The sequence below is a fragment of the Streptomyces sp. MK7 genome, from assembly GCF_032658145.1.
Classification (GTDB): domain Bacteria; phylum Actinomycetota; class Actinomycetes; order Streptomycetales; family Streptomycetaceae; genus Streptomyces; species Streptomyces spiralis.
This window is the reverse complement of record NZ_JAVACL010000003.1, coordinates 115344-173014: the sequence shown is the minus strand read 5'-3', so window position 1 is coordinate 173014 and position 57671 is coordinate 115344. Positions and strand designations below refer to the sequence as shown.

At 73.2% G+C, this 57671-nt stretch carries 45 protein-coding genes and 1 tRNA gene (2 of these 46 cut by a window edge); 24 read left to right on the top strand and 22 right to left on the bottom strand.

Features of this window, described 5'->3' with window-relative positions:
* On the top strand, positions 1–462 hold the 3' portion of the coding sequence (locus R2S09_RS05550; protein ID WP_306190134.1) for a TetR family transcriptional regulator. 105 nt of this gene lie to the left of the window's left edge; the window shows 462 of its 567 coding nt (coding positions 106–567); the start codon falls outside the window, past its left edge; its stop codon occupies positions 460–462.
* Between the two features lie 118 nt (positions 463–580).
* Here the strand turns inward: R2S09_RS05550 and R2S09_RS05545 are convergent, their stop codons facing one another.
* Genes R2S09_RS05545 through R2S09_RS05535 form a run of 3 tightly spaced genes read right to left on the bottom strand, consistent with a single transcriptional unit; the run spans position 581 to position 3552 of the window.
* Positions 581–844: a hypothetical protein gene (locus R2S09_RS05545; protein WP_306190133.1), complete on the bottom strand. Its 264-nt coding sequence runs from the start codon at positions 842–844 to the stop codon at positions 581–583.
* Between the two features lie 47 nt (positions 845–891).
* Complete coding sequence (gene malQ / locus R2S09_RS05540; RefSeq protein ID WP_316740022.1) at positions 892–3261, bottom strand: 4-alpha-glucanotransferase; 2370 nt, start codon at positions 3259–3261, stop codon at positions 892–894.
* An 18-nt stretch (positions 3262–3279) separates the two neighbouring features.
* Positions 3280–3552 (bottom strand): hypothetical protein, encoded by a 273-nt coding sequence (locus R2S09_RS05535; protein ID WP_306190131.1) that lies wholly within the window; start codon positions 3550–3552, stop codon positions 3280–3282.
* Positions 3553–3781: 229 nt separating this feature from the next.
* Here R2S09_RS05535 and R2S09_RS05530 point away from each other — a divergent pair, with 229 nt between their 5' ends.
* From R2S09_RS05530 to R2S09_RS05515, 4 genes are all read left to right on the top strand, one after another.
* A complete protein-coding gene (locus tag R2S09_RS05530; protein WP_316740021.1) occupies positions 3782–6892 on the top strand; it encodes a beta-N-acetylglucosaminidase domain-containing protein in 3111 nt (1036 codons plus the stop codon).
* A gap of 100 nt (positions 6893–6992) precedes the next feature.
* Positions 6993–7535 (top strand): PadR family transcriptional regulator, encoded by a 543-nt coding sequence (locus tag R2S09_RS05525; RefSeq protein WP_306190129.1) that lies wholly within the window; start codon positions 6993–6995, stop codon positions 7533–7535.
* Complete coding sequence (locus R2S09_RS05520; protein ID WP_306190128.1) at positions 7532–8236, top strand: ABC transporter ATP-binding protein; 705 nt, start codon at positions 7532–7534, stop codon at positions 8234–8236. Before R2S09_RS05525 ends, R2S09_RS05520 begins: the two co-directional genes overlap by 4 nt.
* Positions 8233–9603 carry an FtsX-like permease family protein gene (locus tag R2S09_RS05515; protein WP_316740020.1) on the top strand — a complete coding sequence of 457 codons (1371 nt, stop codon included), beginning with the start codon at positions 8233–8235 and terminating at the stop codon, positions 9601–9603. The genes R2S09_RS05520 and R2S09_RS05515 overlap by 4 nt, the downstream gene beginning before the upstream one ends.
* Positions 9604–9663: 60 nt before the next feature.
* Here R2S09_RS05515 and R2S09_RS05510 read toward each other — a convergent pair whose 3' ends face one another.
* Positions 9664–10200 carry an HNH endonuclease gene (locus R2S09_RS05510; protein ID WP_306190126.1) on the bottom strand — a complete coding sequence of 179 codons (537 nt, stop codon included), beginning with the start codon at positions 10198–10200 and terminating at the stop codon, positions 9664–9666.
* 334 nt (positions 10201–10534) lie between these two features.
* Here R2S09_RS05510 and R2S09_RS05505 point away from each other — a divergent pair, with 334 nt between their 5' ends.
* The 14 genes from R2S09_RS05505 (at position 10535) to R2S09_RS05440 (ending at position 30065) form a co-directional block, all read left to right on the top strand.
* Positions 10535–11638: a mechanosensitive ion channel family protein gene (locus tag R2S09_RS05505; protein ID WP_316740019.1), complete on the top strand. Its 1104-nt coding sequence runs from the start codon at positions 10535–10537 to the stop codon at positions 11636–11638.
* 323 nt (positions 11639–11961) lie between these two features.
* The gene (locus tag R2S09_RS05500) at positions 11962–13173 is read left to right on the top strand and encodes an ROK family transcriptional regulator (RefSeq protein ID WP_306190124.1); all 1212 of its coding nucleotides are present in this window, start codon (positions 11962–11964) and stop codon (positions 13171–13173) included.
* Positions 13174–13269: 96 nt separating this feature from the next.
* Positions 13270–14613, top strand: coding sequence for an ABC transporter substrate-binding protein (locus R2S09_RS05495; RefSeq protein ID WP_316740018.1), 1344 nt, complete (start codon positions 13270–13272; stop codon positions 14611–14613).
* Positions 14614–14616: 3 nt separating this feature from the next.
* Positions 14617–15558 carry a sugar ABC transporter permease gene (locus R2S09_RS05490; protein WP_316740017.1) on the top strand — a complete coding sequence of 314 codons (942 nt, stop codon included), beginning with the start codon at positions 14617–14619 and terminating at the stop codon, positions 15556–15558.
* Between the two features lie 2 nt (positions 15559–15560).
* Positions 15561–16454 carry a carbohydrate ABC transporter permease gene (locus R2S09_RS05485; RefSeq protein WP_316740016.1) on the top strand — a complete coding sequence of 298 codons (894 nt, stop codon included), beginning with the start codon at positions 15561–15563 and terminating at the stop codon, positions 16452–16454.
* 17 nt (positions 16455–16471) lie between these two features.
* Positions 16472–17794, top strand: coding sequence for a 6-phospho-beta-glucosidase (locus tag R2S09_RS05480; protein ID WP_316740015.1), 1323 nt, complete (start codon positions 16472–16474; stop codon positions 17792–17794).
* Positions 17785–18756: a BadF/BadG/BcrA/BcrD ATPase family protein gene (locus R2S09_RS05475; RefSeq protein ID WP_316740014.1), complete on the top strand. Its 972-nt coding sequence runs from the start codon at positions 17785–17787 to the stop codon at positions 18754–18756. Before R2S09_RS05480 ends, R2S09_RS05475 begins: the two co-directional genes overlap by 10 nt.
* 354 nt (positions 18757–19110) lie before the next feature.
* Entirely contained in the window at positions 19111–20559 is a 1449-nt protein-coding gene (locus R2S09_RS05470; RefSeq protein WP_316740013.1) for a hypothetical protein, read from the top strand.
* A gap of 35 nt (positions 20560–20594) precedes the next feature.
* Positions 20595–21620, top strand: a complete 1026-nt coding sequence (locus R2S09_RS05465; protein ID WP_316740012.1) for a glutamate ABC transporter substrate-binding protein — start codon at positions 20595–20597, stop codon at positions 21618–21620.
* 89 nt (positions 21621–21709) lie between these two features.
* Positions 21710–23044: a hypothetical protein gene (locus R2S09_RS05460; RefSeq protein WP_306190115.1), complete on the top strand. Its 1335-nt coding sequence runs from the start codon at positions 21710–21712 to the stop codon at positions 23042–23044.
* The gene (locus R2S09_RS05455; protein WP_316740011.1) at positions 23041–25647 is read left to right on the top strand and encodes a tetratricopeptide repeat protein; all 2607 of its coding nucleotides are present in this window, start codon (positions 23041–23043) and stop codon (positions 25645–25647) included. The genes R2S09_RS05460 and R2S09_RS05455 overlap by 4 nt, the downstream gene beginning before the upstream one ends.
* A 3-nt stretch (positions 25648–25650) precedes the next feature.
* Positions 25651–27000 carry a protein phosphatase 2C domain-containing protein gene (locus tag R2S09_RS05450; protein ID WP_316740010.1) on the top strand — a complete coding sequence of 450 codons (1350 nt, stop codon included), beginning with the start codon at positions 25651–25653 and terminating at the stop codon, positions 26998–27000.
* A 202-nt stretch (positions 27001–27202) separates the two neighbouring features.
* Positions 27203–28585 carry a VWA domain-containing protein gene (locus R2S09_RS05445; RefSeq protein ID WP_306190112.1) on the top strand — a complete coding sequence of 461 codons (1383 nt, stop codon included), beginning with the start codon at positions 27203–27205 and terminating at the stop codon, positions 28583–28585.
* Positions 28586–28676: 91 nt separating this feature from the next.
* A complete protein-coding gene (locus tag R2S09_RS05440; protein WP_316740009.1) occupies positions 28677–30065 on the top strand; it encodes an FHA domain-containing protein in 1389 nt (462 codons plus the stop codon).
* 81 nt (positions 30066–30146) lie between these two features.
* Here the strand turns inward: R2S09_RS05440 and R2S09_RS05435 are convergent, their stop codons facing one another.
* On the bottom strand, positions 30147–31193 hold the full coding sequence (locus R2S09_RS05435) for a methyltransferase domain-containing protein (RefSeq protein ID WP_316740008.1): 1047 nt from the start codon (positions 31191–31193) through the stop codon (positions 30147–30149).
* Positions 31194–31300: 107 nt separating this feature from the next.
* Here R2S09_RS05435 and R2S09_RS05430 point away from each other — a divergent pair, with 107 nt between their 5' ends.
* The 4 genes from R2S09_RS05430 (at position 31301) to R2S09_RS05415 (ending at position 39160) form a co-directional block, all read left to right on the top strand.
* The gene (locus R2S09_RS05430) at positions 31301–31705 is read left to right on the top strand and encodes a globin (protein ID WP_306190109.1); all 405 of its coding nucleotides are present in this window, start codon (positions 31301–31303) and stop codon (positions 31703–31705) included.
* A gap of 190 nt (positions 31706–31895) precedes the next feature.
* Complete coding sequence (locus tag R2S09_RS05425) at positions 31896–35234, top strand: ABC transporter permease (protein WP_316740007.1); 3339 nt, start codon at positions 31896–31898, stop codon at positions 35232–35234.
* On the top strand, positions 35227–38013 hold the full coding sequence (locus R2S09_RS05420; protein WP_316740006.1) for an FtsX-like permease family protein: 2787 nt from the start codon (positions 35227–35229) through the stop codon (positions 38011–38013). Before R2S09_RS05425 ends, R2S09_RS05420 begins: the two co-directional genes overlap by 8 nt.
* 187 nt (positions 38014–38200) lie before the next feature.
* Entirely contained in the window at positions 38201–39160 is a 960-nt protein-coding gene (locus R2S09_RS05415) for an ABC transporter ATP-binding protein (RefSeq protein ID WP_316740005.1), read from the top strand.
* Positions 39161–39201: 41 nt separating this feature from the next.
* Here the strand turns inward: R2S09_RS05415 and R2S09_RS05410 are convergent, their stop codons facing one another.
* The 8 genes from R2S09_RS05410 to R2S09_RS05375 form a co-directional block, all read right to left on the bottom strand.
* Complete coding sequence (locus R2S09_RS05410; RefSeq protein ID WP_306190104.1) at positions 39202–39915, bottom strand: hypothetical protein; 714 nt, start codon at positions 39913–39915, stop codon at positions 39202–39204.
* Positions 39912–40346, bottom strand: coding sequence for a thioesterase family protein (locus R2S09_RS05405; RefSeq protein ID WP_306190102.1), 435 nt, complete (start codon positions 40344–40346; stop codon positions 39912–39914). The genes R2S09_RS05410 and R2S09_RS05405 overlap by 4 nt, the downstream gene beginning before the upstream one ends.
* Positions 40347–40354: 8 nt before the next feature.
* Positions 40355–42019, bottom strand: coding sequence for an energy-dependent translational throttle protein EttA (gene ettA, locus R2S09_RS05400; protein ID WP_306190101.1), 1665 nt, complete (start codon positions 42017–42019; stop codon positions 40355–40357).
* Between the two features lie 1274 nt (positions 42020–43293).
* Entirely contained in the window at positions 43294–44598 is a 1305-nt protein-coding gene (locus R2S09_RS05395) for an NUDIX hydrolase (RefSeq protein WP_316740004.1), read from the bottom strand.
* Positions 44599–44629: 31 nt separating this feature from the next.
* A complete protein-coding gene (locus tag R2S09_RS05390; protein WP_399143919.1) occupies positions 44630–46051 on the bottom strand; it encodes a TQXA domain-containing protein in 1422 nt (473 codons plus the stop codon).
* A gap of 308 nt (positions 46052–46359) precedes the next feature.
* Positions 46360–46887: a single-stranded DNA-binding protein gene (locus R2S09_RS05385; protein ID WP_306189983.1), complete on the bottom strand. Its 528-nt coding sequence runs from the start codon at positions 46885–46887 to the stop codon at positions 46360–46362.
* Positions 46888–47119: 232 nt separating this feature from the next.
* Complete coding sequence (locus tag R2S09_RS05380) at positions 47120–48973, bottom strand: YfjP family GTPase (RefSeq protein WP_316740003.1); 1854 nt, start codon at positions 48971–48973, stop codon at positions 47120–47122.
* Between the two features lie 435 nt (positions 48974–49408).
* Complete coding sequence (locus R2S09_RS05375; RefSeq protein WP_316740002.1) at positions 49409–51031, bottom strand: dynamin family protein; 1623 nt, start codon at positions 51029–51031, stop codon at positions 49409–49411.
* Positions 51032–51351: 320 nt separating this feature from the next.
* On the opposite strand from R2S09_RS05375, the gene R2S09_RS05370 reads away from it, so the two are divergent.
* Positions 51352–51424 (top strand) — tRNA-Arg (locus R2S09_RS05370).
* Between the two features lie 181 nt (positions 51425–51605).
* Here R2S09_RS05370 and R2S09_RS05365 read toward each other — a convergent pair.
* From R2S09_RS05365 to R2S09_RS05325, 9 genes are all read right to left on the bottom strand, one after another.
* A complete protein-coding gene (locus R2S09_RS05365) occupies positions 51606–53006 on the bottom strand; it encodes a site-specific integrase (protein WP_316740001.1) in 1401 nt (466 codons plus the stop codon).
* Positions 53006–53203, bottom strand: a complete 198-nt coding sequence (locus tag R2S09_RS05360; protein ID WP_316740000.1) for a helix-turn-helix domain-containing protein — start codon at positions 53201–53203, stop codon at positions 53006–53008. The genes R2S09_RS05365 and R2S09_RS05360 overlap by 1 nt, the downstream gene beginning before the upstream one ends.
* Positions 53200–54579, bottom strand: a complete 1380-nt coding sequence (gene repSA, locus R2S09_RS05355) for a replication initiator protein RepSA (protein WP_316739999.1) — start codon at positions 54577–54579, stop codon at positions 53200–53202. Before repSA ends, R2S09_RS05360 begins: the two co-directional genes overlap by 4 nt.
* Complete coding sequence (locus tag R2S09_RS05350) at positions 54576–54818, bottom strand: hypothetical protein (protein ID WP_316739998.1); 243 nt, start codon at positions 54816–54818, stop codon at positions 54576–54578. The genes repSA and R2S09_RS05350 overlap by 4 nt, the downstream gene beginning before the upstream one ends.
* On the bottom strand, positions 54815–56374 hold the full coding sequence (locus tag R2S09_RS05345) for a DNA cytosine methyltransferase (protein WP_316739997.1): 1560 nt from the start codon (positions 56372–56374) through the stop codon (positions 54815–54817). Before R2S09_RS05345 ends, R2S09_RS05350 begins: the two co-directional genes overlap by 4 nt.
* A gap of 7 nt (positions 56375–56381) precedes the next feature.
* Entirely contained in the window at positions 56382–56561 is a 180-nt protein-coding gene (locus R2S09_RS05340; RefSeq protein WP_316739996.1) for a hypothetical protein, read from the bottom strand.
* A gap of 94 nt (positions 56562–56655) precedes the next feature.
* Entirely contained in the window at positions 56656–57204 is a 549-nt protein-coding gene (locus R2S09_RS05335; protein ID WP_316739995.1) for a GGDEF domain-containing protein, read from the bottom strand.
* A gap of 3 nt (positions 57205–57207) precedes the next feature.
* Positions 57208–57534, bottom strand: coding sequence for a SpdD-like protein (locus R2S09_RS05330; protein ID WP_316739994.1), 327 nt, complete (start codon positions 57532–57534; stop codon positions 57208–57210).
* A gap of 20 nt (positions 57535–57554) precedes the next feature.
* Positions 57555–57671 carry the 3' portion of a hypothetical protein gene (locus tag R2S09_RS05325; RefSeq protein WP_316739993.1) on the bottom strand. The gene runs 39 nt beyond the window's last position, so the window shows 117 of its 156 coding nt (coding positions 40–156); its start codon lies off the right edge, out of view — the gene reads right to left on this strand; it ends in the stop codon at positions 57555–57557.

Genomic DNA, 57671 nt, shown 5'->3' with positions numbered 1-57671 from the left:
GCGATCGCCAGGGACGCGAAGATCGACCCGTCGATGGTCATGCGGTACTACGGCAGCAAGGAGGGCCTGTTCGCGGCGGTCGTCTCCCCCGACCTGCGCCTGCCGGACGTCGCCGCGCTGCCTCGCGAGGAGGTCGGCCGGGCGCTGGTCTCGCACTTCCTGCGACTGTGGGAGGAGAACGGGGAACTCACGGCGGTCCTGCGCGTCGGCGTCACGAATCCGGCCGGCGCCGAGCGGTTGCAGAAGGTGTTCAAGGACCAGCTGCTGCCGGTCGCGGAAGCGGTGTGCCCGGATCCCGGGCAGGTGCCCGAGCGGGCCGCGCTCGTCGTCTCGCAGCTGCTGGGGCTCGCCCTCACCCGCTACGTGCTGCGGCTTCCGGCCGTCACCGCCCTGGCACGCGAGGACATCCTCGCCTGGCTGGCGCCCACGGTGCAGCGGTACCTGACCGCGGCACACCCCTGAGGGGCGCGTGCTCCCGGAAACGCGCCGAGGGCGCCCACCCCGCCCACGTACGGCGGGGTGGGCGCCCTCGGCGGAGAAGCCGGGAAGCTGAGGGGCGGAGAACCCGGTGGGTCCTCGGTCAGGCCTTGGCGCGGACGTTCACGTCGTTGCCGGTCTCCTGCTTGCGGGACCTGTCCAGGACCATGACCAGGCCGGCGATGACCAGGAACAGCACGATCGGGATACCGACGAAGATGCCCAGCGTCTCGGCGACGCTCAGCCCCGGACCGGGGTCGTCGCCGTCGTCGCGGGTCACCGCGAGCGCGGGGGACGACATGAGCAGCATCATCAGCGTCGTACCGGCCGCCAGGGTGCCGGCGCGCAGGGCGTTCTTCTTGTCCACGGTGCCAACGTAGCGAACGCCGGAACGCGGCGCGCGTCCGGGGTGCCCTATGCGCTGCCCTGTGAGTCCCTCTCGCCCGCCCGCGCGCGGCCTTCCTCCCCTTCTCCTCCCGCTCCTCCCGTCTCCTCTCCCCGCACCCCCGCCCGCAGCACGTCCGTCAGGGCGTGCAGGCGAGGGGAGACGGCCAGGTCCTCCAGGCTCAGCGGGCGGCCCTCGGCGTCGGCGACGGGCAGACGCCAGTTCGGGTACTGGTCCCAGGTGCCGGGGAGGTTCTGCGGGCGGCGGTCGCCGACGGTGTCCGGCAGCCAGAGGCCGATCATGCGGGCGGGGGTGCGCAGCAGGAAGCGGTGGACGGCCTGGATCTCCGCCTCCTCGTCGGCCGCGCAGTGGCCGCCGCCCGTGCCCCGCAGCAGCCCCAGGGCGGTCAGCAGCGCCAGCCACTCGCCGGTGTCCGCGGCGGCCTCCGCGCGCTCCTGCTCCAGCGGGCGGGTGAGCAGGCCGAGGCGGTGGCGCAGTTCGACGTGCTCGCCGGTGAGGCGGGCGGCGGTGGACGGCAGGTCGTGGGTGGTGGCGGTGGCCAGGCAGTCGGCCCGCCAGCGTTCGGGCGGCAGCGGGCGGCCGTCGCCCTCCCAGTCCCGTTCGAACCACAGCACGGACGTGCCGAGCACTCCGCGCCGGTCCAGGGCTTCGCGTACGCCGGGCTCGACGGTGCCCAGGTCCTCGCCGATCACCACGGAGCCCGCCCGCGCGGCCTCCAGCACCAGGATCGCGAGCATGGCCTCGGCGTCGTAGCGGACGTACGTGCCCTCCGTCGGCGGGCGGCCCTGCGGCACCCACCACAGCCGGAACAGGCCCATCACATGGTCGATGCGCAGGGCGCCCGCGTAGTGGAAGAGGGCGCGCAGCAGGCGGCGGAAGGGCGCGTAACCCGATCCGGCGAGGCGGTCGGGGCGCCAGGGGGGCAGGCCCCAGTCCTGGCCGCGCGCGTTGAAGGCGTCCGGTGGGGCGCCGACCGACATGCCGGCCGCGAAGTGGTCCTGCTGCGCCCAGGCGTCGGCGCCGCCGGGGTGCACGCCGACGGCGAGGTCGTGCACGATCCCGATCGGCATGCCGGCCTCGCGGGCGGTGCGCTGGGCGGCGGCGAGCTGTGCGTCGGTGAGCCAGGCGAGGCGGGAGTGGAAGTCGACGCGGTCCATGAGTTCGGCGCGGGCGCGGGCGGTCTCGGCCGAGCGCGGGTCCCGGAGCCCCTCGGGCCACCGGCTCCAGTCCGAGCCGTGCATCTCCGCCAGGGCGCACCAGGTGGCATGGTCCTCCAGGGCCTGGCCCCCCCGGGCGAGGAAGTCGGCGTAGGCGGCACGGCGGCCGGGGCCGAGCGGCACCCGGAGCACCGGTTCCAGTGCCTCGCGCTTGAGCTCCCACACCGCGTCCCGGTCGATCAGGGCGCCCTTGTCGAGGACGGCGGCGCGCAGCCGCTCGGCCCGGTCCAGCAGGGCGCGCAGCCGCTCGCGGTCGGCGTCGTCGGTGACGTAGGCGAACTCGGGGACGTCCTCGACGCGCAGGTGCACGGGGTCCGGGAAGCGGCGCGAGGAGGGCCGGTAGGGGGAGGGGTCGGTGGGCGCGCCGGGCACGCCCGCGTGCAGCGGGTTGACCTGGACGAAACCGGCGCCCAGCGACCGTCCCGCCCAGGCGCTGAGCTCGGCCAGGTCGCCGAGGTCGCCCATGCCCCAGGAGCGGTGGGACAGGAGGGAGTACAGCTGGACGAGCAGTCCGTAGGAGCGTCCGGACGGGGTGGGCAGCCGGGGCGGGGCGACGATCAGATGGGCCTCGCCGGTGCGGCCGTCGGGGGCGGTGGCGGTCAGCCGGTGGACGCCCGGTGGCAGGCCGCGGTCCACCGTGGAGCGGATCTCGCCCTGCTCGGTCTCGACGCGCAACCGGGTCCCGGGCGGCAGCCCGGCGACAACGGCGGCAAGGCTCGTCTCCCGGCCGGGCGAGCTGGTGTTCCGGACCGCGGAGCCCGTTTCCGGGGGCACGTCCGCGGATCCCGCGTCCGGGCGCCCGGCCGTCGAACTCATGTCCGGTCCCGGTACGCGCGTCCCGCGGCCCGACGCGCCCGCGTCACGGCCCCGGGTGCCCCGGTCCCGTACGCCGGTCCCACCGTCCAGGTCGTCGTTCCAGAGGACCACCGTGGGCGGGAGCAGGCGCTGCGCCAGGTGCCGTTCGCGGGCGGTGAGTGCGGCGCGGGTGGACTCGGGCGTGCTCGCGTCGACGTCCAGGGCGGCCAGGGCCGCGACGACCGCGGCGGCGGAGGCGGCCACCGTACGGCCCGGCGAGGGGCTGTAGGAGGTGGCGACGCCGTGCAGCACGGCGAGCCGGGTCAGCTCATCGTCCGGGGGTTCGGCCGACCGTGGCGCAGTCATCCATAACTCCTGCAACTCCTAGTACTCCGCGCCGCTGGGGTCCGGGTCGGCGGCGGACTCGCTGGTCAGGGGAGCTGCCTCGGCGAGCGGCGGTTCGCTGGTCAGCGGCTCGGCGTCGGGCAGCGGCGGCTCGCTGGTCAGCGGCGGCTCGGCGCAGGCGCCCTCCGCGCTGAACACGTCCGGGCGGGGATGGTCGGCGGACGGCCCCGGGTACGGGACCGGTTCCGCCGAGGGTTTGGACAGGGCCGTGTCGGACAGGGCCGGGAGCAGAAGGTGAGCGGGTGCGGACACGGTGGTCTCCTCGTCGAGTGCGGCACAGTGCGGATGACCGCAGCCCTACCCAGTGCACGCGACGGCAGACGTACAACGCCGGACGACATGCCGTGGGTCACATTCCGCTCTCTCCAGGGTGGGGCAAACTCGGCACAGCGGCCACTCTCATTGACACCCGTCACCGCCGAGTGGTGGGCTCGATACTCCTCGACACCGCCGTGGGAATCCGAGCGACGAAGGAGGGGCCGTGCAGGTTCGGCGCGGAAAGGGGGCGATCGCACTCGCGTTCGCCGTCGTCGCCGGGACCCTCACGGCCGCGCCGGCGGCCGTCGCGGCGCCACCGGCCCCGGGCACCAGCCCCGACACCGGCACCACCTCGGACACCGGCACCGGCACCGGCACGGGAGCCGGCCCGAGCGCCTCCCCCGTCTCCGCCTCCCGGGACGTCGCCGTCTGGCCCCGCCCGCAGTCCCTGCGCACCACCGGCGGCGCGGTCGCGGTCACCGACCGGGTCGCCCTGGTCGCCGATCCGACGGCGGACCCGTACGCCCTCGACGCGCTGCGCGCGCTGCTGCGCGGCGCCGGGGCCCGGACGGTCACGGACCTCGGCGAGGCGGACCCGGTCCCGGCGGGGGTCCTGGTGGTCCGGGCCCGCACCGAACGGCCGCACGGCGATCCGCGCCACGCGCTGCCCGCCGGCGGCTACCTCCTCACCGTCGGCCACGACCGCGCTCACGCGTCCACCGGGAGCGCCGCCGCCGTGACCCTCACCGGCGCCGGCGAGGACGGCCTGTTCCACGCCGTGCAGACACTGCGGCAGCTGGTCCGCGCCGACGGCACGATCCCCGGCGTCTCGGCCCGGGACTGGCCCGGCAGCGCCGTCCGCGGCACCACCGAGGGCTTCTACGGCACCCCGTGGACGCACGAACAGCGGCTCGCGCAGCTGGACTTCATGGGCCGCACCAAGCAGAACCGCTACCTGTACGCCCCCGGCGACGACCTCTACCGCCAGGACCGGTGGCGTGAGCCGTACCCGGCGGCGCAGCGGGCGGCCTTCCGCGAGCTGGCCGAGCGGGCGCGCCGCAACCACGTCACACTCGCCTGGGCGGTGGCACCCGGCCAGTCCCTGTGCTTCGCCTCCGACGCCGACGTACGGGCGCTCACGCGCAAGCTGGACGCCATGTGGGCGCTGGGGTTCCGGGCCTTCCAGCTCCAGTTCCAGGACGTCAGCTACAGCGAGTGGCACTGCGGCGCGGACCCGGACCGGTTCGGGTCCGGCCCCGAGGCCGCGGCGCGGGCCCAGGCGCAAGTCGCGAACGCGGTCGCCCGGCACCTGACGGAGCGCCACCCGGGCGCCGTACCGCTGTCGTTGACGCCGACCGAGTTCTACGAGGACGGCACCACCCCCTACCGGCGTGCGCTGGCGGGCGAGCTGGACGAGTCGGTGCAGGTGGCCTGGACGGGGGTGGGCGTGGTGCCCCGGACCATCACGGGCGGCGAACTCGCCGGCGCCCGCGAGGCGTTCGGGCATCCGCTGGTGACCATGGACAACTACCCGGTGAACGACTACGCCGAGGACCGGATCTTCCTCGGCCCCTACACCGGCCGCGAACCGGCGGTCGCGAACGGCTCGGCCGCCCTCCTCGCCAACGCCATGCAGCAGGCCGAGGCCTCCCGCATCCCACTGTTCACCGCGGCCGACTACGCCTGGAACCCGCGCGCCTACCGCCCGGAGGAGTCCTGGCGGGCGGCGATCGCCGACCTGGCGGCGGGCGACGCACGGCGGGAGCGTGCCCTGTCGGCGCTGGCCGGGAACGACGCCTCCTCGGTGCTCGGCGGCACCGAGTCGGCGTATCTGCGCCCGCTGGTGGCGGCCCTGTGGCGGGCGCGCACGACGACGGACCGCGCGGCGAACGAGGCCGCCGAGGAACGGCTGCGCGCCGCGTTCACCGAGATGGGCCACACCCCCGGCGCGCTCGCCGCCGACCACGGCCTCGCCGCGGAAGTCGCCCCGTGGTCGGAGCAGTTGGCCCGCTACGGCAGGGCGGGCACGGCCGCGCTTGACATGCTGCGCGCCCAGCGCACGGGCGACGCGGCCGGCGCCTGGGCGGCGTACCGCACGCTCGGCCGGCTGCGGGACGAGGCCGGGCGTGCCGGGGTGACCGTCGGCAAGGGCGTGCTGGACCCCTTCCTCGACAAGGCGCGGCAGGCCTACGAGGCCTGGGCGGGCCTGACCGGGAAAACGGCCGCCGGTGACCGGGCCGGGAGCGAGGACGGCCGCACGGTGGTGCGGCTGCCGCGCCCCCGCCCCCTCAGCGCCGTGACCGTGCTGACGGACCCCGGGACCGGCGGGACCGTCGAGGCGCACGTCCCCGGAAGGGGCTGGCAGCGCGTCGGGGCGCTGGCCGACCGGGGCGCCACGGAACTGACGGTCGGACAGCTCCCGGCCCCCGGCGGCAGCACGTCCACCGGCCCTGCGACGCGGCCGCCGGCCCTCTGGCCGCCCCGGCCGCCGTCCTCGGGCCCGGTCTCGGGCGCGTGGACGCGTCCGCCGGCCGTCGCCGGCCCGGCCGCGGGCACGCCCGTCGACGCCGTCCGCGTCACCGGCGCCGCCCCCTCCCGGGTCCGTCATGTGGTCCCGTGGTTCGCCGACACGCCCGCCGCCGGCCTGGAGCTGCCGCGCCCGCGGACGGACGCGGAGATCGGCGGCACCGAGCGGCTGACCGCCCGGCTGACCGCGCTCGGCCCCGCGGACGTGCACGGCAAGGTCACCGTGGAGGCCCCCGAGGGCATCGAGGTCCACGTCCCGGCGGCCGCCCTGACGGTGCCGCGCGGCACCGAGGTCGACGTGCCTCTCGAGGTGACCGTGCCACCCACCGCGCCCACCCGGTCCTACGACGTCCGCGTCAGCTTCGCCGGAGTCACCCGCACGCTCACCGTCCGCGCCTTCCCGCGCACCGCCGGAAGCGACGTGGCCCGTACCGGAACCGCGCGTTCGTCCGGTGACGAGACGCCCGACTTCCCGGCGTCCGCCGCCAACGACGGCGACCCCGGCACCCGCTGGTCGTCCCCCGCCGACGACGGCGCCTGGTGGCAGGTGGAGCTGGCACGCCCGGTACGGCTGGGCCGGGTGGTCCTGCACTGGCAGGACGCGTACGCGTCGGCCTACCGGGTCCTGGTCTCCTCGGACGGCCGCCGCTGGCGCACCGCCGCCTCGGTGACGGACGGCCGGGGCGGCCGGGAGACGGTACGGATGGACGAGCGGGACGTGCGCTTCGTCCGCGTCCAGGGCCAGAAGCGGGCCACTCGGTACGGCTGTTCACTGTGGTCGGTGGAGGCGTACGCGGTGGCGGGCTGAGGCGTACGCGGCACGGGGCACGGGAGTCCCGTCAGTTCCGTCCGGGTTTTTCGTCGATCACTATTCACTCAGTACATGTACGCAGTACATACTGATCTCCATGAGCACCCGCCACATCCTGCTCGGCCTGCTCGCCAAAGGTCCGAGCCATGGCTACGACCTCAAGCGACGCCACGACGACCACTTCCCGCAGGCCCGCCCGCTGGCCTACGGCCAGGTGTACACGACCTTGCAGCGGCTGGTCCGCGACGGTCTCGCGGAGGTGGCCGGCACGGACGCCGACGGCGGACCGGAGCGGACGCTGTACCGCCTCACCGAGGACGGCGCCCGGGAAGCGACCGACTGGGCCGGACAGGTCACCCCGCCCGCGCCGCACGTGACGAACGAGATCTTCGCCAAGGTCGTCGTCGCGATCCTCACCGACGGCGACCCGGCCGCCCATCTGCTCGCACAGCGCGCCGCCCACATGGAGCGGATGCGGGAGCTGACCGCGCTCAAGACCGCTGCGGGCACCGAACTGGCGACCGTGCTGGCCGCGGACTACGCCCTCAACCACCTCGACGCCGACCTGCGCTGGATGACCACCACCCAGGCCCGGCTCACCACTCTGACCGCTGTGACCGTGGAGGCCGACCGAGCATGAGCAACCGACCGGAGCCCCTTGTGGTGGCCCGTGACCTCGTCAAGACGCACGGCAGGACCCCGGCGCTACGCGGGGCCGGCCTGGAACTCGGCGCGGGCGAGATCGTCGCCGTGACCGGACCGAGCGGCAGCGGGAAGTCCACGCTCCTGCACTGCCTGGCGGGCATCGCCTCCCCCGACGAGGGCTCGGTGACGTACGCCGGGGAGCGCGTCGACACCCTGCCCGAGCGGCGGCTGAGCGAACTGCGCCGCACCGAGTTCGGCGTGGTGTTCCAGTTCGGCCAGCTGATCCCGGAGCTGACGGCCCTGGACAACGTGGCACTGCCGCTGATGCTGGCCGGGACCGCGCGGGAGGCCGCTCAGGAGCGGGCGGCCGACTGGCTGGAACGGTTCGGCGCGGGGGAACAGCGGGGACTGCGGCCCGGGGAGCTGAGCGGCGGCCAGGCGCAGCGGGTGGCGCTGGCGCGGGCGCTGGTGACCGGCCCGCGGGTCGTCTTCGCGGACGAGCCGACGGGGGCGCTGGACTCGCTGGCGAGCGAGCAGGTGATGGCGGCGCTGGTGCGCACGGCCCGGGAGACGGGCGCCGCGGTGCTGGTGGTCACGCACGACGCCCAGGTGGCGGCGTACACGGACCGTGAGGTGCGGCTCCAGGACGGCGTGACGCAGGCCAGTGTGACGGCGGGGCTGGAGGTGCACGCGTGAGGACCGATCTGCGGCTGGCCTGGCTGCTCGTACGGGGATCCGACCGGCAGGAGTGGTGGCGGATCGCCCTCACGGCGGCGGGGGCGATGTGCGCGACGGGGCTGGGGCTGGCGGCGGCCGCGCTCGCCTCGGTGCGCGGGCACTACTCCTTCTCCTTCGGCCACGGCCTGCTGGACAACCCCGGCGAGCGCTCCGGGGCGATCGTCGCGCTGTCGCTCCTGCTGGTTCCGGTGCTCGGCTTCCTCGGCCAGTGCACCCGGATCGGCGCGGTGCACCGGGACCGGCGCGTGGCCGCACTGCGGCTGGCGGGCACGGAGCCGGGCCGGGTCCGGCGGATCGTCGCGCTGGAGACGGGCCTGGCCTGTCTGCTGGGCTCGGTGCTCGCCACCGCGGTCGCGGTGCCGGCGCTGCTGGGTGCGTGGCAGCGGCCGCCGGCCCTGGCCTGGGCCGGGATCGCGCTGGTCGCGGTGGGCGTGCCGGTGCTGGGCACGGCGGCCGGGGTGCTGGCGCTGCGCCGGGTGGTGACCTCGCCGCTCGGCTGGGTGCGGCGCAGCCGGCGCCGGACCGGGCGGGGGCCGGGGCTGACGTTCCTCGGCGCGCTGCTGGTCGTGGTCGTGGCGGCGCCGCTCGCCGTGGCCAGTACGTCCGCCGGTACCACCGGTTCGCGTCATGACCTCGGGCCGCTCGTGGTGTTCGCGGCGGTGCTGGCGGTCGGTGTCGGCACGGTGTGGCTCACGGGCACCCTGTCCGGGCTGACCGGGCGGCTGCTCGCGGCCCGGACCGGCTCTCCCACGGTGCTGATCGCGGCCGAGGGGCTGCGGGACGACCCGTGGGCGGCGGCCCGTGCGCATGCGGCGGTGCTGCTGGTGACGGTCGTCGGAACCGGGTTCGTGGGGGTACGGCAGGTCCTGCTGACCGACCTGGAGGACAGGCGCCGCCAGGGCTCCCTCGCGGCGGACATGGCCTTCTACACCACCGGCGTGAACCTGACGGCCGGGGCGATCGGGCTCGCCCTGGTGTTCGTCCTCGTCGCGCTCGCCGTCGGCACCGCCGAGTCCCTCGCCACCCGGCGCCGGGGCCTGGCCGCCCAGGTCGCCGCCGGGGTGCCGCGGGCGCTGCTCGCCCGGACACTGCTGCTGGAGACCGCGCTGCCGCTGGCCCCGGCCACCCTGGTGGCGGGCGCGGGCGGGCTGGCCATCGGCATCGCCTACGCCCGGGTGGCGTCCCACGGCTCCACCGGCTGGCCGGTGCCCTACGCGGCCCTGCTGGTCCCGGCCGGTGTGTACGCCGCCTGCCTGCTGGCCGCCGCCGGCTCCCTGCCGCTGCTGCGGCGCTCGGTACGGCCGGGGGAGCTGCGGTACGCCTAGGGGGCCGGACAGGACCTGGGCCGGTCCGGCAGGTCCCCGGCGCGACGAAGGCCCGGATCGTCAGGCGGAGATGCCGTCGATCCGGGCCAGGGCGTCGTCCGCGCCGTACGGCTGCAGGTAGGGCAGCCAGCGCGGGTCCCTATGGCCGGTGCCGATGATGCGCCAGGCCAGACCGGTGGGCGGAGCGGGTGTGTGGCGCAGGCGCCAGCCCAGCTCGACGAGGTGGCGGTCGGCCTTGACGTGGTTGCAGCGGCGGCATGAGGCCACCACGTTGTCCCAGGCGTGCCGGCCACCGCGCGAGCGCGGGATGACGTGGTCGACGCTGGTGGCCACGCCGCCGCAGTACATGCAGCGGCCGCCGTCTCGGGCGAAGAGCGCTCGCCTCGTCAGCGGAACGGGTCCCCGATAGGGAACCCGGACGAAGCGCTTGAGCCGGACCACGCTGGGTGCGGGGACGGTGAGGGACGCGCTGTGCATATGTGCGCCGGACTCCTCGAGGCAGACTGCCTTGTTCTCGAGCACGAGGACGAGCGCGCGGCGGAGCGGTACGACGCCGAGGGGCTCGTACGACGCGTTGAGGACCAGGACATGCGGCACGGGGGCCTCCTTGTACGCCGGCGGCGCGTGGCTCGCGCCGGGACGATCTGCAGTCAGTCTCCCCTCATGCCTGGTGAACGCGCCACCATGTCCCGGTAACGGGCTGGGAGTGTTTTCGACCACACCTGATTCATCCCCCGGATCACCGCCCGTTCACACAGCCTGATCAGAGGCGGGTGGGCACCCTTTCGCCGCCGTATCTCCTTCGTGCATCACGGCGATCCACACACCGTGCCCCGTTAGTGTGGTGCCTCTGCCCGTCCGGTGACCTCATCGTGATGCAGGCGATATTGACCGTCGCGCCGGAGGGCGGACATACCTGGAGGTACCTGCCGTGTCCTTGCCCGCCGTCCTACTGGCCGCCGGTCCGTCGCCGTCGCCGTCTCCCTCGGAGTCGCCGAACGTGACGGTCCCCACGTTCCAGGACGCCCAGCAGAGCGCGAACCAGGCCGCGAGCTGGGTCGAGCAGAACTGGTCCACCTGGCTGGCGATCGGCCTCCGGGTCGTGCTGATCCTGGTGATAGCCGGCGTGCTGAGGGTGGTGGTCCGGCGGGCGATCACGAAGCTCATCGACCGCATGAACCGCACGGCCGCCCAGCAGACGGGCGGCACCGCGCTGGGCGGCCTGCTGGTCAACGCCGAGCGGCGGCGGCAGCGCTCCGCGGCGATCGGCTCGGTGCTGCGCTCGGTGGCGAGCTTCCTGATCCTGGGCACGGCCGCGCTGATGGTCCTCGCCACCTTCCAGATCAACCTGGCCCCGCTGCTGGCGTCCGCCGGTGTGGCGGGCGTGGCGGTCGGTTTCGGCGCCCGCAACCTGGTCACGGACTTCCTCTCCGGTGTCTTCATGATCCTGGAGGACCAGTACGGCGTCGGCGACGAGATCGACGCGGGCGTCGCCACCGGCGAGGTGATCGAGGTCGGCCTGCGGGTGACCAAGCTGCGGGGCCCCAACGGTGCCATCTGGTACGTCCGCAACGGCGAGGTCAAGCGGATCGGTAACCTCTCGCAGGGCTGGGCGACGGCCGGCGTCGACGTGACCGTCCGGGCGAGCGAGGACCTGGACAGACTCAAGGCCACCCTGACCGAGGTCGCCGAGAAGATGAGCAAGGAGGAGCCCTGGAACGAGCTCCTGTGGAGCCCGATCGAGGTGCTGGGCCTGGACAGCGTGCTGATCGACTCGATGGTGGTCCGGGTCTCGGCCAAGACGATGCCGGGCAGGTCGGTGACCGTCGAGCGCGAGCTGCGCTGGCGCATCAAGCGTGCCTTCGACGAGGCCGACATCCGTATCGTGGGCGGCGCCACGGCGCCGGCGGAGGGGGATACGGTGCCCGACCCGACGGCCTCGGTCGCGGCCCCGTCGGTGTACTCCAACGCCGCCTCCCCGCAGGCGGAGGCGGCGACGCCGATCACTCCCTCGCAGCGCCCGACCGGCAAGTAGCCCCACCGGCCCCGAGCCGCCCGGCCGCACAGCCCGCGCTCGCCTCCGCGCGCACGCCCCCGCGCCACGCACGCCCCTCACGACCCTCAAACGCCCCTCAAACGCCCCCTCACGCCCCCTCACGCCCCCGCAGGTAACGACTCCGTTGCCTCGGGGGCGTCCTCTCTTGACGCCCCCTTCGCGTCGGCCCTAGGTTCCTTCCACGCGAACAGGAAACTTTCCTAACAGTGATCTTCCCAGCGACCGCGCACCCCCCGCGGGTTGTGGGCGATCATGTGGGAAGACCGGGAAGCCGAGCAGTCGAAGGGCAGGAGGCGAGACGCATGGCAGGAACCGCCGGTACGCCGGGCACCCCGCGCGTCCTGCGCGCCATGAACGACCGGGCCGCCCTCGACCTGCTGCTGGAGCACGGGCCGCTGTCGCGCACCCGGATCGGCAAGCTCACCGGCCTGTCCAAGCCGACCGCCTCCCAGCTCCTGGCCCGGCTGGAGGCCGCCGGCCTGGTCCTCGCCACGGGGACGAGCGAGGGGCGTCCGGGCCCCAACGCCCAGCTCTACGCGGTCAACCCCGCCGCCGCGTACGCCGCGGGCCTCGACGTCACCCCGCACCGCATCCGCGCCGCCGTCGCCGACATCACCGGCCGCACGGTCGGCGAGTACGAGCTGCCGACCCCCGGCCGCCACCGGTCCCAGCCCGTCGTACGGCAGGTCACCGACGCCCTCGACGCCGCGGTGAAGGCGGCCGGGCTGGCCCGCCACGACATCCACCGGCTGGTCATCGGCACCCCCGGCGCCTTCGACCCCAACACCGGCCGCCTGCGCTACGCCTCCCACCTGCCCGGCTGGCACTCCCCGACGATCCTCGACGAACTCGCCGCCGCCCTGCCGATGCCGGTGGAGTACGAGAACGACGTCAACCTCGTCGCCGTCGCCGAGCAGCGCCTCGGCGCCGCCCGCGGCCACCGGGACTTCGTACTGCTGTGGAACGAGGAGGGCCTCGGCGCCGCCCTGGTCCTCGGCGGCCGGCTGCACCGCGGCTGGACCGGCGGTGCCGGCGAGGTCGGCTTCCTGCCGGTGCCCGGCACCCCGCTGGTCCGCCAGGTCACCCGGGCCAACAGCGGCGGCTACCAGGAGCTGGCCGGCTCCCAGGCCCTGCCGGGGCTGGCCCGGGAGGTCGGCATCGAGGACGTGCCCGGCGGCCCGTACCCCGAGGCCGCCGCCGCGCTCGTCGCCCGCGCCGCCGACCACGCCACCGGTCCCCACCGCACCCTCCTGACGACGTACGCGACCCGGCTCGCCACCGGTCTGGCCTCCCTCGTCTCCGTCCTCGACCCCGAACTCGTCGTGCTCAGCGGCGCCTCGCTGACGGCCGGCGGCGAGGTGCTGCGCGCCCTCGTCCAGGCCGAGCTGGAGGAGCTGGCCGCCTCCCGGCCGCACCTGGTGGTCGGCGACGTCCGCGAGCACCCGGTGCTGCGTGGCGCGCTGGAGAGCGCGCTCGCCGTCACCCGCGACGAGGTCTTCGACACCTCCCGCTGAGCCCGTCCCCCTCTCCTCTCTCTTCCTCTCTCTTCCTCTCCTCTCTCTTCCTCGCTCCTCCTCTCTCACCCACCCCCGCCCCCGGGAGACCCCGCCATGCCCGCATCCGCACCCTCGACTGCCCGAAAAGCGGCCTTCGTCCTCACCGCCTCCCTCGCCCTCCTCACCACCGCCTGCACCGGCCAGTCGAACAACGGCGCGAACGACGACGCCTCGAAGGACACCACGATCAACTTCTGGCACGCCTGGAGCGCACCGAACGAGGTGAAGGCCGTCAAGTCCCTGATCGCCGGCTTCGAGAAGGCGCACCCCAACATCCACGTCAACGTCGTCGGCAACATGACCGACGACAAGATCAACCAGGCGCTGCGCACCGGCGGCGACAAGGCGCCGGACGTGATCTCCTCGTTCACCACCAACAACGTGGGCAAGTTCTGCTCCTCGGGCGCGCTGGTGGACCTGAACCCCTTCTTCGAGAAGTCGGACATCGACCCGGAGAAGACGTTCCCGAAGGCGATGAACGAGTACACGCAGTTCGACGGCAACCGCTGCACGGTGCCGCTGCTGGGAGACGCGTACGGCCTCTACTACAACAAGACCGCGTTCGCGAAGGCCGGCATCAAGGCCCCGCCGAAGACCTGGTCGGAATTCGAGGCGGACGCCAAGAAGCTCACGATCCCCGACGGGGACGGCTACAAGCAGCTCGGGTTCATGCCGGACTACCACGGCTGGGAGTCCACGACCGAGCACTACTTCGCGCAGTTCTCCCCGACGTACTTCGACTCGAACGGCAAGTCGAACCTGGCCAAGGACCCCGCCTTCGAAAAGGGCTTCACCCTCCAGAAGAAGCTGGTCGACGAACTCGGCGGATTCCAGCGGCTGGAGAGGTTCCGCGCCACCCTCGGCGACGAGTGGGGCCCCAAGCACCCCTTCCACACCGGTCAGGTCGCCATGCAGCTCGACGGCGAATGGCGGCTGGGCATGGCTGCGGACGCCAAGCCGAAGTTCGAGATCGGCGTGGCCCCGCTGCCCGTCCCCGACGACCAGGTGAGCCAGTACGGCAAGGGCTACATCACCGGCACCATCGCGGGCATCGCCGCCACCAGCCACAAGCAGAACGCGGCCTGGGAGTTCGTCAAGTACATCACCACGAACACCGACGCGGTCGTCGGCTTCGCCAACGACATCCACAACGTGCCCTCAACCCTGGCCGCCCTGAAGTCCCCGAAGCTGAAGTACGACCCGCGCTTCAAGACCTTCCTGGACATCGCGGCCGACCCGGACTCCACCACCTCGCCCGCCTCCATCAACGGCGGCCAGTACCTGGTGACGATCCAGCAGTTCGGCTACGACTACGAGAGCGGCAAGGCCACCGAGCTGAAAGCCGGTCTGAAGAAGACGGCCGCGCAGATCGACACCGACATCACGCAGGCGAAGTAGCCGATGAGTACGGTCACCCTGGCGTCGAAGCGCCGCCGGTCGGCGCTTCGTACCGTCGCCTTCATGTCGCCGTGGCTGATCGGATTCGCGGTCTTCTTCGCGTACCCGCTGATCTCGACGGTCTACTTCTCGTTCATGCACTACGACGGCTTCAGGCCGCCGGCGTGGAGCGGCACGAAGAACTGGACGTACGTCTTCCAGGACTACCCGCTGTTCTGGCCGGCCCTGCGCAACACCCTCTGGCTGGTCCTGGTCATGGTCACCCTGCGGGTCGTCTTCGGACTCGGCGTCGGCCTGCTCATCACGAAGATCAAGACGGGTACGGGCGTCTTCCGCACCCTCTTCTACCTGCCCTACCTCGCCCCGCCGGTCGCGGCGACCATGTCGTTCGCCTTCCTCCTCAACCCGGGCACGGGGCCGGTCGACTCCCTGCTGGAGAAGACCGGCATCCCGGCCCCCGGCTGGTTCAACGACCCCACCTGGTCCAAGCCGGCCCTGACCCTGCTCGCCCTGTGGGGCGTCGGCGACCTGATGGTCATCTTCATGGCCGCGCTGCTCGACGTCCCCACCGAGCAGTACGAGGCGGCCGAGCTCGACGGCGCCTCGCCCTGGCAGCGCTTCCGCTACGTGACCCTGCCCAACATCTCCCCGATCGTGATGTTCGCGGTGGTCACCGGGGTGATCCAGACGATGCAGTACTACACGCAGCCGCTGATCGCCGGAAAGGTCGCCTCGGGCGTGATCCAGGGCGCGGGCACGCAGTTCGAGCCGGGCTACCCGGACAAGTCCACGCTCACCCTCCCCCAGCTCGTGTACAACCTCGGCTTCCAGCGCTTCGACTACGGCTCGGCCTGCGTGGTGGCCCTCGTCCTCTTCGCCCTGTCGATGGTGTTCACCGCGTTCCTGATGCGGCGCCGGGGCGGTCTGATCCAGGCAGGTGACTGACGATGACCCAGGTACTGGACAAGCCGGTCGGACTGAAGTCGCCCGTCTCCCCGGCCGAACGCACGGCCCGCCGCAGAGCGGCCCTGGAATGGATCGCCGTCCACGCCCTCGGCGTGGCGACCGCACTCTTCTTCACCCTCCCCTTCGTCTTCGTCCTGCTCACCTCGCTGATGAGCGACAGCCAGGCGCTCAGCCGCGACCTGATCCCGCACACCTGGGAGTGGGGCAACTACAAGAGCGTGCTCAACACCCCGGGGTTTCTCACCTGGTGGCGGAACACACTCCTCTACGCCGGAGCCGGCACGGTCCTGACGGTCGCGTCCTCGATCCCCGTGGCGTACGCCCTGGCCAAGTTCCGCTTCCGGGGCCGCAATCTGTCACTCATGCTGGTGATCTCGATGATGATGCTGCCCCCGCAGGTGATCATCATCCCCATGTACCTGTTCTGGGCCAAGCAGCTGGACCTGTCCGGCACGCTGTGGCCGCTGATCATCCCGATGGCGTTCGGCGACGCGTTCTCCATCTTCCTGCTGCGGCAGTTCCTGACGACGATCCCGAACGAGTACCTGGACGCGGCGAAGGTCGACGGCTGCGGCGAGCTGCGCACCCTCATCAGGGTCGTGCTGCCCATGGCGAAACCGGGCCTCGCGGCCGTCGCCCTCTTCCAGTTCTTCTACGCCTGGAACGACTACTTCGGCCCGCAGATCTACGCCTCGGAGAACCCGGGTGCCTGGACCCTCTCCTACGGACTGGAGTCGTTCAAGGGCGCCCACCACACCGACTGGAACCTCACCATGGCCGCCACCGTGCTGGTCATGGCACCCGTGATCCTCGTGTTCTTCTTCGCCCAGAAGGCATTCGTCGAGGGTGTCACGCTCACCGGAGTCAAGGGATAGAAAGCCAAGGGACTCAGATGAAACTCACCGTGGTCGGCGGCGGTTCGACCTACACCCCCGAACTCATCGACGGATTCGCGCGTCTCAGGGACACCCTCCCCGTCGAGGAACTGGTCCTCGTCGACCCGGCGACGGACCGCCTGGAGCTGGTCGGCGGCCTGGCCCGGCGCATTTTCAGCCACCAGGACCACCCCGGCCGCATCGTCACCACCTCCGACCTGGAGGCGGCCGTCGACGGCGCCGACGCCGTCCTGCTCCAGCTCCGCGTCGGCGGCCAGGCGGCCCGGCAGCAGGACGAGACCTGGCCCCTGGAGTGCGGCTGCGTCGGCCAGGAGACGACCGGCGCCGGCGGCCTGGCCAAGGCCCTGCGCACGGTCCCGGTCGTCCTGGACATCGCCGACCGCGTCCGCCGCGCCAACCCGGACGCCTGGATCATCGACTTCACCAACCCGGTCGGCATCGTCACCCGCGCCCTGCTCCAGGCCGGCCACCGCGCGGTCGGCCTGTGCAACGTGGCGATCGGCTTCCAGCGGAAGTTCGCGGCGATGCTCGATGTGGCGCCCGCCGACATCCACCTGGACCACGTGGGCCTGAACCACCTCACCTGGGAGACGGGCGTACGCCTGGACGGCCCCGAGGGCAGGAACGTCCTGCCCGACCTCCTGGCCGCACACGGCGACACCATCGCCGGCGACCTCCACCTGCCCCGGCCGCTCCTGGACCGCCTCGGCGTCGTCCCCTCCTACTACCTGCGCTACTACTACGCCCACGACCAGGTCGTGGAGGAACTGCGCACCAAGCCCTCCCGGGCCGCCGAAGTGGCCGCCATGGAGAAGCAACTGCTGGAGATGTACGGCGACCCGTCCCTCCACGAGAAGCCCGCGCTGCTCGCCAAGCGCGGCGGCGCCTACTACTCGGAGGCGGCCGTCGACCTGGCCGCGGCGCTGCTCGGAAACCAGAACAGCGGGCCCGCAGGGCCCTCCGTCGAGGGTGGCGGCGGGCGACGGGAGGGCGGAGGCAGCCCGTACCAGGTGGTCAACACCCACAACAAGGGCACTCTGCCCTTCCTCCCGGACGACGCGGTGATCGAGGTCCAGGCGGCGGTGGGACCCAAGGGCGCGAGCCCCCTGCCCGTCGCCCCGCTCGATCCCCTCTACGCGGGCCTCGTGGCGGCCGTCACCACCTACGAGGACCTGGCCCTGGAGGCGGCCCTGCGCGGCGGCCGCGAGCGCGTCTTCCGCGCCCTGCTCTCGCACCCCCTCGTCGGCCAGTACGCGTACGCCGAGACCCTCACCGACCAGCTGATCGCACACAACCGGGAGCACCTCGCGTGGGCCTGACCGCAAGCGTCCTCGCCATCGACGCGGGCAACAGCAAGACCGACGTCGCGGTCGTGGCGGCCGACGGAACCGTCCTCGCCACGGCCCGCGGCGGCGGCTTCCGACCCCCGGCCGTGGGCGTCGAAGCGGCGGTGGCCGGCCTCGCACGGGCGGTGGAAGAGGCCTGCGCGAGAGCAGGGGTCACCTCCGTCTCCCATGTCTCGGCCTGCCTGGCCAACGCGGACCTGCCGGTCGAGGAGGAACAGCTGGCGGCGGCCCTGCACGCGCGCGCGTGGGGCGCGACGGTCGAGGTCCGTAACGACACGTTCGCGATCCTGCGGGCCGGCGTAGCCGAACCCCGTGGCGTCGCCGTGGTGTGCGGCGCCGGCATCAACTGCGTCGGCATGCGCCCGGACGGCCGCACGGCCCGCTTCCCGGCGGTCGGGCGCATCTCCGGCGACTGGGGCGGCGGCTGGGGCCTGGCGGAGGAGGCCCTGTGGTACGCCGCCCGCGCCGAGGACGGCCGCGGCGAGCCCACGGCCCTGGCCCGCACCCTGCCCGCCCACTTCCGCCTCAGCTCCATGTACGCCCTCATCGAGGCCCTCCACCTGAAGACCGTCGACGAGCACCGCCGCCACGAACTGACCCCCGTCCTGTTCAAGACGGCGGCGCAGGGCGACCCGATCGCCCACGCGATCGTCGAGCGCCTGGCCGAAGAGGTCGTCACCATGGCGACGGTCGCCCTGGCCCGCCTGGACCTCCTCACCGAGGAGGCCCCGGTCGTCCTGGGCGGCAGCGTCCTGGCCGCCCGCCACCCCCAGCTGGAGGACGGCATCCGCGTGCGCCTCACCACCCGCGCCCCGAAGGCCACGCCCCACGTGGTCACCGTCCGCCCGGTCCTGGGCGCGGCCCTCCTGGGCCTGGACCACGTGGGAGCACCACCGGAGGTGCGGGAAAGGGTGCGAACGCACTTTTCCTCCTGACCCCGAGGCGGGCGCGCCCCGACGAAGTGGCGGCCGCACGACGGCGGAAGGGGCCGTGGGGGTGCGTCCGTGGCCCGCCGCGTACTGCGGTCCCTCCTCCGGCCACCCTGGTTCCTCCGGCCGTATGCCCGTGTGCGGCGGGCTGGACGCACCACCACGGCCGCGGCCCGCCCGCGAACCGACCGCGCGGCAGTCACCCCTCCCCGGGGGGAACCGAACCGGCTCGCCCGGCGTATTCATGGGCAGGGACACTGTGATCCGATTCGATCCGATCAAGATCCAGTGAAGGCCGGTGCGGATGTCGGTGCCGACAGGGATACTTGAGGCGACGGATGACCACGGGGGAGGTCAGCAGTGACACACTCGCCGGCGAGCAGCTCGGCACCACCACCGGGCCCCGCCCTGCCCACGTCGCCGGCCACACCGCTCCCACCGGCGGCACCCCCCACCCCACCCGCACCCACCGCTCCCCCACGCCGCACCGCGTTCGCCGAGGCCGTGGACCGCCTGCGGGCCGCCGCCACCACCGAACCCGGCCGCCTGCGCGCCATCGGCGCCGTCCTCGCCCTGCTCCTCGTCGCCTTCGGCGCCATCACCGCCTGGCAGACCACCGACAGGGCCACGGCCGCCGACGACGTGCTGCACAGCAGCCAGCCCCTCAGCTCCGACGCCGCCGACATCTACCGCTCCCTCGCCGACGCCAACACGATGGCGACCAGCGGCTATCTGGCGGGCATTCAGGAGACGCGAGCCACCCGCGAGCGCTACGAGTCCGACGTCCGCACCACCGCCGCCAAGCTCGTCACCGCCGCCGCCGCCTCCGACCCCGGCTCCCCCTCCGCGGCCACCATCACCAGGCTCAACGAGCTCCTGCCGCGCTACAAGGGCCTGGTGGAGTCGGCCCGCGCCAACAACCGCCAGGGCTTCCCGGTCGGCGGCGCCTATCTCCGCGCCGCCAACAACCTCATGCAGAACCAGATGCTCCCGGCGGCCGAGGACCTGTACCAGAAGGAGAACCAGCGCCTGAGCGCGGACTACGGCGACGCGACGCCCTACCCGTGGGCGGCGATCGCCCTCGGCGTCCTCGCCCTGGCCGCCCTCGCCTGGGCCCAGCACCGCACCTACCGCCGCACCAACCGGGTCCTCAACCGCGGCCTGGTGGCCGCCACCGCCGCCACCACGCTCGTCCTGCTGTGGCTGGTCGTCGGCCACAGCGTCGCCCGCGCCGGCCTCAAGGGCTCCTACGCCCACGGCGTCCGCTCGCTGAGCGTGCTGCACGACGCCCGGATCGCCTCCCTCAAGGCCCGCAGCGACGAGAACCTGACCCTGGTCAGCCGTGGCGCCGAGACCAAGACCCTGAAGGACGGCACGGTCATGGACGCCTACGACTGGGCGTACGACCAGGAGATCGGGACGCTCGGCGAGACCCTCGCCCGCGCCGCCTCCCTCGCCGACGACCCGGCCGGCCGGAGCCCCGTCCAGACCGCGAACCAGTCGATGAAGGTCTGGAAGTCCCGGCACGCGCAGGCCCGCGAGGCCAACGACTCCGGCGACTACCAGAAGGCACGTGACAAGGTGATCGGCGCCGCCGGTGCCCGCAGCCAGTCGACGGGCGCGTGCTTCGACAACGTCGACGCCTCCCTCGCGTCGGCGCTCACCCACGAGACGAACGAGTTCAAGGACGCCGCACAGGGCGGGCGTAACGCGATGACCGGCCTGCCGGCAGGTTCCGCGGTGCTCACGGTGCTCGGCGCGGCCGGCGCCCTCCTGGGCATCGGACGCAGGCTCTCGGAGTACCGGTGACAGGGAGCGTGACAGGGGTGAAAGGAGGCGCGAGGATGCGAGTGCGACGGCTGCGGGCCGGCCTGAGGGGCTGGGGCGGCGTGGGAGCGATGGCGGTCGTCTGCGCCCTGGCGCTGGCGTTCGTCCTGCTGCTGCCGTACACCCAGTCGCACGACAGCGGGGTCCCGGACCCGGGCGGCCACAGCGCCCGGGGCACGGCACAGGGCCTCCAGGCCAGGGCCGGCACCTGCACGGACGCAAACGCCCAGGACCAGAGCCTGTCCCCGTCGGACGCCGACGGGGACACCGTCGACGCCATCAGGGCACGCGGCTATCTGTCGGTCGGCGTCGACCAGAACAGCTACGGCTGGGGCTACCGCAACCCGAACAACGCCTCCGGTGCGCTGGTGGGCTTCGACATCGACCTGGCCCACCGCATCGCCAAGGACATCCTCGGCGACGCGAACAAGGTCCAGTTCCGGGCCATCCCCACCAACGAGCGCATCCCCGCGATCCGCAGCGGCCGGGTCGACATGGTGGTGCGCACGATGACCATCACCTGCGACCGGCTGAAGCAGGTGGCCTTCTCCGCCCCGTACTTCCTGACCGGCCAGCAGGTCCTCGCCCCGAGGACGTCGCCGGTCAAGGGCTACGACAAGACGCTCGCCGGCATGAAGGTCTGCTCGGCGACCGGCTCCACGGCCTACGACCACCTGTCCGCCGACAAGAAGGACGGCACGCTGCCCGCCTCCACCGACATCTCCGCCACCGTCCCCAACCAGCTGGACTGCCTGGTGCGGCTGCAACTGGGCGAGGTGGACGCGGTGGTGACCGACGGCGCCCTCGCCGCCAGCCAGGCCGCGCAGGACCCGGCGGTGGAGCTGAAGGGCGGCACGTTCACCAAGGAGTACTACGGCGTGGCGATGAAGCTGGGTGCCGACGATCTGGTACGTCAGGTCAACCGAATACTGGAGAACTACCGCAAGGACGGGGGCTGGAAGGCGTCGTACGACAGGTGGTTGTCCGCCACGCCGGGTATGGATTCGGAGTCGGCCACTCCGCCGACACCGAGCTACCGGTGAGCCGCGCGCCCCGCACGGGGCGGCGAAGGCGCCCTGGACCGACGTACGACCGACGGACACGAGACACAGAACGCAGCGAGAGGTGATCGATGGGCGGCACGGACCCCGCCGGGCCGGTACTGGACCGGGACGAGGTGGACCGTGCGCTGGCGCGGCTCGGCGCGGAGCACGAGGCGATCGAGACCTCGCTCCTCGCCCTCCAGGACCACGCGGGCCGCAGGCTTCTGGAGGGCGCCGAGCTGACCGGCGTCACCCGGGAACGCTGGGCGACGACGGAGGCGTCGATCACGCTGCTGTGGACGTACTTCGACGCCTACACGGGCGCGCTGCGCACCGCCCGTGAGATCCGCGCCCGCCGCCGCTGGTCCAGCCGCGAGGACCTGGTGGAGCTGACCGAGCTGCTGCGCGGCGAGTCGGTCACGGTCGCCGGCGCGGCGGCGGCCACGGCGAACGTGCCGGGGCCGCAGGGCGGCGCGGGCCGGCTCAGCGAGAGCTTCTCGCTGGCCGGTCTCGTGGACCGGATGAACGAGCTGTACGCGACCAGCCTGGACATGGTGGTCGCGGCCGACGCGGTCTGGTCGGCGCTGCCCGCCCGCATAGATCTGCTGGCCGCGGAGCTCCAGCGCACCCGCCGGCTCGCGCACTCGGTCGGTGTCCGTCCCGGTGAGCATCCGGCGGGCGACGACCTGGAGCGCATCACCCGCACGCTGGCGAGGCTGCGCGAGGAGGTGGTCTCCGACCCGCTCGCCTTCTGGGTGCCCACGCAGGGCAGTTCGGCTCCGGGCGGGGGCCGGCCGGACACCACGGTGTACGACCGTGAGGCGCGGGCCCTGGAGGAGGTGCGCCGGGAGATCGACGCGGTGCTCGGGGTGCGCCAGGACGCCGAGCAGCGGCTGATCAAGCTGCGGGACCTGCTCTCGCGCGCGGACCGCACGCTCGCCGAGGCGCGCACCGCGCGCGGCGAGGTGCTGGCGAAGATCGCCGCCACGGAGGTGCCGGTGGTCAGCGGACCGCCGACCGTGCTGCAGGAGCAGCTGGCGACGGCCGCCGAGTACCGCAGGCAGGCGCAGTGGCACCGGCTGTCGCCGCTGCTGGACTCGCTGGAGCAGAAGGCGGAGGACGAACTGCTGCGGGCCCGTGAGTCGTTGACGGCCGTCACGGCGCCGCTGGCGGTCCGCGCCGAGCTGCGGGGCCGCCTGGACGCGTACAAGGCGAAGGTGGCCCGGCACGGCCTGGCGGAGGACCCGCTGCTGGTCGAGCGGTACGACGCGGCGCGCCGCATGCTGTGGAGCGCGCCGTGCGACCTGCGGGTGGCCGAGCAGGCCGTGCTGCGCTATCAGCGGGCGGCGGCCGAGCTGCTCGGCTCCGCACGGGTGCCGCCGCAGGGCGGTCCCCAGGACGGTGACGGTAGGGGGGAGTCATGAGTCAGGCGGGGCAGGCCTGTCAGCGGCCCGACTGCGGCGGCCGTTACGAGGACGTCGGCGGCGGCGAGCTGTACTGCGACACCTGCGGTCTGGCACCGGTGGTGTCGGCTGGGGGTCCCCCCTTGGGGGGAGGCACGGTGGGTTCGCCGCCCACCGGGGTGACCGGCGGCGGCAGGGGCTCCCGCGGCTCGGCGGGCAGCGGCGGTTCCGGCTCCAGCGGGCGCAGCGGCCGCAGTGCGCGTACGTCGTCGCAGTCGTCGAAGTCGCGCCGCTCGGTGTCCGGACGGCTGTCGCGTTCGCTGTCGGGCAGGTCGTCCAGCCGTTCGGTGTCGGTGCGCAGCTCCGGCTCGGCGGCGGGCTCCTCGGGCCGCGGCAGGCTCGGGGCGGGGCTGGTGCAGGTGCCCCAGGTGCCGCGTCCGGACCCGCATTCGATGGTGCTGGAGAACCCGGAGGTGCCGGAGCGCAAGCGGTTCTGCTCGCGCTCGGACTGCGGGGCGCCGGTCGGCCGGGCCCGTGGTGACCGGCCGGGGCGTACGGAGGGTTTCTGCACCAAGTGCGGCCATCCGTACTCGTTCGTGCCCAAGCTGCGGGCCGGGGACATCGTGCACGGCCAGTACGAGGTCGTGGGCTGTCTGGCGCACGGCGGTCTGGGCTGGATCTACCTCGCCGTGGACCGGGCCGTCTCGGACCGCTGGGTGGTGCTCAAGGGCCTGCTGGACACCGGTGACCAGGACGCGATGGCGGCGGCCATCTCCGAGCGGCGCTTCCTCGCGGAGATCGAGCACGCCAACATCGTGCGGATCTACAACTTCGTGGAGCACCTCGACCAGCGCACCGGCTCCCTCGACGGCTACATCGTGATGGAGTACGTCGGCGGCAAGTCGCTCAAGGAGATCGCCAACTCCCGCCGCACGCAGGACGGCAGGCGGGACCCGCTGCCGGTGGAGCAGGCCTGCGCGTACGGCATCGAGGCGCTGGAGGCGCTCGGCCATCTGCACAGCCGCAACCTGCTGTACTGCGACTTCAAGGTCGACAACGCGATCCAGACCGAGGACCAGCTCAAGCTGATCGACATGGGCGCGGTGCGCCGCATGGACGACGACGAGTCGGCGATCTACGGCACGGTGGGCTACCAGGCGCCGGAGGTGGCGGAGGTCGGCCCGTCGGTGGCGAGCGACCTGTACACGGTGGGCCGTACGCTCGCCGTGCTCACCTTCGACTTCCAGGGCTACACGAACGTCTTCGCGGACTCCCTGCCCGACCCCGACAGCATCGAGGTCTTCCGGCAGTACGAGTCCTTCTACCGTCTGCTGGTGCGCGCCACCGACCCCGACCCGGCCCGCCGGTTCGCCTCCGCGCAGGAGATGGCCGAGCAGCTGACGGGCGTGCTGCGGGAGGTCGTGTCGGTGCAGACGGGCCGGGCCCGGCCCGCCCTGTCGACCCTGTTCGGTCCGGAACCGAAGGTCACGGACACGGAGCTGTTCCCGGCCCTGGACGGTGACGTGTCCCGGCTGGGGGCGCGAGCGGCACAGACGCGCAGGTCCCCCGCCCCGGCGCTCACGCACGGCACCGCGAACACCGCGGGCACCGCGCCCGCCGCCGCCACCGCGAGCCCTGCCGGCGGCACGGCGCCCGGTGCGCCTGCCGCTCCGGCCGCTCCGGCCCTGGTCAAGCCGGTCGACGCCCCGGCCGCGGCCCTCGCCCTGCCCGTGCCGCACGTGGACCCCACCGACCCCAACGCGGGCTTCCTCGCGGGCCTGTCGACATCGGCACCCGGCGAGCTGGTCAACGCCCTCGCGGCCGCGCCCGCCCAGTCGACCGAGACCCGGCTGCGCCAGGTCCGCGCCTGGCTCCAGACCGGCGATGCGGGCCCGGCGCTGGAAGTGCTGCGCCGGCTGGAGGAGCAGCAGCCCGACGACTGGCGGGTCGTCTGGTACCGGGGCGTGGCCTGCCTGGTCACCGCCGACCACGAGGGCGCAGCCCTCGCCTTCGACGCGGTCTACGACGCCTTCCCCGGCGAGATCGCACCGAAGCTGGCGCTCGGCCTGTGCGCGGAGGTCCTCGGCCAGCTCGACAACGCCGCCGAGTACTACCGCCTGGTGTGGTCGACCGATCCGAGCCATGTGGGCGCGGCGTTCGCCCTGGCCCGGGTGCAGCTCGCCGCCGGCGACCGGCGTGGGGCCGTACGGACCCTGGAGTCGGTTCCGGAGTCCTCCATCCACTACACGGCGGCGCGCGTGGCGGCCGTACGCGCGCGGCTGCGGCACCGTACGGCGGTCGCTTCCGACACGCCGTTCCTGGAGGATCTGACGGCGGCTGCGGGGCAGGTGGAGGCCCTGCAGGCGTACGGTCTGGACCCGGCGCGCCGAGAGCGGTTGTCGGCAGAGGTCCTCGGCTGCGCGCTGGACTGGATACTCTCCGGGGGCAGGGCCGCCGACCCGGCCGCCCGGCGGGTGCTGCTCGGCAGCGATCTGGACGAGCGGGGACTCCGCTTCGGCCTGGAGCGCTCGTACCGCACGCTGGCCCGGCTGGCGCCCGGCGGCGAGGAGAGGATCGACCTGGTGGAACGTGCCAACCGTTACCGCCCCCGGACGTGGGTGTAGTTGATGTCGCAGATGCACCAGCAGGCCGCCCTGTCGAACTGCCCGAGCTGCGCGGAGCCGCTCGAGTCGGGTGACCGTTTCTGCGGCGCCTGCGGATACGACCTGTCCGCCTCCGCCGCCCCGTCGAGCGACACGCCGACGCTCACGATGAGCAACGGCTCGGTGCCGCGCCCGTCCGGGCCGGCCGAGGACGAGGGCGCGCAGGGCGCCGTATGGCCGCGCGCGCAGCAGCAGGACGCCGCCGCGCATCCGTCGGGGACCCACCTGCCCACGGACCTGCAGGGCATGGACTCGGACGGCTCCCCGCTGCCCTCGGCGACGGCTCCCGGCGCGCCGGGGCCGGGGGTTCGGTTCGACCGGCCGGACGAGCCCGAAGAGTACCCGCTGCAGGCGCCCGATCCCCGGACGGCCGCGGAGAGCGGCGCCCCGGGCGAGTCCGCCGCGCTGTGCGTGGCCTGCCGTGCGGGCCGGGTCGACAGCGACGGCTACTGCGAGAACTGCGGGCACGCCCAGCCGCGCGAACGCGACCACATGGAGCAGGAGTCGGGTCCGGTCGCCGCGGTCAGCGACCGGGGTCTGCGCCACCACCGCAACGAGGACGCGTTCGCCGTCGGCACCACGGCCCTGCCCGACGGTTCGGCCGTGGCCGTGGCGATCGTCTGCGACGGCGTGTCCTCCGCGACCCGCCCCGACGACGCCTCCCTCGCGGCGTCGCGGGCGGCGAGCGAGTGCCTGCTGGCCGCGCTGCCCCGGGGCACGCACCCGCAGCAGGCGATGCACGAGGCGATCGTCGCCGCCTCGCACGCGGTCAACTCACTGGCCGAGGAACCCGCCTCGGCCCGCGAGCACTCCCCCCACCAGAACGCTCCGGCCTGCACTCTCGTCGGCGCGGTGGTCACCGCCGGGCTGCTGGTCGTGGGCTGGGTCGGCGACAGCCGCGCCTACTGGGTGCCGCTGGACCGCACCGCGCCACCGGCCCGGCTCACCGAGGACGACTCCTGGGCCGCGCAGATGGTGGCCGCCGGCCTGATGAGCGAGGCGGAGGCGTACGCCGACGAGCGCGCGCACGCGATCACCGGCTGGCTCGGCGCGGACGCCTACGAACTGGAGCCGCACACGGCCTCCTTCAAACCGGACCGGCCCGGTGTGGTCGTGGTGTGCACGGACGGCCTGTGGAACTACGCCGAGAGCGCCGAGGAGATGGCCGGGGTCCTGCCGCCGGACGCGGCCGCGCGCCCGCTGCACAGTGCCCAGGTGCTGGTCGGTCACGCGCTCGACGGCGGGGGCCACGACAACGTAACAGTGGCCGTCGTGCCGTTCCCGGCCCCGCCGCAGGGGGCAGGATCGGCGTGAGGGACGTACGCCGGGGCGCGTGACGGGAGCCCCGGCGAGTCCCACTGGTCTCCCCGTGGTGCACGGGAACGCCGGCACGGGGAAGTTCGCACGGGGAAGCCCGCAACGGGGAAGTTCCGCAAAGGCCGGAGGGGACCGGTCGTCCACAGCCGCACAGTCGTCAGCCCCGCTCGCGGGGGCCCGGAGGGGGATCTGGGAAGGCATGGCCAATTTCTCGAAGTCCAGCGTGCCACGGTTCTCGGTGGACGTGTACCAGAACGAGTACCTGCCGGAGGGCGGCCGCGAGGTCAACGCCATCGTCACGGTGACGGCGACCGGCGGCGGCACCATCGGCAGCGCGGTCGCGGCTCCGCACCTGTACGCGCCCGGCCAGGGGCCGTCGGCGGCCGTGGCGATCATGGTCGACTGCTCGGGTTCGATGGACTACCCGCCGGCCAAGATGCGCAACGCCCGCGAGGCCACGGCCGCCGCGATCGACACCCTGCGCGACGGTGTGCACTTCGCGGTGATCGGCGGCACACACGTGGCCACGGAGGTCTATCCGGGCGGCGGGCGGCTCGCGGTCGCCGACGCGAGCACACGCGAGCAGGCCAAGACGGCGCTGCGCCGGCTCAGCGCGGGCGGCGGCACCGCCATCGGCACCTGGCTGCGGCTGGCCGACCGGCTGCTGTCGTCGGCGGACGTCGCCATCCGGCACGGCATCCTGCTCACCGACGGCCGCAACGAGCACGAGGCGCCGGAGGACCTCCGGCGCACGCTCGAGGAGTGCGCCGGCCGGTTCACCTGTGACGCGCGTGGCGTGGGCACCGACTGGGAAGTGAAAGAAGTCACATCGATCGCCTCGGCGCTGCTCGGCACCGCCGACATCGTCGCCGATCCGGGGGCCCTGGCCGCCGACTTCACGCAGATGATGGAGACGGCGATGGGCAAGGAGGTCGCCGACGTCGCGCTGCGGGTGTGGACCCCGGTCGGTACGGCGATCAAGTTCGTCAAGCAAGTGGCGCCGACCGTCGAGGAGTTGACGGACCGCCGTGCCGAGGCGGGTCCCCGGGCCGGGGACTACCCGACCGGTTCCTGGGGCGACGAGTCCCGTGACTACCACCTCTGTGTGGAGGTGCCCGCCGCGGCCGTCGGGCAGGAGATGCTCGCCGCCCGTGTCTCGCTGGTGGTTCCCCGATCCGGGGGCACCTCCCGCTCGAGCGCAGCCGAGAGTGGGGGAGGATCGGCACAGAACCTCGGCGCCCAGGGTCTCGTACGGGCCGTGTGGACCGACGACATGGCCGCCTCGACCTCCATCAACCCGCAGGTCGCCCACTACACCGGGCAGGCCGAACTGGCACAGGCCATCCAACAGGGGCTCGACCTGCGCAAAGCGGGTGATATCGATGGAGCAACGGCCAAACTGGGCCGGGCGGTTCAGCTCGCCGGCGCCTCGGGGAACGCGGATACTGCGAAACTGCTTGCGAAGGTGGTGGACGTGGTCGACGCGGCGACAGGTACTGTGCGACTGAAGGCGAAGGTCGAGGAGGCCGACGAGATGACTCTCGAGACCCGGTCGACAAAGACTGTTCGTGTAAAGAAGTAACGAACAAGACAGCAACAGACAGCGAGCCTGGCCCCTCGGGGTTGGAGAAATCCGGTCGAACCGGCCGGAAAGGAGAGGGGGAAGCGCCGACATGCCGACCTGCCCGAACGGACACCAGTCGGGTTCCGACGACTGGTGCGAGGTCTGCGGTCACCGCATGGCCGGTGCCGTACCACCACCTCCCCCGCCGCCCCCGGTCGGCGGCGGCTACGGCTTCCCGCCCGCGCCGGGACCCGGCGGTCCCGGTGCGCCCGGCGCTCCCGGTGGGCCCGGTGCCGCCGGGGTGCGCCCGCATGCGGCGGGTGGGCCCGGCGCCGAGCCGGAGCTGTGCCCGCAGTGCCGCACGCCCCGCGAGGGAGGTGCGCCGTTCTGCGAGGAGTGCCGCTGGAACTTCCTGACGAACACGGCCACCTCGTACACCCCGGCCGCGCCGCGCCCGTCGGCGCCCGGTCCGGGAGGTCCCGGCGGTCCCGGCGTTCCGGGCGGCCCTGGTCCCGGCGGTCCTGGTCCCGGCGGCCCCGGTGGTCCGGTTCCGGGCGCCCGCTTCCCGCAGCCGCCCGGTCCGTCCTTCGGCGGCGGCGATTCCTTCGACTACCAGGGCTCCCGGCCCTCCCAGATGAACCGGCCGGCCGAGCCGATCCCGCCGGGTCCGCCGTTCGGCACCGAGCCCCCGGGCCGCCCCGGCGGTCCCGGCCCCTCGGGCTTCGGCGGCGACCCCGGCCCGTCCGGGCCCTCCGGTTTTGGTCCCGACCCCTCGCGGCCGGTTCCGCCGCCGCCCGGTCCGACGCCGCACGCGGGCCCCGGTGGTCCCGGCGCGCCCGGCGGCGCCCCGCAGGCCTTCCACCGGTCCGGCCCGCCGGCCCCGCCCCCGTTCCCGCAGGAGACGAGCCGCCCGCAGAGCGGCGGTCCGTCCTTCGGCGGTGACGACGACTGGGTGATCTCCCCGCCGTCGTCCACGGGACCGGCCACGTCGGGCGGCCCGGGTGCCGGCCGGGGCGGTGGCTACGGCTACCCGCAGCCCGGCGCCACACAGGCCCCGCCCGGACCCCAGTTCCCGCAGGCCCCGCAGCAGCCGGCGACCTGGACGGCGACGATCGGTCCGGACCGCGAGTACTTCATGTCGATGATGCAGCGCTCCGGCCCCGAGGCCGCGGGCCTGAACCTGCCCGCGTACTCGCCCGAGCAGCAGCGCGCCCTCACCGGCAACCAGATCACCATCGGCCGGCGCCGGCACTCCACCGGCGACACCCCCGACATCGACCTGTCGGTGCCGCCGGAGGACCCGGGCGTCTCGCACCAGCACGCGGTGCTGGTCCAGCAGCCCGACGGCACCTGGGCGGTCGTCGACCAGAACTCGACGAACGGCACCACGGTCAACGGCTCCGAGGAGCCGATCCAGCCCTTCGTGCCGGTGCCGCTCCAGGACGGCGACCGGGTGCATGTGGGCGCGTGGACGACGATCACGATCCGGCGCGGCTGATCCCCGGGGCACCGGGCCGACCGGCAGGTGCGCCGGCCGGCCCGGAAGGAGCCGCATCGGCCCGGCGTGCGGGCCCCACGGTCAGCCCGGAAGGGGCCAGGTGTACGGCCCCTCCGGGTCGTCCAGCCACGCCCACACCTGCTCGCCGTTCACCGTGATCCCGTAGCGTTCGCGGCCCGGGCGTCCCTCGTGCTCCCACAGGGCGTATGCGTCGCCGGGGTCGAGGCCGCCGCGGGTCAGGGCCAGCAGGAAGCGGAACAGCTCGTCCTCGCGCGCCCGCGTCGGCAGCCCGTCCAGGCGCGGGGGCCGCGGTTCGGGCCTGCCCTCGCCGCGCAGCGGCACGAAGAAGGCGGGCAAGGCCAGGAAGGCACCCTCGGCGTGGGCGGCGTCCCGCACCGTCAGGGCGACCAGGCCGGTGGCGATCGGCGTCAGGATCCGGGCGCCCGGGTGGCACTGGGCGAGCCAGGCACGCGGGATGGACGGCAGCGCGCAGGTGGCGATGATCCGGTCGAAGGGGGCGCGTTCGGGTACCCCGCGGGCGCCGTCGCCGGTGACGACGGACGGGTGGTGGCCCGCGGCGGCCAGGTGCCGGCGTGCCGACTCGGTGATCTCCGGGTCGAGGTCGATGGTGGTGACCAGGTCGTCGTCGCCGAGCCGGTGGGCGAGCAGGGCCGCGTTGTAGCCGGTGCCCGCGCCGATCTCCAGGACCCGGTGGCCGTCCGCCACCCGCAGCTCCGCCAGCATCTGCGCCATGAGCGAGGGCCGGCTGCTGGAGGAGACCAGCTCCCCGTCGCGCAGCCGGGTGGCCAGCGGGGCGTCCTCGTAGGCGCCCCACAGCCAGCGCTCGCGCGCCTTCGCCTCCGGGCTCTCGCCCCAGCGCCGCTCGTACCCGCCCATGACGCCCACGTAGTAGTACGGCACGAACAGGTGCCGCGGCACGGCGGCGAACGCCTCGCGCCAGACCGGATCGGACGACCAGGCGCCACTCGCGTCGATCTCCCGCACCAGCGCCTCCCGCGCCACGGCGGCGAGCCCCTCCGGGTCCACGCCGCCCCTGCCCTCGCCGGCTTCGCGCCCTTTGCGGATTCTGCGGCTCTCGTGTTCCTTTTCACCTGTGTGCGCGCCCATGCCTCCACTGTCCTGCCCCAGGGGGCCCGAGGCGAGCACCGACGGTGGTCCTGGTCCCGCGTCCTGGGTCCCGCGTCCTCGGTCCGGCCGTCTGAGACGATGGAACGGTGAATGAGATTCGGCGCGGCACGCTTCAGGAGCAGACGTTCTACGAGCAGGTCGGTGGGGAGGAGACCTTCCGCCGGCTGGTCCACCGTTTCTACGAGGGGGTCGCCGGCGATCCCGAGCTGCGGGCCATGTACCCCGAGGAGGACCTGGGTCCGGCCGAGGAGCGGCTCCGGCTGTTCCTGATCCAGTACTGGGGCGGTCCGACGACGTACGGCGAACGGCGCGGCCACCCGAGGCTGCGCATGCGGCACGCGCCCTTCAGGGTGGACCGGGCGGCACACGACGCCTGGCTGCGGCACATGCGGGCCGCCGTCGACGAGCTGGGCCTGTCCGAGGAGCACGAGCGGACGCTGTGGAACTACCTGACCTACGCGGCCGCGTCCATGGTCAACACGCCCGACTGACCCGTCGGCCGCACGCCGGCCGAGCCACCCGGCCCCGTCCCCGGCCGCACACGGAGGCCCGAATTCCGGTCATCCGGCGCCGCATTCCGGTCACGATCCGATCAAGCTGGGGCTACAAGCGCTTACCCGAGGCCCCGCACCTCTGACAGCATCACCCGGAGGTGGTCTGGACAACCGCGGGGGGAGCCGGGTGGCGGGGTTCACGGGATTCGTCCTGCTGCGGGCGCGCGCGCACCGGCTGCTGCTGGCCGCCGCGCTGCTCACGGTCCTGCTCACCACGGCCGTGCTGGCGACACTCACCGCCTACTCCGGCGCGATCGGCGACGCCGCGCTGCGCCACTCGCTGCGCGATCCCCGGGACGCGGCCGGCACCACCCTGGTCGTCAAGGCCGACGTACCGCCCGCCGGACGCCCGGCCGCCGACGCCGCCGTACGCGAGCGGGCCCGTACGGCGTTCGACGGACTGCCGGTGACCGTGCGCACCCTGACACGGTCCGGCCCGTACGCCCTCCCCCGCTCGCTGCAACCCGCCGCGGACCGCTCCGGAGACCCGGATCTGACATACTTCGCGGCCCTCGACCCCGCCGAGGTACGGCTCGTCTCCGGGCGCCTCCCGCAGGGCACGGGGCAGGGCGCGGCGGCGACGGACCTGGAGGCCGCGCTGCCCGAGACCGCCGCGCGGCGCCTGGGTCTGCGGCCGGGCGCCCGGCTCACCCTGACCGACCGGCTCGGCGGTGCGAAGGCCCGTGTGACGATCACCGGCCTGTACCGGCCCGCCCGCGCCGACGGAACGTACTGGCAGCTGGACGACCTCGGCGGGCGCGGTGTCCGCAAGGTCGACTTCACCACGTACGGCCCGCTGCTGGCCGACCCCGGCGTCCTCGCCGGCGGGAGAGTGAGCGCGGGCCAATCCGCCTGGCTGGCGTCGGCGGACTTCTCGGCGCTGACCACCGGACGGATCGGCGCGCTGCGCGGCGCGGTCCGCGAGGGCGCCGCGAGCCTGCGCAAGACCCCCGGACTGGGCGCCACCCCGGACGTGAGGACCGGGCTGCCCGGCGTGCTGGACCGGATCGACCGCTCGCTGCTCGTCGCCCGCTCGACCCTGCTGATCGCCGCGCTGCAACTGGCGCTGCTCGCGGGTTACGCGCTGCTGCTGGTGGCGCGGCTGCTGAGCAGCGAACGCGCCGGTGAGACGCGCCTGTTGCGGGCGCGTGGCGGCTCCCGGGCGCGGCTCGCCGGCCTCGCGGCCACGGAGGCGCTGCTGCTGGCCGTGCCCGCCGTGGCGTGCGCGCCGCTGCTGGCCGGGCCGTTGACCGGGCTGCTGGCGGAGCAGGGCCCGCTGGCCAGGATCGGACTGCGCCCGGACGTCTCGGCGACCGGGCGGCCCGGGGTGTGGCTGGTGACGGCGGGGGTGGCGCTGGGCTGCGCGCTGGCGGTGACGCTGCCCGCGCTGACGTCGTCGTTCGCGGTGCTCCGCCGGGCCCGGTCACTGCCCGCGCCGCTGCGCGCCGGAGCGGACGTCGGGCTGCTGGCGATCGCCGCCGTCGCCTACTGGCAGCTGAACCAGCAGTCCTCCGGCGCGGTCGGCGGCGACCGCACCGGGGCCCTCGGCATCGACCCGCTGCTCGTCACCGCGCCCGCGCTCGCCCTGCTGGCCGGCACGGTACTGACGCTGCGCCTGCTGCCGCCGGTGGCCCGGCTCGCCGAGCGGCGGGCGGCCGGCGGGCGCGGACTGCCGACCGCGCTGGCGGGCTGGCAGTTCAGCCGTCGCCCGATGCGCGGCGCGGGTCCGGTGCTGCTGCTCGTCCTGGCCATCGCGCTGGGCATGCTGGCGATCGGTCAGGGCGCCTCCTGGGACCGTTCGCAGGACGACCAGGCCGACTTCCTGGCCGGAGCGCCGGTGCGGGTGCTGGCCGCCGGGGAGGGCGGGCTGGGCCGCACCGAGAGCTACGCGGCCGTCCCGCACGTCCGGGCCGTCGCGCCCGCCGTGCGCACCACGCTCCCGCTGTCCGGCGACCGCACCGCGACCGTGCTCGCGCTGGACACCACGGGCGCCGCCGGCTCGGTGCTGATGCGCCGCGACCTGGCGTCCGAGCCGGTGCGGCCGCTGCTGGCACGGCTCACGCCCAGGACCGCGACGGCCGGACTGAAGCTGCCCGCGGGCACGGGCCGGCTGCGGCTGACGGCCGCCCTCCACAGCTCGGCGAGCTCCGCGCCGGGGCGCACCGGAAGCCCGAGGGGTGCGCGCGCCGCGGCGGATTCGGTGGACCTGGCGGTCACCCTGGAGGACCGCTACGGCGTCCCGTACCGGATGCCGCTGAAGGCGCTGCCGACCGACGGCCGCGCCCACCGACTGGACCTGGCCCTGCCCGCCGCCGCGGGCCAGCTGACGCTGACCGGAATCGACCTGGGGCTCATCCAGCCCATCGACAAGGCCGAGCAGCACCGCCTCACCGTCTCGAAGGTGGAGGCCACCGGCGGCGACGGCAAGGCCAGGGCGCTGCGGCTGCCGACCGCCTGGACCGCGGCCCTGGACGGCACCGACGACGTGAGCGCCTCCCCCGACGGCAGCACCGCCCCGACCACGCCGCGGGTGACCTCGTCCGGCCCGCTGACCGTCTCCTACGGCACCGGCTACGTACCCCACGACGAGCCCTGGGTGCTGGGCTCGGTGTCCGTGCGGCTCCAGGTGACGCAGCCCGCGCAGCCGGAGATCACGGCCCTGGCGACCGACCGCTTCCTCACCGCCGCGGGCGCGCGCCCGGGCCAGCGCGTGGACGTGACCTTCGCCGGCCGGAACGTCCCGGTCCGGATCACCGGTTCGGTACGGGCGCTGCCGACCACGGCCATCGGTCCGAACCAGGGCGGCGCCCCGGACGCGGCACACGACGGCGGAGGCCTGCTGATGGACCTGCGGTCGGTGAACCGGCTGCTCCAGTCCCGCTACGGCGACAGCGCCGCGCCCACCGAGTGGTGGCTGCGCACGGACCCGCTCCGCGCGGCGGACGTCGCCGCCGGCCTGCGGGCCCTGCCCGACGTCGAACCGGCGCAGGTCGTCGTGCGCGACGAGACAGCCGACCAGCTGCGCGACGACCCGTTCGGCGCCGGGCCCGCGGCGGCGTTCACCGCCGCGGCCGTGATCGCGGCGGCGCTGGCCGCGGTCGGCTTCGCGGTGAGCGCGGCCGGGGCGCTGCGGGAGCGGGACGCCGAGTTCGCCGTGCTGCGGGCCCTGGGCGCCCCGCGCCGCCAGCTGGCCCGCATGCTCGCCGCCGAACAGGGTGTGCTGGTGGCCCTGGCACTGCTGGTCGGCGTGGCCCTGGGCGGCGTACTGACCCGGGCCGTCATCCCGCTGATCACGCTGACCGGGCAGGCCACGAAACCGGTGCCGGAGGTGCTGGTGGAACTGCCGGTCGCCCGGGTGGTGCTGCTGCTGGCGGCCGTCGCCGCCGCACCGCTGGTCGTCACGGCGGCGCTGACCCTGCGCCGGGCCGACCCGGCGGTGTCCCTTCGAGACCGCGGAGGTGAGTGAGCTGAACAGGATCGCTCCCTCCTGGGTCCGCGTGCGGCTGCGCACCGCGCCGGGTGCCGCCGCCGCCCTCGCCCTGCTGGTCGCGCTCACCGCGTGCCTGGCCGCCGCGTTCCCGCGGGCGCTCGACCGGTACGAGGACGCCGGCCTGGTCCGGGCCGCCGAGCAGGCCGCCCCGCGCCGCACCAACCTGACCGTGGTCGCCCCTCCGCCCGGCCTTCAGCGGCCGTCCCTGCAGCGGGAACAGGCGGTGCTCCCGCCGGCCCTTCAGCGCCAGTACGCCGACGTCCTCCGCGCCGTCGGACAGCCGCTCGTCGCCGACGCCGACCAGTCGTCGTACGGGGTGCAGACCAGCGAGGCCCTCCCCGTCCCCGACCGGTGGATACCCCGGCCCAACGGCATCCCCGCCAAGATGCGCCTGGTCGCGCAGAGCGGACTCGCCGCACATTCCTCGCTGCGCACCGGCCGGATGCCGCGCACGAGCGGCCACGTGACGGCCGAGACGGCCGAGGTGGAGGCCGCCGTGACCGTGGAGACGGCCAGGAGCCTGCACGTCAAGGTCGGTTCGGTCGTCCACGTGCCCGCCGTGTCCCGGCCGCCGCTCGCCGTCCGCGTCACCGGCATCGTCGAGCCGCGCGAGGCCTCCGGTGCCTACTGGTCCGCCCAGCCCCTGCTGCGCACCCCGAACCTGGCGCGCGTTCCCGGCGCGGGCGACCCCATGTACTACTGGCTCGGCGCCCTGCTCCTGCCGCCCGAGGCGGCGCCCGCCCTGCTGGCCACCGAAGGAAAACCGGTCCGCTACTGGCAGGTGGCCCCCGACACCGGCGCCCTGCACGCCCGCGACCTCGAAGGGCTGAAAGCGTCGGTCGCCGCCCTGGAGTCCGGCCCGGGCCTCGGACAGGTGCGCGAGGCCACCGATCCGGCCACGCAGGTGAGTACCGAACTCGACGACGTGCTCGCCGGCTACGACCGGCTCAGCTCGGGCATCGGCCCGCTGGTGGCGGTGGCCGCGTTCGGCAGCGCGGCGGTCGCCGGCGTCGTCCTGCTGATGGCCGGCGGTCTCGCCGCCGACCGCCGCCGCGCCGAACTCGCCCTGCTGCGCGCCCGCGGTGCCTCCCTGCGCGGCCTGTCCGGGCGGCTGCTGGCGGAGACGGCCGTGGTCGCCGTGCCCGCCGGGACGGCCGGACTCGCCGCGGCCCTGTTCGCCTTCCCCGGGGCCCGCCGCCTGCCCGCGGTCCTCGCGGCCGGCGCGGTCACCGCCGTGGCCTGCGCGGCGCTGCCCCTGCGGGCGGCGGTCGCGCACCGCGCGGTCCGCGTCCACGGCCCGCGCGAGGACACGGTGTCGGTACGTCCCTCCCGGCGCCGTACGGTCGCCGAGCTCACGCTGCTGGTGATCGCGGCCGGAGCGGTGGAGGCGCTGCGCCGCAGGGGCCTGACCGGCGGAGCGGGTGCGTCGGCGGCGTCCGGCGGTGCGGGGGGTGCCGGGTCGGGCACGTCCGGGGACCAACTGGTGTCGCTGGCCCCGGTGCTGGTGGGTGTGATCGCGGCCCTGGTCCTGGTCCGCCTGTATCCGTTGCCGCTGCGCTGGCTGACCCGCCCGGCGGGCCGGCTGCGCGGGGCGGTGGGCCATCTGTCGCTGGCCCGGGCGGGCCGTACCTCCGTCTCCGCGGTGCTGCCCCTGCTGGCGCTGCTGACCGCGCTCACCACGGCCGCCTTCGGCGGCTCGGTGCTGGCGGGGGTCGCCGACGCCCGTGACCACGCGGCCCTGCTCACCGTGGGCGCGGACGCCCGCATCGAGTCGATCGGCGCGTTGCCGGACGGGCTGGCCGGCACGGTCCGCCGGGCACCGGGGGTCGACGGCCTGGCCGAAGTGAGCGCCAACTACCAGGCCAGGGCGGGCGCCAACCTGACCTCGGTGACCGTCGCGGGCGTCGTCCCCGCCGACTACGCGGCCCTGTCCCGCCGTACCGGGCTCGGCGCGTTCCCGCAGGAGCGGCTGAGGCGGCCGACCGACGGCGGCCGGACCCCGCTGCCGGCGCTGGCCTCCCCGTCGGTCGCCAGGACCTACGGCACACGGCCCTTCCCGCTCCGGCTGGACGACAGCACCACTGTCACCGTCCGGATCACCCTGGTCCGGGACCGCACCCCGGCCGTGGTCGGCACCGACTTCCTGATCGTGGACCGGGCCGGGATGAGCCGCGAGGCGGCCCGCACCACTGCGCTGCTGGTGACCGGCGGCCATCCGGACGCGGACGCCCTGCGCCGGGCGGCCGGCAAGGACGCGACCGTGCAGCTGCGGTCCGCCGAGCGGGCCCGGTACGTCGACTCGCCCCTGCAGTCCGGCGCCGAGCGCATCTACACGGCGGCCGTCGCGGCCGGCGCCGGCTACGCGGTGCTGGCGCTGCTCCTCGCGCTGCTGCGCGCCGCCCCCGAGCGCGCGGCCCTCCTCGCCCGTCTGCGCACGATGGGCCTCACCCGCGCCCAGGGCCGGCGTCTGCTCGTGCTGGAGTCCCTTCCGCAGGCCCTGCTCGCCGCGGCGGGCGGCACGCTGACGGGCTGGGCCACCATCCGGCTGCTCTCCCCCGGCATCGACCTGACCGGCATCGCCCTGCCGTCGAGCGCGGCCTCCGTCGGCCAGAACGCGCTGCGGACCGATCCGCTGTCGCTGGTCCTCCCGGCGGTGGCGGTGCTGCTGCTGGCGGTCGCCGTCGCCGTCGTGCAGGCATGGTGGACGTCCCGCCGGGGCTCGGTACGGGAGTTGCGGGCGGGGGACGCGAGATGAGCCCGCTGGAACACCTTGGCCGCGACCGCCGCCTCATCCGCCCGGTCCGCTGTGGTCACCGTAGCCGCCCGGCCCTCTGTGGCCACCGTAGCCGCCCGGTCCGCCGCAGCCGCCCCGGCCCCCAGGACCGGCGCAGCCGCCCTGACCGCCGTAGCCGTAGCCGTAGCCCTCGTGCAGGAGCTTCCCGATGACGACGCAACCCACCCTCGCCGATCTGGCCCGGCGCGCCACCGCGGACCGCACCCGGCCCGCCTACGGCCACGACGCCCTGATCAGCTGCGACCGCCTGGTCCGGATCTTCTCCGCGGACGGAGTGGAGGTGCAGGCGCTCCAGGGGCTGGACCTCCTGGTCCGCGAGGGTGAGCTCATGGCCCTCGTCGGCGCCTCCGGCAGCGGCAAGTCCACCCTCATGAACATCCTCGCCGGCCTGGACACCCCCACCGCCGGCGCGGCCCGGGTCGCGGACCACGACCTGCTCGCCATGACCGCGAAGGACCGGCTGCGCTACCGCCGCGAGGTCGTCGGTTTCGTCTGGCAGCAGACCTCCGGCAACCTGCTGCCGTATCTGACCGCCGCGCAGAACGTCACCCTGCCCATGCAGTTGTCCGGGGCCCTGGGACGCGGCCGCCGCGCCAAGGCCGAACGCGCACTGGAACTGCTGGAGATGCTGGACGTCGGCGACTGCCGTGACCGGCGCCCCCACCAGATGTCCGGCGGTCAGCAGCAGCGCGTCGCGATCGCGGTGGCCCTGGCCAACAACCCGGCGGTGCTGCTCGCCGACGAGCCCACCGGCGAACTGGACTCCCACACCGGCGAGCAGATCTTCGCCGCCTTCCGCACGGCCAACGAGCAGCTGGGCACCACCATCGTGATCGTCACCCACGACCAGGCGGTGGCCGGCGAGGTCCGCCGCACCGTCGCCATCCGTGACGGACGCACGTCCACGGAGGTGCTGCGCCGCAGCGAGGTGGACGCGGCGACCGGTGACGAGCGGCTGGTGAGCCGCGAGTACGCCATGCTGGACCGCGCCGGCCGCCTCCAGCTGCCCGCCGAGTACACCCAGGCCCTCGGCATGCGCGACCGGGTGGCGCTGGAACTGGAGCAGGACCACATCGCCGTGTGGCCGGACGACAGCGCGAGCGGCTGACCCGAGGCTTCACCTGTGGGGCCACAGCCGACCGGGAGGGTTCAGCGGACGCTGACGCCCAGGGTGCCGAGGCCCGCCTGCCGTACGGCGATCGACCCGTACGGAGTGCGCAGACGGAGCCAGGCGCCCGAGGAGAACAGCGCGAGACCGCCCTCGGTTCCGGCGCCGCCCTCCGCCTCGGCCTCGGCTGCGGCCGACGCGGGGCGCAGGAAGCCCAGTGACTGCGCCGCGTGCACGGCCCGCACCGGCAGCCGGGTCCGGCCGACCGTCCGGGACCAGATCTCCCGCCCGATCCGGTCGAGCTCGCCGCGCGTACGCAGCTCGGGCGCCAACTCCTGCGTACGGGAGCGGAACTCGGCGACGGCGGCGGTCACCAGGGAACGCAGGGAGCCCACCGGGGGCAGTCCCGGCTCCGGTCGCCAGCCGCCGCGCGGCGGCAGCACGCCCGCCCACGGCGGCCCGGTCACCGAGGCGGGCACGGCGGCCGTGGCCGCCGACTCGTCGACCGACTCCAGGAGTTCACCCGCGGAGACGGTCACGTCGAGGGTGATGTCCAGCCCCTTCTCGTAGGGCTTGGCCAGACGCACCGCGCGTACCGCCAGCACCTCGAAGGACGCCGGCCGTCCGAACACCGCCAGCGCCGTTCCGGCCGCCTGCAGGCGCACGGCCGCGGCGCGGTCGTAGTGGAGCAGCCGGGAGAGGAAGGCGGCGAGGTCCGCCGCCTCCGTCTCGTCGGCGAGGTGAAGCACCGTCATGCGGCGACGGCCTCCTCCTCTGACTCGTCCGCGCGGTCCTCGGCCCCGTCCATGTACTCCTGGAGGAACGCCCGCTCCTCCGCGGTGATCCGGCGCGGCCGCTGGGCCTCGAAGTCGAACGGCACGATCACCGTCGACGCCCGGACGTAGATCTGGTCGCCGTCCTTGACCTCGTAGCCGAGGGTGAAGGAGGCCGCCCTGACCTCCGTCACCCACAGCTCGATGTCCACCGGCTCGTGCCGGTGGACGAGCTGCCGCTTGTAGTCGATCTCGTGGCGCGCCACCACGGACCCCTGCTGGAAATCCTTGTCCGGGCGGAACAGGAAGTCGATACGGGCCTCCTCCAGATAGCGGAGGAACACCACGTTGTTGACGTGGCCGTACGCGTCCATGTCCGCCCAGCGCAGCGGGCAGCGGTATGTGTGGCGCATCTGCTGGATCAGCCCCGGGTCAGCTTCTTGTAGGTGGCCCGGTGCGGACGCGCGGCGTCCGGTCCCAGCCGCTCGATCTTGTTCTTCTCGTACGACTCGAAGTTGCCCTCGAACCAGAACCACCTGGAGTCGCCCTCGTAGGCCAGGATGTGGGTGGCCACGCGGTCGAGGAACCAGCGGTCGTGGGAGACGACCACGGCGCAGCCCGGGAAGTCCAGCAGCGCGTTCTCCAGGCTGGAGAGCGTCTCGACGTCGAGGTCGTTGGTGGGCTCGTCGAGGAGCAGCAGGTTGCCGCCCTGCTTCAGGGTGAGGGCGAGGTTCAGCCGGTTGCGCTCACCGCCGGAGAGGATGCCCGCCGGCTTCTGCTGGTCCGGGCCCTTGAACCCGAAGGCGGAGACGTACGCCCGGGACGGCATCTCGACCTGGCCGACGTTGATGTAGTCGAGCCCGTCGGACACGACCTCCCACAGCGTCTTCTTGGGGTCGATGTTGGCGCGCCCCTGGTCGACGTAGGAGATCTTGACGGTCTCGCCGACCTTGATGTCGCCGGTGTCCGCCGACTCCAGGCCCTGGATCATCTTGAACAGGGTGGTCTTGCCGGCGCCGTTCGGGCCGATGACGCCCACGATGCCGTTGCGCGGCAGCGTGAAGGACAGGCCGTCCACGAGGATCTTCTCGCCGAAGGCCTTGTGCAGGTCGTTGACCTCGACGACGACGTTGCCCAGGCGCGGCCCCGGCGGGATCTGGATCTCCTCGAAGTCCAGCTTCCGCATCTTCTCGGCCTCGGCGGCCATCTCCTCGTACCGCGCGAGACGGGCCTTGGACTTGGCCTGGCGCCCCTTGGCGTTGGAGCGGACCCACTCCAGCTCTTCCTTGAGCCGCTTCTGCCGCTTGGCGTCCTTCTGGCCCTCGACCTTCAGACGGGCGGACTTGGTCTCCAGGTAGGTGGAGTAGTTGCCCTGGTAGGGGTAGGCGCGGCCGCGGTCGAGCTCGAGGATCCACTCGGCGACGTTGTCCAGGAAGTACCGGTCGTGGGTGATGGCCACGACGGTGCCCTCGTACTTGGCCAGGTGCTGCTCCAGCCAGTTCACCGACTCGGCGTCGAGGTGGTTGGTGGGCTCGTCCAGCAGCAGCAGGTCGGGCTGCTCCAGCAGCAGCTTGCACAGCGCGACACGGCGCCTCTCACCACCGGAGAGGTTGGTGACGGGCCAGTCGCCCGGGGGGCACCCGAGGGCGTCCATGGCCTGCTCGAGCTGGGCGTCGAGGTCCCAGGCGTTGGCGTGGTCGAGGTCCTCCTGGAGCTTGCCCATCTCGTCGAGCAGCGCGTCGGAGTAGTCGGTCGCCATCAGCTCGGCGATCTCGTTGAACCGGTCGAGCTTGCCCTTGATCCCGGCGACGCCCTCCTGGACGTTCTCCAGGACCGTCTTCTCCTCGTTCAGCGGGGGCTCCTGCAGCAGGATGCCGACGCTGTAGCCGGGCGACAGGAACGCGTCACCGTTGGACGGCTGCTCCAACCCCGCCATGATCTTCAGCACGGTCGACTTACCGGCACCGTTCGGGCCGACGACGCCGATCTTGGCACCCGGAAGGAAGCTCAGGGTGACGTCGTCGAGGATCACCTTGTCGCCGTGCGCCTTGCGCGCCTTGCGCATGGTGTAAATGAACTCAGCCAAGAGAAACCGTCCGGCAGCTTGAATCTGGCAGTGGGCAGATACATCCCATCTTGCCTGACCGCCACCCCGTAGCGGAAACCAGTAAGGCCGGAGGCCCGTGACCTGGGGTTTCGCTGGTGGGGGGCTGCGGCTCGCCTGTCACTGTCGGTCGCCGTTGGTCGGCCTCGGGGAGCCTCGGACGGCCCAGGGACGGCCCAGCGCGGGTTCTGATTGACACCGGCGGACGTGACCAGGCTGACCTCTTGGCCGTGGCAAGCCGTCGGTGATCCTCAAGCAGAGTGTTTCCACGGAAGCGAGGGAAGGAGTCCCATCGGGAGGGAGGACAGGAGACAACCGTGACCGTCCTCGCGATCTTTCTCCTCATCATCGGGACACTCTTGGTTCTGATTGGGGCGCTTCTGGTCCTTATCGGGACGTTTCTGATCGCTATCGGGGTGGCCTTGACCCTCGTAGGGGTCGCCTTGATCGCCGTAGGCACGTTCTTGCTGATCCGGAGACTTCTCGGCCGTGATCGAACACGATCTCACTTCCGGTGAACCCGAGGGCAGCTCCTCAGCACAGCCACAACTGATCACCGGCGGCCGTGACCTGCCGCCGCCTAATCGATCACTGCTGTGACTCGCTACCGAGCTGTCGGCACCTGTCGACGTCGGTCACCATTGAGCGCCCTTCCACGGCCCGAAGACGGCTCGGGAGGGCGCTCGGCGTTGGGAGGGAGATTCTGCCCCCTGGCGGGGGCTTCGCTTCCCAGCGGCTGGTCAGGCGCTTAGAAGGCGCACTTCTGGTTTGCCCGCAGTGGTCCACCGACCTGGGCAGTTGTACGGACTTGAGCAGCCTCGCATGCCGACTTCGACACGCATTCGACTGGCCTTTTTCGCGTGCGGCCAAGCCGGTGGCAGTGCACACTTCTTCGCCGTGGAGATCATCAAGGGCGAGCTTCGGCGTCTGCGGTCCGGTCTCGGAGCTGATGACAGTCAGCAGAGGCCGTTTCTCGTGCGGGTCCGGTTCACCGCCGAGAATCCGGCACGGGTCATCGCTGATGCCCGTGCCGTGCTGACGTCTGTGGTCGAGCGGACGGATGACTGGCCCGCCTTCGAGCGGTGGTCGGAGCTGCTGCCGGCGGGGTTCGTGCAGCGGTGTGCACCGGAGCACGCGGAGTCGGGGGCTGGCCTGTCATTCGACGCCCAGGCCTGGCTCCGGAAGTGGCAGGCGATGACGCCTGAGCAGAAGGCGGACTTCAGTCAAGGGCCTTGGACGCTGTCCGGCTGGCTCTACTACTTCGACCCAACCGACGAGGGCATGGGCGACGACCGCAGCTGGTGGTGGTGGGAGGCGGGGTCAGACGAGCCGGGCAGCGGCTGGGTTGAGGTAGCCACCAACGGTTGGCCATTCGGCAGCGGTTCGCTGTCTTGGCTGATCGAGGCCAGCGGTGGCAGGGATCTCACGTATGGCGACTGAGCGTCGGCAACGCCGTTCGGCTGCTGGCCATGCTCCAGGTAGATCGGTGCTGCTCCTGACGATCGGGCCTCGATGGCGGCAAGGATCCGTCGCGCCAGGCGCGGAATCGTCCGCTCGGCCACCTCGTCGGGGGCCAGGAACGCGAAGCTCTTCAGCTCGTCGGCCTGCAAGGTCATTCCGGCCAGAGTCTCCGGCGGGAGCTGGCCGCCGTCGAAGAGGTACAGCACCTTGTCACCCTCGGTGTCGTTCGGGGCCCAGTCGACGGCCAGCAAGCGCACCAGCGGAGGAGTGATGCCCAGCTCTTCCCTCACCTCACGGATGGCGGCTTGGAGTGGCGACTCTCCCATCTCGACGTAGCCGCCGGGGATGTCCCAGTGGTCGTTGTAGGTGGGCCGCACCATGAGAACGCGCCCGCCGGCATCAAAGAAAAGCGCGCCCGCGGCCATGCGTGGATGCGCCATCTTCGCTTCGTGCTCGCTCGCTGCCATGTGGCCGAGCGTAGCTACCTCAGACGACATGTAGCCGGTCGGCGAGCTCCGCCATCTCCGGCTGGGTCGGCCGCGCTGGTTCCGCACCCAGGTGAGGACCGGATCATGAGCGAGGTAGTGGCTCCGGGCCTGCTCCGGCGCCCACTGCTCGGCTTCGAGGATCATCGACAGGGCGTCGCCGGTCCGGTTGCGCGCGCTGAGTGCTCGGGCCACTTCGAGGTTGTGGCGGGTTCGCCGCTCGATCGGTAGTCCGCTGGTATCGATCTGCGGGCCAAAATCCATGGCGACCTGCATGTCCCCCAGTTCCGCCACCGTGGCGACCCGGTGGATGGCGACGTTCGTGGGTCCGAATGCGGTCCACATGTGGTTGGCGTCCCGCCCGAGCCGGTGTGCTGCCTGGTCCGCCTCGGCGAGGAATGCGCGAGTGGTGGCGCGGTCGTCGGCGCGCGCGGCTGCCATGGATCCGGCGAGGAAGAGTGTTCCGTAGATCCACAGGAATTCCGCGCTGGCGTCCCGGAGTGCCGGGGGGAGGTAGTCGGCTGCGTCGCTGACCAGCTGCACAGCGCCGTCGACCCATCCGTTGGACAAGAGGCAGTGCGCCACAGAGCGGAAGAGCGACCCGGTCACGACCATGTTGGCAAGGTTCGTCGGCCTCGGGTCCGGCTCAGTTCCGGGAGGTCCTGTTCTTGTGGACGATGCTCAGCACCGTGGCGCCCAGGACCAGAAGGCTGAGGCCGATGGCGGCGAGCAGGGGGGTGGTGTCGGTGCCGCCGGTGTCCGCCAGGTCGGTGCCGCCGGAGCCGCCGCCGGCCGTGACCGGGCTCGGTTCGCTGAGGGTCTGGGCGGCCAGGCCCGCCTCGCTGCCCTGGGTGTGGCAGTCGAGGACGCCGGTGAAGCGCTGTCCGCGACCGCTGGGGCCCTTGATCGTGAAGTCGTAGGCCTGGTCCTCCTGCAGGGGGATCGTGAGCATCCGGGTCGTGCGCGCGGCGACGGTGTGCTGGGCGCCCATCAGGTCGAAGGTGAACGGCTCGGTGCCCTTGTTGGCCACCTTGATGTCCAGGCCGCCCTTGGCGCAGTCCTTCGCCGCGGACAGGGCGGGTATCGCGCCCCCGTCGGCCCAGGTGGCGGTCGTGGTCGCGGCGACCGTGGACTCGCTGGAGCCGGCCAGGACCTGTGTCTGGCTGCGGCTGTCGGAGGCGAAGGCCCGTCCGACCGGCACGGTTGTGGAGGCCTGGACGGTCAGCTCGGCCGTGCCCGACGCGGGGGATACGCCGTCGGAGGTGTCCTTGGGGATGTCGAAGAACAGGCGGGTGCCGTCCTTGGCGGCCGTGACCGGCTTGCCGTGCCGGTCGACGATCCGTACGCCGGTGGCGGCCGCGTCCGCCGGGGGCGTCACCGTGACGCTGCTCGCGTCGGTGTGCACCGTCACCGGACCCAGCCGCTCGCCGGGGCGGCCGGAGACGGCGGGCGGGTCCAGGGTCAGCGAGGCCTGCGGTTCGGCCAGGTCGCGGGCGCTGTGCTGCAGGTAGTCCGCGAGCTTCTCGGCCTGGGGGTCGACGGCGTCGACGCGCGCGTTGTCGGAGTAGCGCCAGATGGCCACCTGGGTGCCGGCCGCCGCGTCCTGCTCGGTGAGGTTCTTCACCCCCGCTTTGGTGGCGAGCGCCGCCAGGTCGTTCACCTGCGGGTAGGAGTTCTGCAGGATCCAGCGGATCTTCCCGGCGTTCTTGTTGACGCCGAGCGAGGTGCCGCTCCAGGACGTCTCGTGGTACTTGGCGTCCTTCTGCGTGGCGTTGTGCAGGTCGACGCAGTACGTCTGCAGCGTGCCGCCGCCGTCCACGGACATCTCGAACAGGCCCGCGGGCACCTGGTGCTTCCCGGTCCCGTCACGGACGACGGCGGTGCCGTAGGTCTTCAGGCCGCCCATGGTGGCGGTGGCCCCGCCCTGGCTCTGCGGCATCCCGTCGGCGGCGGCCGGGCCGGCGGCGGTCAGCACACCGGCGGCGACGAGGCCGGACACCAGGGTCGCGGCGGCCAGACGGGCCACCCCTGGGCTGCGCGTGGACGGCGCAGCGTACGAAGCACACACAGAATTCCCCTCCGAGCAGGACCCGTTGACGTGGGGGGTACGGTCCCACCAGCAGAATCTCCGGGCTCACCGAGCCATGTCCGGCATCCTAAAGATCCCGTGCACCGCGGCTTGCTGTCAGATCGTCAGGTAACTGATCCGAATCGGAATCGTTATCGCCACCAACTGCCGGTGAACCGGGCCTGTCGGTACGTCAACCGGGACGTTGCCGAGCGCACTCACCGATAAGCCGCAGTTCGTCGAGTCACGTCCCGTCAGTCGTCAGTCGTCAGCCGTCCGCCGTCAGCACGCCTTGTCGGCACGTCCCGTCACGTCACCGCCGCCGGTTCGCGCCGCTGTGGGGCGTTCTCCGCCTCGGTGCTCGCGTCCCCGGGCGATTCCACGGGCGGCGCGGTGTCATGGCCCGTCTCCGGGGTCCTGACAGGGGTCTCCCAGTTCGGCTCGGGCTGTGCGGGCGGGGTGGGTGCTGCCGGCTCGGGCCTGCCGGTGCGCCGGAAGGCCGAGGTGCCCCGCGCCAGGTCGTGGCCGATCGCGACTGCGTCGATGTCCGCCCAGGCGCGGGTGTTGCCGTCCCGCGAGTCCGTGCGCACCTTCAGCCGGCCCTGCACGACGACGGGATCGCCGACGCTCAGCGACGCCATCGCGTTCGCGGCGAGCTGCCGGTTGGCCCACACCGTGAAGAAGTTGGTGTGCCCGTCCGTCCAGGCGTTCTTCTCGCGGTCCCAGTAGCGCGCGGTCACCGCCAGGCGGAACCTCGCGGACATCCCCGTCCCCGGGTCCCGGTACATCGGCTGCGTCGCCACGTTGCCCACCGCGCAGATCATCGTCTCGTTCATCGGTGCTTCCCTCCCTCACCCGGCCGCCGCGGCCGGGCGGACACGCGTACGGGCCCGTCCCGTACGGCTGCGTCTGCCGCGCCGACCGCGTCCGTCGCGATCGCCGCGGAACCAGACTGCCTCCGCCGGGACGAGCCCGCTGGGCCCTGTGGACCACCCCCCGCCTGTGGAAAACTCCCTCACCCGGACGGGTGACCTTCACCCCCCGCCGGACTCCATGCCCGCCCCGGGCTCACCCTCCTCCCGCCCCTGTGACCCGCGCGTACTGCTCGCGCACCTCCCGGTAGCGCAGCAGCTCCGCCGCCACCGGATCGAGCACCCGGGCCCGGCCGCATCCCGCCGCCGCATCCCGGAGGCGGCGCTCCGCGTCCTGGCCGTACCGCCGGGCCGGTCCGCGTGCCGCGATGCGGCAGCTCAGTTCCACGAGCGGTCCGCCGATGATGCCGGCGATCATCAGCAGGACCGGCACCCCCAGGTTCGGCGCCATGGCGCCCACGATCTGGCCGACCAGCCACAGCCCTCCGACGACCTGGAGGATCGTCATCGACGCCTGCGCCAGGACCGCCGCCGGCCACCAGCCCGGCCGCGGCGGCCGTCCGGGTGGCAGCCCGGCCCGCGCCGCCAGGTCGTCCAGCGCCTCCGGCAACCCCTGCGCCCCGCGTACGGCGGCCTCGCGCACCGCCTGCGCCCAGGGCGCCGGCAGGCCTGCCGAGGCCCGGTCGGCCACCGTACGCACCGCTTGTTCCACGCGTTGCCGCGCGGTCGCCTCCTCGTCGGGCTGTGTACGCACGGGCAGCCGGCCGGTGGGAGGTTCGCGCCGGTCCTGGTGCCAGCGCCACAGCCGCAGCCACGGCGTCCCGCACGCACGGCCCGCGTTGCGCAGCCAGGCACGTTCGGCGGCCTCGCCCGCGGCGACCGCGCCCACCGCGTCCGCCAGCCGGGCCGCGAACTCCTCGCGCGCCTCCTCGCTCAGGCCGGCCCGCCGCCGTGTGGCGTAGACGGGCCGCAGGCGGGTCGCCGCCGCGTCCACGTCGGCCGAGATGCGCCGCACCGCCGCCCCGCGCTCGGCCACGAACTCGCCGAGCGCCTCACGCAGTTCGCCGACGCCGTCGCCGGTGAGCGCGGACAGCGCGAGCACGGTCGCGCCCGGTTCGCCGTACTCCCCGAGCGCGATCCCGTCCTCGTCGAGCAGCCGGCGCAGGTCGTCGAGGACCTGGTCGGCGGCCTCGCCGGGCAGCCGGTCGACCTGGTTGAGGACGACGAACATGATCTCCGCGTGGCCGGCCATGGGCCGCAGATAGCGCTCGTGGAGCACGGCGTCGGCGTACTTCTCCGGGTCGACGACCCAGATGACCGCGTCGACCAGTCCGAGGATGCGGTCCACGTGTTCACGGTGCTGCACGGCGGCCGAGTCGTGGTCGGGCAGGTCGACCAGGACCAGTCCGCGCAGCTGCGGGTCGGCGTCGGTGCCCTGCAGGGGGCGCCTGCGCAGCCGTCCCGGGATGCCCAGCCGGTCGATGAGGCTCGCGGCGCCGTCGCTCCAGCTGCACGCGATGGGCGCGGCCGTGGTCGGCCGGCGTACGCCGGTCTCCGAGATGGCCACGCCGGCCAGGGCGTTGAACAGCTGGGACTTGCCGCTGCCCGTGGCGCCCGCGATGGCCACGACGGTGTGCTGCCCGGAGAGCCTGCGACGGGCCGCGGCCTCGTCGAGGACCCGGCCCGCCTCGGCGAGGGTACGGCTGTCCAGCCGGGTGCGGGACAGGCCGACCAGCTCGCGCAGCGCGTCCAGCCGCGACCGCAACGGTCCGTCGTAGGCGAGGGGCGGCACGGGCACGGTCCGCGCGGGCCGGGGATCCACGGGCACGAGCTCGGCGGCGCTGGTGCCGGTCTCGGTGACGCGGCGGGCGATCAGCCCGTCGTCCCATACGCCCTCGGACTCCGTAGGACCGCCTTCGGCCTCCGTAGGACCGCCTTCGGACTCCGTACGACCGCCCTCGGACTCCGTACGGCTCCGGGCTCCGCCGTCCTTCACACGCGCGTGGCCGCCGTCGTCGAGCACGCGCGCGTGCCGGTCGTCGTCCGCCACGCGGCTGCCCTGCCCCGAAACGGCCGGCGCAGTGCGGCCCGCGGCCACACCGGCCACACCGAACGCGTGCGCCACCTCGAGCTGCGCCGCCGCCCGATGCCTCCCGGCGCCCTCCGGACGTGGCGTGTTCTCGGGCTCAGGGACGGTCCGCGGCTCCGGAGCGACCCCTGAGCGAGACGCCGGACTGAGCCCGGAGGCCAGGACGGTCCCGTATTCGAGGCTGGTCCCGGCCTCCACACCACTCCCGATCCTCGGGGCGGCCCCAGCCTCACGCGTCTCCTCGGTTTCCACGGCAGTTTCCACGGCGTCCCGCGCCATCGCTCTCGCTCTCGCCCTGTCACCGTCCGCCGAGACCGCCGTACCCTCCGTTCGAACCGTGCCCTCCGTATGAGTGGTGCGTTCTCGTTGGTTCTGGTCAGTGACGGCGGTCACCGGTCACCTCTCCTTCAGCAGTACGGACAGCGCGGCAATGAGTTCGGCCTGGGGCTCGGGCTGTACTTCGAGGGCGTCGAGCGGGGCCAGCCGGCGCTCCCGCTCGGCGAGCATCACCCGGTCCAGGTACTCGGCGAGCAGTCGCCCAGCGCGGTCGCGCAGCCGCAGCGCGCCGTGGGCGCCGATCCGCTCCGCGAGTCCCTCGCCCGCGGACCGACCCCGGCGGCCCCCCAGCAGCCCGGTGGCGGCCAGCGCGGCGACGACCTCGGGATCCGGCGCGACGCTCCGGTCCAGCGCGCGCACCTCGTCGTCGGCGTGCTCCTCGAGCTCTCGGCGCCAGCGCCGGACGGCGAGCCCGATGCGGTGCTCGGCGCTCTCGACCGAGGTGTCGCGGTCGGCCAGGCTCGGGGTGCCCGCGGCCGGCTCACGGCGCCAGGCGTCGTCGATGCGCTCGTCGGCGGCGGTGACGGCGCACAGCAGCAGGGCGGCCAAGCTCTCCACGAGCGCGTCGAGCAGTTCGCCGGCGGCGCAGTCCAATGGGTAGGCGCGCCACCGTTTCAGGGCGTCCCCGGCGAGCACGGCTCCCGCCTGCAGCCGGCCCCGGACACGCGCGTACTCTCCGTCGTAGGCGCTGTCGACGGCAGCGGTGAGCCGCAGGGCGGCGGCGTACTGCGCGGCGGCGGCGCCGGCCAGCTCGGGCATCCGGACCTTGAGGGAGTCCAGCAGGCCGTGGGCGGTGCGGGACATCGCGTGCTGCCGGGCCGCGGGGTCCTCGGCGTGATGGACGAGCCAGGTGCGCAGCGGCGCCACGGCGGTGGCGGGCAGCAGCCCACCGCCCCAGGCCGACTCGGGCAGTTCCGGCACGGTGAACCGCGGTACGTCGCCGAGCCCTGCCTTGGTGAGCAGCGCCCCGTATTGCCGGGAGACCTCGGAGACGACCTGGTGCGGCACCCGGTCCAGGACGGTCACGAGCGTGGCGTCGTACTCCTTGGCGGTGCGCAGCAGGTGCCAGGGAACGGCGTCGGCGTACCGGGCGGCCGTGGTGACCATCACCCAGATGTCGGCAGCGCAGATCAGCTCGGCGGCCAGGGACCGGTTGTCGGCGATCAGGGAATCGATGTCGGGGGCGTCGAGGAGGGCGAGGCCTGGCGGTACGGTCTCGGCGGTCTCGACGCGCAGTACGCGCGAGGGATCCTCCTCGGGGGTCAGCGGTTCGTCCCCGGTCACGGAGGCGGCGGGGTCCTGGCGGGGCACCCACGCGCGCGAGAGGCCGGGCAGGATGCGCGTGCCGCTGAACCAGTGACGGTCATCCGGGTGGCACACCAGGACGGGGGTCCTGGTCGTCGGCCGCAGCACGCCCGCCTCGCTGACCCGTCTCCCGACCAGCGAGTTGACGAGAGTGGACTTCCCCGCGCCGGTCGAACCTCCCACGACGGCCAGCAGGGGCGCGTCGGGCTCCCGCAACCGGGGCACGAGGTAGTCGTCGAGCTGGGCGAGCAGTTCGTCGCGGTTGGCACGCGCGCGTGGTGCCCCGTCGAGAGGCAGTGGGAAGCGTGCGGCGGCGACGCGGTCGCGCAGGGCGGAGAGTGCTTCGAGCAGCTGAGGCCGTACGTCCAAGGTCACCACATGCGAAGAATGCCCAATTTTGGGGGATATCTGAAGCATATGAGCATGTCTGCGCGCCGACAGAACACAACGGACGGAAGGGACGACTGGGGTGAGGTCGCAGTCCAGGCATAACGAGTGCACAACACCCGGTGCGCGAGACGCCAAAAGCGGTGCACGATTCGTACCTGCCTGCGATTATCGGGACCGCTTCACCGAACCTCCACATCGAGCCACGGAGGCGAAGCAACAGGGACCAGGAGTCGGGAGCCCTATCCTTGTCCCCGGCGACGTCATGGATCAGCCCACCCCCGGGCACCACGACAGAGGCCACACACCAGGCCCCCGTAGCTCAGTGGATAGAGCAGGCGCCTTCTAAGCGCTTGGCCGCAGGTTCGAGTCCTGCCGGGGGCGCCCAGTCTCCGCCCTCCTTCGGGAGGGCATTTTTGCTGCTCAGAGCGGGTATAGCCGCACGCAGAAGTGCGCCGGACCCTCCCCTGGAGATCGTGGGGAGGGTCCGGCGCTGTCCGGCTGTCACCGGGTTTCTGCGGGTGGCCGTGTCGAATACGTGTCGAAGTTCTCGACCGGGGGAAGATCAGCCAACGCCCGGCGCCTCCGCCTCCGGGAGGTCGCCCGCGGCTTCCAGCCGCCTTTTGAGATCCGGCAGCTGCCCGTCGACACACCGGGCGTAGGTCGCCAGGAGCACGGCGACGCTGTTCCCGGCCCATTCGGCCACCTGGGCGGGCGGGATGCCGTCGTTGAGCCACTTCGTCAGGCGCGTGTTCCGGTTGTCGTAGACGCGGCGCCCGGTGGGCGAGTCGTAGACGTGTGGAGGCAGTACGGCCTTGCGCGCGCTGCGCCAGGCCCGGCGGATGACGGAGCCGGCGAGGATGCCACCGGTCTCCCCCTGGAAGAGGAGGTCACCCGGCTGGAGCTGTTCGTCCTCGATGTGTTGGCACAGGATGCGCGTCAGCGCCGGATGCCCCGGCACGGTGCGTGTTTCACCCTCCGCACGGCCTTTCAGGTCGCGTTGCTCGTGAATCTTCCCCGTGTCGGTCCACTGCTTTCCTACCTCCGGGGTCGCTGTGTGGATCAGCAGCTCGCACCACTGGTCTTCGGCGTCGGGCTCCGGCAGGGTGACGTCCTCCACGCGCATGGCTACGGCTTCCTCGGGCCGGGGGCCGCAGTAGTAGAGCGTGGCGAAGAAGGCATGGAGCCGCTTACCGCCGCGCGGCCGGCGCCGGATCCAATCGAGGATCGCCGCCGCCTGCTCGGGATTCAGCAAAGACCGCTTGTCCACAGCGTTCGTGGTCTTCGTGGCCGCCGTCGAATCCTTGCCCTTGGGCAGGGGGTTGGTCCGCAGGATGCGCCGCCGGATCGCGTACTTTATGGCGACGTTGAGGATCCGGCGGTTGCGCTTCCGGGACCAGGCCGCCGCCTGCTTGCCATCGAGGCGGGTGTCGATGGTTTGCAGGACCTGGTCGACCTTCTCGGGGTCCTCCCAGGCTGAGACGGGAAGGGAGTTCCGCTCGACCCACTTGAGGATGGCCACCACGTCTCGGGGAGCGTCCGGGCGCCGATTGGTGTTGAACGCCCATTCGCGAAGGGCCGTCCGCACAGCCGCGGGTGCGAACTGGGTGGGCTTGGCCCGCAGCAGCGCGATGGTGGTCGCCGTCATGGTCTTGGCTATGTTCTTGCGGCTGTTGCCGCCGAGTTGAGACCAGCGCGCATCCACGTACTCGACGGCGAACTTGTACCAGCTCATGGCAGCCGACTTGGAGCGATGGGACACCGGGAGGCCCGTGGCGACGACGAAGGCCTCGCCCTTGCCCGTGGCCCGGATGAGTTCGGAACGGAAGCCCTCGGCGAGCGCGACGGTGTTGAAGGGCTCGCGCCAGCGCTTGTCCGCGACCGTCCAACGCACGGTGTAGGTGGTCTTCCGGGCGCCCTTGTAGGTGAGGATCTTGTAGATCTTCACGTCGTACGTCGTCTCCATCAGGCGGCGTCCTCGCAGTCGTCGAGCCAGTGATCAAGGTCGCTCCGCCGGATCCGGAGGTCGCCGTTCGGGAGCTTGATGCAGCGAGGCGCACGACGCTTGGCCCGCCAGTCGTAGAAGGTCGACCGCGAGATGCTCAGCTCTTCGCACACCTCGGCGAGGGTGAGCATGCTGCGCGCTCCAGTGGCGGTGGTCATGATGTGCTCCCTTCGCTGAGCAGGGCTTCGCGGGCGGTTTCGCGGTTGATCTGGAGGTCGCGGGCGATGGTGGCGGCGAGGGCGGATTCGCCGGGGGTGTGGCCGTGGCCGGCGTACTGCCAGTCGGCGAGCACGAGGACGGTGTCCGGGTCGCGGTCGTCCAGGCCGCGGGCGGATGCTTCTTGGGCGGCGCGGTAGTCGGCGCGGGTCTGGCGCAGAGCGCCGAGGGTGGTGGAGTAGCGGCGGGACTTGGAGGAGAAGTGGCCGCGGAAGCCGAGCATGTGAGCCCAGGCCCACAGGCGCCGTTCCGGGTACAGCTCGTCCAGGTCGCGGCATGCGGTGATGAGGCGGCGGGCGTGGTCGGGGACGCCGTGGCGGTCGAGTTCGGAGAGTTCGCCGATGCGGCGGTCGAGGGTGCCGGTGTTCTCGGCGGCTTTGGTGGCGTATTTGGCGACGTAGGAGGCGACTGCCTGCTCGGTGAGGTCGGAGCCGTCACCGAAGGCCTTGACCGGTCGCACGTCGAGCTGTCGGCCCCACTGGAAGGTGCGGGTGGGCTGGTCCCCGGCGGCGGGCACGGTGATGGTGCTGTAGGTGTGGCGGGCGGCGGCGTGGATGGCCTCGGTCAGCAGGTTGGTACTGGCCCACGAGGGCGGCGGGGAGCCGGGGCCGTCCGGTCCGTCGAGGCGGATCACCGCGTGGAAGTGGACCGCGCCGCGCTTTTGGAACTCGGCGACCTTGCCGTAGGAGAGGCGGCAGGCGTCGGCGAGTTCCCGCTGGGACAGCCCGGCGCGGGCGGCGATCTCGCGGCGGAGCCGGTTGGCGAAGCGCACCCACAACTCGCCCGCGTGGTTGTTGAACAGGACCGTCCCGGCGTAGTCGTAGGTGGACGGGTCGAGGGCGGTGCCGAGGGCGGGGTCATCGGGGGTGTGGCGGGTGCCGCAGCGGCAAGCGCCCCGGTCGGGCCGGTTGTGGACCGGGCCGAAGGAGGGCGCGGTGAAGGTGGCGAACACCCGCGGGTGATCCCGGACAGTGGCAGGAATGTCCTTGTCGGGGTCCCCGGCGAGGCCGGCGCGCATGAGGCGGTAGGTGTCGCCCGCGTACATCCAGGCGCAGGAGGGGCAGCGGGAGGCCCGGCGGTTGCCGCAGGCGATGCGCAGTCGGCCGCCGGGCTCGCCCTCGGTGGTGTAGTGGTGGAGGGTCTGGCCGGTGGTCTTGTCCTTGTGGAGGACCCAGCCGCGCAGGTGGATGGGGTCGGCGCAGCCGCCGGTGCGGCGGATCTGGTCCTGCCAGCGGTCGAAGCCCGGTTCCCCGGCCACCCGGAGGATGTCCCTCAGGGTGGTCGGGTCCAGGCCCGCCAGGGTGGCGGTGTCGGTCATACGGCGCCCTCCGGAGTGGTCTGGCTGATCCGGTCCAGTGCTGTGGCGGCTTCGTCTGCGGCGCGGGCCAGGGCGCGCAGGGCGTCGACCGCGCTCGGTTCGGCGATCAGGGCGATGTCGACGAGCTCGCCGCCGATGCGGAGGCTGACGAAGGCGCCGCCGTCCGGGGTGGGGGCGAACAGGTGCACGCGGGTGGTGGTGTCCGCTTCCAGGTGGGCGGAGGTGGTGAGGGTCCTCACGCGGTCATCACCGCCTTGGGGGCGGGGGTGTCGGTTTCCCGGTCGAGGTCGGTGCCGGTGATGGCTTCGACCAGGGCGGAGACGAGGATTTCGGCGACGGGGGGTGTGACGGCGTTGCCGTACTGGCGGACCCGTTCGCGTTTGGTGCCGAGTACGCGGTAGGTGTCGGTGAAGGCCATGCCCCGGCCGATCTCGTAGGGCTCGAGCATCCGGAAGAGCACCTGGTCCAGGTCGACGTGTTCGCCGGTGGCCAGGCCGTAGCGGTCGTGGGTGGGCAGGGTGCCGAGGGGGGCGGTGACCGGGCGGGCGGTGCCGTTGCCGTAGTAGGGCACCAGGAGGCTGTCCCAGCGCACCGGCTGAGCCGGGGTGACCAGGCCATGGTGGTTCCCGGAGGCGGTCACGGTGGCCAGGGCGTGCAGGATGGGGCGGGCGTCGGAGTGGCCACCGCGGAGTTCGGCGATGAACGGCAGCCAGGCCAGGCCCGTCTCATTGCGCGCGGTCTGGGTGCGCAGCGGCTCCACGGCGGGTGCGGCCTGTTTGCCGTCGCGGCCCTCGACCGGGACCAGGAGCGGGGGGACGGCGAGCGCGTCGTTCTCCCGCGTGGTCCGGGTGGGCAGCGGCGCGGTGACGGGGGAGGGTTCGGTGCGCCAGGTTCCGCCGGCGGGCACGGTCACCGGGAGCGCGTAGCGGTCGAGTCCGGCACGGATGCGGGCCAGTGTCTTGGGCGAGAGCCCGTCGGGCCGGTCGCCGATCCTGGTCCCGGGGCGGTTCCAGTCGATGGCGACGGCCGCGGGCAGCACCATGGGTTCCACCACCGTGTTGCGGCAGGTGGCCCGGGGGCAGCGGTAGGCGTACTGCTGCCGGTAGCGGCCCATGTCCTTGCGGGGATTCTTGAACACCTGCACCGCCCTGACGTGCTGCTCGCACACCGGGCACCACGCTGTGGGGCGAAGCCATTTGTCCCAGTCCGGCGTGCGTCCCAGTGAGCGGTGCCAGTAGGCCAGGTAGAGGCGGTCACGGGACTGTGGCGCGTACGGGGTGCGGACCGGGCGGGCGTGCATGGAGTTCAGCGCGATCAGCCGCGTGTGGTAGCCGAGTTCGCGGATGGTGCCGCGCCAGGTGTGCCACAGGTCCCAGGCGCGCACGTCGATGACGTTCTCCACCACGCCGGCCAGGACGGGGCGGCCCTTGGCCTTGCAGGCTTCCAGGTAGCGGGGGACGTCCCACATCAGGGCGCGGGAGCGGTCGGCGGCCGGGTCGGGCAGGGTCTCGCCGAACAGGTCGGGTTGCTTGTCGAAGTCGCGTCGGCGGCCGCGGGCGTTCGACCACTGCGGGCACTCCGGGGAGGCCCAGAACACATCGGCGGCCGGGAAGCCGGCGACGTCCACGTCGTGCAGGTCGCCGCGGAAGTGGTCGGTGTCGGGGAAGTTCGCGCTGTGCGACTCGATCGCCCGCTGCCAGTGGTTGGCGGCCAGGACGGGACGGATACCGGGCACGAGGGAGGCCCCCCAGGAGGAGCCGCCCACCCCGGCGAAGAAGTCGACGTAGGTCAGCACGGTCCGCTCACCTCCCGACCCGAACGAGGCGGGCGGTGGGGGCGATGCCGGTGCCCTTGCAGGCCGGGCAGGTGATCCGGAGGGTGACGCGGGTGCCGTCGCGGTGCCGGGTGCCGGTGGTGATGGCGACGGAGGCGAAGCCGTCGCAGTCGCGGCAGACGCGCGCGGCCGGGTCGTGCTGGGGCATGATGGGGCTTCCCTTTCGGGTCCGTTGGATCAGGAAGGTGGGAAGGCGCCCGGAGCGGCGGAAACTTGGCGGTTGAGGCCGCTCCGGGGGCCGTTCAGTTGTGGGTGTTGCGCCTGCCGTGTCCCTTGGCCGCGTACATCGCCGCGTCTGCGGCGGACAGGGCGTCGGTCAGGGTGGCAACGGGCAGGTGGGCGCGGTGGCAGCAGCCGACCGAGGCCGAGACGGCGAGCAGAGCGCCGGCGTGCGGAACAGGGCGGGCCAGAGCCGTGCGTAAGGCGTCCGGGCCCAGGGTGCGGGCGGGGTCGGTGACGATGGCGACGAATTCGTCTCCGCCGAGACGGGCGGCGATCCCGTGGTCTCCGCACCAGTCGGCGAGACGACGAGCCGTGGCGCTCAGGACGGCATCCCCGGCGGCGTGGCCGTGGGTGTCGTTGACGGCCTTGAAGTCGTCGAGGTCGACCAGGACGACGAGCGCGGACGGATGCCGGTTGAGGAGGTGTTCGGCGCGGGTGGTCCAACCGGCGCGGGTGTGCAGACCGGTCAGCGGGTCGCGGCGGGCGGAGGCCAGTCGGCGGACGAGGTAGCCGCCGTGGACGGCCCAGCCCAGCACCGGCAGCGCGGCGGCGATCAGAGGGGCGTTCACCGGTCACCGTCCCTTGCGCAGGTCGGCGAGGAGCAGGCGGAGGACGACCGCGACCACGGCCAGCGAGGCCCCGGTGATGGCGACCGCGAGCAGCAGCGAGACCAGGACCGTACCGACGACGAGGACCACGGCGGTGCCGCCGCCGACCAGGGCGAGCGCGGTACCGGGGGTGAGCTGGATGGTGGGCCGGGACGCCACCGGGGCCGCCGGGGCGACCTGGGCCGGGGCGGGGGGCGGGGTGGCGGGGATGATGGCGGTCGGCTCGATGACGGCCGGCGGGGTGACCAGGCCGGTGGGGGTCGGGTTGGTGGGGATCTTCGGGCGGAGCATCGGGATCTTCTCCCTTCACGTCACTTGGTTGCGGTGTTGATGGCGGGGGCGAGGAAGCTGTCGGCGAGGAGGTAGCCGCCGAGCAGCAGGACCAGGACGAGCCACCAGGGCGGGCGGACGAGCTTGACGCCGACCAG

Excerpts from the sequence above, each read along its gene's own strand:
- R2S09_RS05450 (WP_316740010.1), top strand. The coding sequence starts at position 25,651 with ATGTCGCAGATGCACCAGCAGGCCGCCCTGTCGAACTGCCCGAGCTGC.
- R2S09_RS05445 (WP_306190112.1), top strand. The coding sequence starts at position 27,203 with ATGGCCAATTTCTCGAAGTCCAGCGTGCCACGGTTCTCGGTGGACGTG.
- R2S09_RS05330 (WP_316739994.1), bottom strand. The coding sequence starts at position 57,534 with ATGCTCCGCCCGAAGATCCCCACCAACCCGACCCCCACCGGCCTGGTC.
- R2S09_RS05455 (WP_316740011.1), top strand. The coding sequence starts at position 23,041 with ATGAGTCAGGCGGGGCAGGCCTGTCAGCGGCCCGACTGCGGCGGCCGT.
- repSA (WP_316739999.1), bottom strand. The coding sequence starts at position 54,579 with ATGACCGACACCGCCACCCTGGCGGGCCTGGACCCGACCACCCTGAGG.
- R2S09_RS05460 (WP_306190115.1), top strand. The coding sequence starts at position 21,710 with ATGGGCGGCACGGACCCCGCCGGGCCGGTACTGGACCGGGACGAGGTG.
- R2S09_RS05520 (WP_306190128.1), top strand. The coding sequence starts at position 7,532 with ATGAGCAACCGACCGGAGCCCCTTGTGGTGGCCCGTGACCTCGTCAAG.
- R2S09_RS05490 (WP_316740017.1), top strand. The coding sequence starts at position 14,617 with ATGAGTACGGTCACCCTGGCGTCGAAGCGCCGCCGGTCGGCGCTTCGT.
- R2S09_RS05410 (WP_306190104.1), bottom strand. The coding sequence starts at position 39,915 with ATGACGGTGCTTCACCTCGCCGACGAGACGGAGGCGGCGGACCTCGCC.
- R2S09_RS05405 (WP_306190102.1), bottom strand. The coding sequence starts at position 40,346 with ATGCGCCACACATACCGCTGCCCGCTGCGCTGGGCGGACATGGACGCG.
- R2S09_RS05495 (WP_316740018.1), top strand. The coding sequence starts at position 13,270 with ATGCCCGCATCCGCACCCTCGACTGCCCGAAAAGCGGCCTTCGTCCTC.
- R2S09_RS05395 (WP_316740004.1), bottom strand. The coding sequence starts at position 44,598 with ATGGTCGTGACCGGGTCGCTCTTCCGCTCTGTGGCGCACTGCCTCTTG.
- R2S09_RS05465 (WP_316740012.1), top strand. The coding sequence starts at position 20,595 with ATGCGAGTGCGACGGCTGCGGGCCGGCCTGAGGGGCTGGGGCGGCGTG.
- R2S09_RS05485 (WP_316740016.1), top strand. The coding sequence starts at position 15,561 with ATGACCCAGGTACTGGACAAGCCGGTCGGACTGAAGTCGCCCGTCTCC.
- R2S09_RS05480 (WP_316740015.1), top strand. The coding sequence starts at position 16,472 with ATGAAACTCACCGTGGTCGGCGGCGGTTCGACCTACACCCCCGAACTC.
- R2S09_RS05500 (WP_306190124.1), top strand. The coding sequence starts at position 11,962 with ATGGCAGGAACCGCCGGTACGCCGGGCACCCCGCGCGTCCTGCGCGCC.
- R2S09_RS05360 (WP_316740000.1), bottom strand. The coding sequence starts at position 53,203 with ATGACCACCGCCACTGGAGCGCGCAGCATGCTCACCCTCGCCGAGGTG.
- R2S09_RS05435 (WP_316740008.1), bottom strand. The coding sequence starts at position 31,193 with ATGGGCGCGCACACAGGTGAAAAGGAACACGAGAGCCGCAGAATCCGC.
- R2S09_RS05385 (WP_306189983.1), bottom strand. The coding sequence starts at position 46,887 with ATGAACGAGACGATGATCTGCGCGGTGGGCAACGTGGCGACGCAGCCG.
- R2S09_RS05440 (WP_316740009.1), top strand. The coding sequence starts at position 28,677 with ATGCCGACCTGCCCGAACGGACACCAGTCGGGTTCCGACGACTGGTGC.
- R2S09_RS05415 (WP_316740005.1), top strand. The coding sequence starts at position 38,201 with ATGACGACGCAACCCACCCTCGCCGATCTGGCCCGGCGCGCCACCGCG.
- R2S09_RS05365 (WP_316740001.1), bottom strand. The coding sequence starts at position 53,006 with ATGGAGACGACGTACGACGTGAAGATCTACAAGATCCTCACCTACAAG.
- R2S09_RS05340 (WP_316739996.1), bottom strand. The coding sequence starts at position 56,561 with ATGCCCCAGCACGACCCGGCCGCGCGCGTCTGCCGCGACTGCGACGGC.
- R2S09_RS05525 (WP_306190129.1), top strand. The coding sequence starts at position 6,993 with ATGAGCACCCGCCACATCCTGCTCGGCCTGCTCGCCAAAGGTCCGAGC.
- malQ (WP_316740022.1), bottom strand. The coding sequence starts at position 3,261 with ATGACTGCGCCACGGTCGGCCGAACCCCCGGACGATGAGCTGACCCGG.